At 38.5% G+C, this 57,671-nt stretch carries 54 protein-coding genes, 1 pseudogene and 1 riboswitch (1 of these 56 running past the window's edge); of the genes and pseudogenes, 21 read left to right on the top strand and 34 right to left on the bottom strand.

What is annotated here, in order from left to right:
* Nucleotides 1-215: the 3' portion of a YbgF trimerization domain-containing protein gene (locus tag J655_RS14220; RefSeq protein ID WP_005068911.1), read on the top strand. Its footprint begins 661 nt before the window's first position; the window shows 215 of its 876 coding nt (coding positions 662-876); its start codon lies beyond the left edge, outside the window; it ends in the stop codon at nt 213-215.
* Between the two features lie 58 nt (nt 216-273).
* Here the strand turns inward: J655_RS14220 and lpxA are convergent, their stop codons facing one another.
* The 12 genes from lpxA to rimO all read right to left on the bottom strand — a co-directional run bounded on the left by lpxA (nt 274) and on the right by rimO (nt 12,610).
* A complete protein-coding gene (lpxA, locus tag J655_RS14215; RefSeq protein ID WP_017385998.1) occupies nt 274-1,062 on the bottom strand; it encodes an acyl-ACP--UDP-N-acetylglucosamine O-acyltransferase in 789 nt (262 codons plus the stop codon).
* Nucleotides 1,059-1,544 carry a 3-hydroxyacyl-ACP dehydratase FabZ gene (gene fabZ, locus J655_RS14210; RefSeq protein WP_002115603.1) on the bottom strand — a complete coding sequence of 162 codons (486 nt, stop codon included), beginning with the start codon at nt 1,542-1,544 and terminating at the stop codon, nt 1,059-1,061. Before fabZ ends, lpxA begins: the two co-directional genes overlap by 4 nt.
* A gap of 6 nt (nt 1,545-1,550) precedes the next feature.
* Nucleotides 1,551-2,621: a UDP-3-O-(3-hydroxymyristoyl)glucosamine N-acyltransferase gene (gene lpxD, locus J655_RS14205; RefSeq protein WP_032042374.1), complete on the bottom strand. Its 1,071-nt coding sequence runs from the start codon at nt 2,619-2,621 to the stop codon at nt 1,551-1,553.
* Nucleotides 2,622-2,625: 4 nt separating this feature from the next.
* A complete protein-coding gene (locus J655_RS14200; protein WP_002115728.1) occupies nt 2,626-3,126 on the bottom strand; it encodes an OmpH family outer membrane protein in 501 nt (166 codons plus the stop codon).
* A 41-nt stretch (nt 3,127-3,167) separates the two neighbouring features.
* The gene (gene bamA / locus J655_RS14195) at nt 3,168-5,675 is read right to left on the bottom strand and encodes an outer membrane protein assembly factor BamA (RefSeq protein WP_005068904.1); all 2,508 of its coding nucleotides are present in this window, start codon (nt 5,673-5,675) and stop codon (nt 3,168-3,170) included.
* Between the two features lie 36 nt (nt 5,676-5,711).
* Nucleotides 5,712-7,067 (bottom strand): RIP metalloprotease RseP, encoded by a 1,356-nt coding sequence (gene rseP, locus J655_RS14190; RefSeq protein ID WP_017480963.1) that lies wholly within the window; start codon nt 7,065-7,067, stop codon nt 5,712-5,714.
* Between the two features lies 1 nt (nt 7,068).
* The gene (ispC, locus tag J655_RS14185; RefSeq protein ID WP_032052542.1) at nt 7,069-8,265 is read right to left on the bottom strand and encodes a 1-deoxy-D-xylulose-5-phosphate reductoisomerase; all 1,197 of its coding nucleotides are present in this window, start codon (nt 8,263-8,265) and stop codon (nt 7,069-7,071) included.
* Entirely contained in the window at nt 8,266-9,090 is an 825-nt protein-coding gene (locus J655_RS14180) for a phosphatidate cytidylyltransferase (RefSeq protein ID WP_032006898.1), read from the bottom strand. It abuts the gene before it with no gap.
* Entirely contained in the window at nt 9,090-9,842 is a 753-nt protein-coding gene (uppS, locus tag J655_RS14175; RefSeq protein ID WP_002115643.1) for a polyprenyl diphosphate synthase, read from the bottom strand. The genes J655_RS14180 and uppS overlap by 1 nt, the downstream gene beginning before the upstream one ends.
* A 5-nt stretch (nt 9,843-9,847) precedes the next feature.
* The gene (gene frr, locus J655_RS14170; protein ID WP_032006897.1) at nt 9,848-10,402 is read right to left on the bottom strand and encodes a ribosome recycling factor; all 555 of its coding nucleotides are present in this window, start codon (nt 10,400-10,402) and stop codon (nt 9,848-9,850) included.
* 84 nt (nt 10,403-10,486) lie between these two features.
* Entirely contained in the window at nt 10,487-11,215 is a 729-nt protein-coding gene (pyrH, locus tag J655_RS14165; protein ID WP_000852257.1) for a UMP kinase, read from the bottom strand.
* Nucleotides 11,216-11,266: 51 nt separating this feature from the next.
* Entirely contained in the window at nt 11,267-12,610 is a 1,344-nt protein-coding gene (gene rimO, locus J655_RS14160) for a 30S ribosomal protein S12 methylthiotransferase RimO (RefSeq protein WP_002115588.1), read from the bottom strand.
* Between the two features lie 342 nt (nt 12,611-12,952).
* Between rimO and glnL the strand changes: the two genes are divergently transcribed.
* The 5 genes from glnL to J655_RS14135 all read left to right on the top strand — a co-directional run bounded on the left by glnL (nt 12,953) and on the right by J655_RS14135 (nt 18,212).
* Nucleotides 12,953-14,062 carry a nitrogen regulation protein NR(II) gene (gene glnL, locus J655_RS14155; RefSeq protein WP_002115631.1) on the top strand — a complete coding sequence of 370 codons (1,110 nt, stop codon included), beginning with the start codon at nt 12,953-12,955 and terminating at the stop codon, nt 14,060-14,062.
* Complete coding sequence (gene glnG, locus J655_RS14150; protein ID WP_032052541.1) at nt 14,049-15,542, top strand: nitrogen regulation protein NR(I); 1,494 nt, start codon at nt 14,049-14,051, stop codon at nt 15,540-15,542. The genes glnL and glnG overlap by 14 nt, the downstream gene beginning before the upstream one ends.
* 266 nt (nt 15,543-15,808) lie before the next feature.
* On the top strand, nt 15,809-16,462 hold the full coding sequence (locus J655_RS14145; RefSeq protein ID WP_032052540.1) for a TetR/AcrR family transcriptional regulator: 654 nt from the start codon (nt 15,809-15,811) through the stop codon (nt 16,460-16,462).
* A 112-nt stretch (nt 16,463-16,574) separates the two neighbouring features.
* Nucleotides 16,575-17,495, top strand: a complete 921-nt coding sequence (gene argF, locus J655_RS14140) for an ornithine carbamoyltransferase (RefSeq protein WP_005068890.1) — start codon at nt 16,575-16,577, stop codon at nt 17,493-17,495.
* Between the two features lie 192 nt (nt 17,496-17,687).
* Nucleotides 17,688-18,212 carry a protein tyrosine phosphatase family protein gene (locus tag J655_RS14135; protein WP_032052539.1) on the top strand — a complete coding sequence of 175 codons (525 nt, stop codon included), beginning with the start codon at nt 17,688-17,690 and terminating at the stop codon, nt 18,210-18,212.
* Here the strand turns inward: J655_RS14135 and ispF are convergent.
* A pseudogene (gene ispF / locus J655_RS0104485) lies at nt 18,200-18,691 on the bottom strand (2-C-methyl-D-erythritol 2,4-cyclodiphosphate synthase). The gene J655_RS14135 and the pseudogene ispF overlap by 13 nt on opposite strands.
* 100 nt (nt 18,692-18,791) lie before the next feature.
* Between ispF and J655_RS14130 the strand changes: the two are divergent.
* Nucleotides 18,792-19,436 carry a hypothetical protein gene (locus tag J655_RS14130; RefSeq protein ID WP_016140721.1) on the top strand — a complete coding sequence of 215 codons (645 nt, stop codon included), beginning with the start codon at nt 18,792-18,794 and terminating at the stop codon, nt 19,434-19,436.
* 45 nt (nt 19,437-19,481) lie between these two features.
* On the opposite strand, the gene J655_RS14125 is transcribed toward J655_RS14130, so the two are convergent.
* The 3 genes from J655_RS14125 to J655_RS14115 all read right to left on the bottom strand — a co-directional run bounded on the left by J655_RS14125 (nt 19,482) and on the right by J655_RS14115 (nt 22,318).
* A complete protein-coding gene (locus J655_RS14125; RefSeq protein WP_005068883.1) occupies nt 19,482-20,726 on the bottom strand; it encodes a D-amino acid dehydrogenase in 1,245 nt (414 codons plus the stop codon).
* A 176-nt stretch (nt 20,727-20,902) separates the two neighbouring features.
* Nucleotides 20,903-20,991: riboswitch (glycine riboswitch) on the bottom strand.
* A gap of 150 nt (nt 20,992-21,141) precedes the next feature.
* Nucleotides 21,142-21,633 (bottom strand): hypothetical protein, encoded by a 492-nt coding sequence (locus tag J655_RS14120; protein ID WP_032052538.1) that lies wholly within the window; start codon nt 21,631-21,633, stop codon nt 21,142-21,144.
* A 241-nt stretch (nt 21,634-21,874) separates the two neighbouring features.
* Nucleotides 21,875-22,318: a BLUF domain-containing protein gene (locus tag J655_RS14115; protein ID WP_017398952.1), complete on the bottom strand. Its 444-nt coding sequence runs from the start codon at nt 22,316-22,318 to the stop codon at nt 21,875-21,877.
* Nucleotides 22,319-22,546: 228 nt separating this feature from the next.
* Here J655_RS14115 and J655_RS0104475 point away from each other — a divergent pair, with 228 nt between their 5' ends.
* Nucleotides 22,547-22,810 carry a hypothetical protein gene (locus tag J655_RS0104475; protein ID WP_032052537.1) on the top strand — a complete coding sequence of 88 codons (264 nt, stop codon included), beginning with the start codon at nt 22,547-22,549 and terminating at the stop codon, nt 22,808-22,810.
* 45 nt (nt 22,811-22,855) lie between these two features.
* On the opposite strand, the gene J655_RS14110 is transcribed toward J655_RS0104475, so the two are convergent.
* Complete coding sequence (locus tag J655_RS14110; RefSeq protein ID WP_032052536.1) at nt 22,856-23,566, bottom strand: alpha/beta fold hydrolase; 711 nt, start codon at nt 23,564-23,566, stop codon at nt 22,856-22,858.
* Between the two features lie 173 nt (nt 23,567-23,739).
* Here J655_RS14110 and J655_RS14105 point away from each other — a divergent pair, with 173 nt between their 5' ends.
* On the top strand, nt 23,740-24,033 hold the full coding sequence (locus J655_RS14105; protein WP_002115649.1) for a hypothetical protein: 294 nt from the start codon (nt 23,740-23,742) through the stop codon (nt 24,031-24,033).
* 165 nt (nt 24,034-24,198) lie between these two features.
* Here the strand turns inward: J655_RS14105 and J655_RS14100 are convergent, their stop codons facing one another.
* The 3 genes from J655_RS14100 to galE form a co-directional block, all read right to left on the bottom strand.
* Nucleotides 24,199-24,645: a DUF6097 family protein gene (locus J655_RS14100; protein WP_032052535.1), complete on the bottom strand. Its 447-nt coding sequence runs from the start codon at nt 24,643-24,645 to the stop codon at nt 24,199-24,201.
* Nucleotides 24,646-25,002: 357 nt separating this feature from the next.
* A complete protein-coding gene (gene fumC / locus J655_RS14095) occupies nt 25,003-26,397 on the bottom strand; it encodes a class II fumarate hydratase (RefSeq protein WP_005068873.1) in 1,395 nt (464 codons plus the stop codon).
* Between the two features lie 116 nt (nt 26,398-26,513).
* The gene (gene galE, locus J655_RS14090) at nt 26,514-27,521 is read right to left on the bottom strand and encodes a UDP-glucose 4-epimerase GalE (protein ID WP_032052534.1); all 1,008 of its coding nucleotides are present in this window, start codon (nt 27,519-27,521) and stop codon (nt 26,514-26,516) included.
* A gap of 65 nt (nt 27,522-27,586) precedes the next feature.
* On the opposite strand from galE, the gene tusD reads away from it, so the two are divergent.
* The 4 genes from tusD to J655_RS14070 are packed head-to-tail and all read left to right on the top strand — an operon-like array spanning nt 27,587 to nt 28,982.
* Nucleotides 27,587-27,955 (top strand): sulfurtransferase complex subunit TusD, encoded by a 369-nt coding sequence (gene tusD, locus J655_RS14085; protein ID WP_002115623.1) that lies wholly within the window; start codon nt 27,587-27,589, stop codon nt 27,953-27,955.
* Nucleotides 27,956-27,999: 44 nt separating this feature from the next.
* Complete coding sequence (locus J655_RS14080) at nt 28,000-28,350, top strand: hypothetical protein (RefSeq protein ID WP_002115699.1); 351 nt, start codon at nt 28,000-28,002, stop codon at nt 28,348-28,350.
* A gap of 17 nt (nt 28,351-28,367) precedes the next feature.
* Nucleotides 28,368-28,652, top strand: coding sequence for a hypothetical protein (locus tag J655_RS14075; protein WP_017480953.1), 285 nt, complete (start codon nt 28,368-28,370; stop codon nt 28,650-28,652).
* A gap of 18 nt (nt 28,653-28,670) precedes the next feature.
* Nucleotides 28,671-28,982, top strand: a complete 312-nt coding sequence (locus J655_RS14070; protein ID WP_017480952.1) for a TusE/DsrC/DsvC family sulfur relay protein — start codon at nt 28,671-28,673, stop codon at nt 28,980-28,982.
* A gap of 2 nt (nt 28,983-28,984) precedes the next feature.
* Here J655_RS14070 and J655_RS14065 read toward each other — a convergent pair whose 3' ends face one another.
* Nucleotides 28,985-29,848 carry a DMT family transporter gene (locus tag J655_RS14065; RefSeq protein ID WP_025468383.1) on the bottom strand — a complete coding sequence of 288 codons (864 nt, stop codon included), beginning with the start codon at nt 29,846-29,848 and terminating at the stop codon, nt 28,985-28,987.
* Between the two features lie 123 nt (nt 29,849-29,971).
* Here J655_RS14065 and J655_RS14060 point away from each other — a divergent pair, with 123 nt between their 5' ends.
* Nucleotides 29,972-31,360, top strand: a complete 1,389-nt coding sequence (locus J655_RS14060; RefSeq protein WP_025468382.1) for a PLP-dependent aminotransferase family protein — start codon at nt 29,972-29,974, stop codon at nt 31,358-31,360.
* Nucleotides 31,361-31,376: 16 nt separating this feature from the next.
* Here J655_RS14060 and J655_RS14055 read toward each other — a convergent pair whose 3' ends face one another.
* The 12 genes from J655_RS14055 to J655_RS0104470 form a co-directional block, all read right to left on the bottom strand.
* Nucleotides 31,377-31,859: a winged helix-turn-helix transcriptional regulator gene (locus tag J655_RS14055; RefSeq protein ID WP_005068860.1), complete on the bottom strand. Its 483-nt coding sequence runs from the start codon at nt 31,857-31,859 to the stop codon at nt 31,377-31,379.
* A gap of 216 nt (nt 31,860-32,075) precedes the next feature.
* Nucleotides 32,076-33,311: a molybdopterin molybdotransferase MoeA gene (locus J655_RS14050; protein ID WP_017480950.1), complete on the bottom strand. Its 1,236-nt coding sequence runs from the start codon at nt 33,309-33,311 to the stop codon at nt 32,076-32,078.
* A complete protein-coding gene (gene moaCB / locus J655_RS14045; RefSeq protein ID WP_000799986.1) occupies nt 33,311-34,234 on the bottom strand; it encodes a bifunctional molybdenum cofactor biosynthesis protein MoaC/MoaB in 924 nt (307 codons plus the stop codon). Before moaCB ends, J655_RS14050 begins: the two co-directional genes overlap by 1 nt.
* Nucleotides 34,235-34,257: 23 nt before the next feature.
* Nucleotides 34,258-34,743: a molybdenum cofactor biosynthesis protein MoaE gene (locus tag J655_RS14040; protein ID WP_032006877.1), complete on the bottom strand. Its 486-nt coding sequence runs from the start codon at nt 34,741-34,743 to the stop codon at nt 34,258-34,260.
* A 3-nt stretch (nt 34,744-34,746) separates the two neighbouring features.
* Nucleotides 34,747-35,001, bottom strand: coding sequence for a MoaD/ThiS family protein (locus J655_RS14035; RefSeq protein ID WP_032006875.1), 255 nt, complete (start codon nt 34,999-35,001; stop codon nt 34,747-34,749).
* Nucleotides 35,002-36,042, bottom strand: a complete 1,041-nt coding sequence (gene moaA / locus J655_RS14030; protein WP_080973514.1) for a GTP 3',8-cyclase MoaA — start codon at nt 36,040-36,042, stop codon at nt 35,002-35,004.
* 229 nt (nt 36,043-36,271) lie between these two features.
* Nucleotides 36,272-38,545 carry a molybdopterin-dependent oxidoreductase gene (locus J655_RS14025; RefSeq protein WP_032052533.1) on the bottom strand — a complete coding sequence of 758 codons (2,274 nt, stop codon included), beginning with the start codon at nt 38,543-38,545 and terminating at the stop codon, nt 36,272-36,274.
* 148 nt (nt 38,546-38,693) lie between these two features.
* Entirely contained in the window at nt 38,694-39,323 is a 630-nt protein-coding gene (mobA, locus tag J655_RS14020; protein WP_032052532.1) for a molybdenum cofactor guanylyltransferase, read from the bottom strand.
* The gene (locus J655_RS14015) at nt 39,320-42,100 is read right to left on the bottom strand and encodes a nitrate reductase (RefSeq protein ID WP_032052531.1); all 2,781 of its coding nucleotides are present in this window, start codon (nt 42,098-42,100) and stop codon (nt 39,320-39,322) included. Before J655_RS14015 ends, mobA begins: the two co-directional genes overlap by 4 nt.
* 18 nt (nt 42,101-42,118) lie before the next feature.
* Nucleotides 42,119-43,741, bottom strand: a complete 1,623-nt coding sequence (gene nirD / locus J655_RS14010; RefSeq protein ID WP_032052530.1) for a nitrite reductase small subunit NirD — start codon at nt 43,739-43,741, stop codon at nt 42,119-42,121.
* 12 nt (nt 43,742-43,753) lie between these two features.
* Nucleotides 43,754-46,300: a nitrite reductase large subunit NirB gene (gene nirB, locus J655_RS14005; protein WP_032052529.1), complete on the bottom strand. Its 2,547-nt coding sequence runs from the start codon at nt 46,298-46,300 to the stop codon at nt 43,754-43,756.
* 11 nt (nt 46,301-46,311) lie between these two features.
* Entirely contained in the window at nt 46,312-46,581 is a 270-nt protein-coding gene (locus J655_RS0104470; RefSeq protein WP_306308256.1) for a hypothetical protein, read from the bottom strand.
* 456 nt (nt 46,582-47,037) lie between these two features.
* Here J655_RS0104470 and J655_RS14000 point away from each other — a divergent pair, with 456 nt between their 5' ends.
* Complete coding sequence (locus J655_RS14000) at nt 47,038-47,628, top strand: ANTAR domain-containing response regulator (RefSeq protein ID WP_002115726.1); 591 nt, start codon at nt 47,038-47,040, stop codon at nt 47,626-47,628.
* Nucleotides 47,629-48,651: an ABC transporter substrate-binding protein gene (locus tag J655_RS13995; RefSeq protein ID WP_017480940.1), complete on the top strand. Its 1,023-nt coding sequence runs from the start codon at nt 47,629-47,631 to the stop codon at nt 48,649-48,651. It abuts the gene before it with no gap.
* Between the two features lie 5 nt (nt 48,652-48,656).
* On the opposite strand, the gene J655_RS24605 is transcribed toward J655_RS13995, so the two are convergent.
* Nucleotides 48,657-48,773 (bottom strand): hypothetical protein, encoded by a 117-nt coding sequence (locus J655_RS24605; RefSeq protein ID WP_080612837.1) that lies wholly within the window; start codon nt 48,771-48,773, stop codon nt 48,657-48,659.
* A 505-nt stretch (nt 48,774-49,278) separates the two neighbouring features.
* Here J655_RS24605 and sbnA point away from each other — a divergent pair.
* The 5 genes from sbnA to J655_RS13970 all read left to right on the top strand — a co-directional run.
* Nucleotides 49,279-50,283, top strand: a complete 1,005-nt coding sequence (sbnA, locus tag J655_RS13990; protein ID WP_005068826.1) for a 2,3-diaminopropionate biosynthesis protein SbnA — start codon at nt 49,279-49,281, stop codon at nt 50,281-50,283.
* 21 nt (nt 50,284-50,304) lie between these two features.
* Nucleotides 50,305-51,318 carry a 2,3-diaminopropionate biosynthesis protein SbnB gene (sbnB, locus tag J655_RS13985; protein WP_002115662.1) on the top strand — a complete coding sequence of 338 codons (1,014 nt, stop codon included), beginning with the start codon at nt 50,305-50,307 and terminating at the stop codon, nt 51,316-51,318.
* A gap of 71 nt (nt 51,319-51,389) precedes the next feature.
* Entirely contained in the window at nt 51,390-53,030 is a 1,641-nt protein-coding gene (locus J655_RS13980; protein ID WP_080612881.1) for an IucA/IucC family protein, read from the top strand.
* Nucleotides 53,031-53,033: 3 nt separating this feature from the next.
* Entirely contained in the window at nt 53,034-54,239 is a 1,206-nt protein-coding gene (locus tag J655_RS13975; RefSeq protein ID WP_032052528.1) for an MFS transporter, read from the top strand.
* Nucleotides 54,236-57,671 (top strand): IucA/IucC family protein (locus tag J655_RS13970; RefSeq protein WP_050675387.1); only part of this gene is annotated, 3,436 nt, incomplete at its 3' end. The genes J655_RS13975 and J655_RS13970, both read left to right, overlap by 4 nt.

Below are 57,671 nucleotides of genomic sequence, written 5' to 3'. Positions count from 1 at the left end.
TAGCAACTGATCCGGTAAATTATAATGAAGCTAAAAAGAACTATAATGTAGTCGCTACGCAATACCCAAATTCTAGTAAAGCTCCTCGTGCGCTTTATCAACTCTACAGTATTGCCAAAGATGTTGATAAAAACACTGTATCAGCAAACCAATATAAAGCTAAAATCTTAAGTCAGTATCCAAAATCTGAAGAAGCCAAATTTTTTAATAAATAAAAGTTTTTAAGAAAAAAAGACACCGCGATCTGCGGTGTCTTTTTTTGAATATCTCGGCTTAACGCACAATACCACGTTCTGATTGTTCAACAGAGTCAATTAATAATTGAGCTTCTGGAACATTCGGAAGAATATCATTTTTAATCTGCTCAACAGCTTGAACAGAAGTCAGGCCTGATTTGAAAATCAATTTATAAGCTTCTCTAAGGCCTTGAATTGTATCCTTAGACCAACCCTTTCGGCGCATACCTTCTATATTAATACCAAACGCATGTGCTGGATTACCAGATGCCATAACATAAGCTGGCACATCTTTTAAAATTAAAGATGCTCCACCAACCATACTGTAAGAATCGATTTTACAGAATTGATGAATTCCCGAATTACCACCAATAATGACATGGTCACCGATATGAACGTGTCCAGCAACACCAACATTATTTGCGAAAATATTATGATCACCAACAATACAGTCATGTGCAATATGCGTATTAACCATCAATAAGTTATGACTACCTATTTTAGTTAAAGCATTATCTTGTACAGTTCCTCTATGTAAACTGCAATGCTCACGAATTAAATTATGATCTCCAATCTCTAACCAAGTTTCTTCACCTTGATATTTCAAGTCTTGGCAAACTTCACCAACACTTGCAAACTGGAAAATCTCATTATTTTGACCAATTTTGGTAAAACCACCAACTACAACATGTGAATGTAATTTAGTACCAGCGCCAATCGTCACATTTGGACCAATAATACAATAAGGTCCTATCTGGACATCCGGGGCAATCACTGCAGATGGATCAATAATGGCCGTAGAATGAATTAAATCGTGATTGCTCATGCCTGCTCTGTTTTTTGGTGTGAAATCATAATTTCAGCGGTTGTTGCTACAATACCGTCAACGGTAGCCGTACAGTTATATTTGTAGATACCGCGTTTTTGCATTACTAATTCAGATTTTAATACAAGTTGGTCGCCTGCAACTACTTGTTTTTTAAATCTAACCTTTTCTGCACCAGCAAAGAGGAATAAAGAACCTGGTTTTGGCGTCTCATTGTTCATAATAAAACCTAGAACGCCCGAAACTTGAGCTAATGCCTCTACAATTAGGACACCCGGCATAATCGGATATTCTGGGAAATGTCCTTGTAGGAACTCTTCATTGATAGAAACATTTTTATAACCAACAATACTATTGTCAGTAACTTCAGTCACACGATCAACCAATAAGAAAGGATAACGATGCGGCAAATATTGACGAATCGTTTGAATCTGCATTGGTAATTCAGGGATGGCAAATTTAGGTGTAGTTGACTCGGTCATAATATTCTATTTACGCAAATTAAAAGTTGATTCAAGAGACTCTATTTGAGCTTGTATATGATCAAGTCGTTTAGTGATTTGGGTCAATGGCACATCTGCTAATTGTCGCAAGCGTACAATTGTCTTTTTCCAATGACTATTTTCAAATAATCCAATTCCTGAAGAATAGGTACCAGCTTCAGAAATATTTTTTGTGACCATTGACATTCCAGTTAAAGTCACATTATCAGTGATTGAAAGGTGACCAGACACACCGCAAGCTCCTGCAAGAATACAGTTTTTGCCAATTTTAGTGCTTCCAGCAATTCCACATTTAGCAGCAATAGCTGTATTGGAACCTATATGAACGTTATGTGCGATTTGCACAAGATTATCAATAATTACCCCATCTTCCAAAATCGTATTATCTAGTGCCCCTCGATCAATACTACAATTTGATCCAATGCGGACATCATTACCTATGATAACTGAACCTAATTGTGCGATACGATGCCATTTATCTTGATATGGTGCAAATCCAAAGCCTTCACTACCAATTACAGTACTTGCATGAACTCGAACACGATCAAGTAATTTAGAACCGCCAGTAATGGTGACATGAGAATCGATAAAACAATCCTTTCCAATTTCCACATTATCATCCAGACGAGTATGAGACTGAATAATCGTGTTCTCACCTACTACACAATTTTCACCAATTACAACGTAATGGCCAATATATGCTTTTTCAGAAATAATTGCAGAAGGATGAATTTGAGCAGTACTTTCAATACCTATTGATGTGATCTTTTTATCAAAAGCATGCGTAAGGATGGCAAAAGCCAAATATGGATTATCAACAATAATAAAATTTTGTTTATCAGTAAGCTGTTCTTTAATAGAGCTTGTAACAATGTACGCACCCGCACGGCTAGTCTTTGCTTGATCGATATACTTTTCGCCATTTACGAAAGTAATATGAGAAGGTTCAGCATTTTCTAAACTTGCCAGATTTATAAATTGAAGACTACCCGCACCGACTAACTCACCATTAACTAGGTGAGCTAGTTCATCTAAACGATAATGTTGCACTTTCATTAATTTATTTCATTGAATTAACCTTTTGTATCATTTTATCAGTTAAATCATATTTAGCGTCATAGGCAACGGTCGAATTTTTATTCAAAATGAAGTCAAGATTATTTTCTTTTCGTAATTGTTCAGCTGCTTGCTTCACACGAGTCTCAAAAGTTGAGTTCATTCCTTGCAAACTAGTTTGAACTTTAGACTGCAAACCTTGTTGAGTCGAATTAAATTCATTTAATTTTGACTGATATTGAGTTTGAAGCTTCTTAATATCATCTTCTTTCATTTTTTGCCCTTGAGTTTGGGCTTGACGCTGAAGGCCTTCTAACTCTTTACCCAACTGCTCAAGACGAGTTGTTGTTGGTTTAACAGATTGATTTAAACTTGCATTTTGTTGTTTTAAATAAGTACTACTTTCAACAACTTTAGCAAGATCAATAACACCATAACCAGCAGCATTAGTCATAGCAGAAATTGTAAGGCCTAACCCTAACATTAATATATTTAATTTTTTCATCTTAATTTGTGTCCTTATTTCATTGTTTAGTCAAGTCGTACTTAGAAAGTACGACCGATTTCAAACTGAATCTCTTTAGTTTCGTCACCAGGCTTATCATTTAACGGGAATGCATAGCTAAGAGATAATGGCCCAATCATAGTGATCCATGTAAAACCAACACCTACGCTATAACGCATATTACCTAAATCAAAACCGTAGTTATCTTCACAGTATTTTTTAGCATCTGCTATTTGCTGCCCATTCATAATCATAGAATAAGAGCCAACATCACACTTAGTATCAAATACTTGACCACCTTCAGCAAAAATGACTGGTCGTACTTGGCGAGTCCAGTCCCCTTTGAAAGGTAACGGTAAAGCTAATTCAGTACCAAATTGTACTAAAGCATTACCCCCCACCTCTTCTGGAGAACCGTCATTTTGCTTGGTTTCTTGTAAGTTTACACTTGCATACTTAGGACCCAAGGTACTGTTATCATAACCCCGAACAGAACCATAACCACCTGCATAGAAGTTTTTATAGAATGGTAAATCATTACCATAGCCAAGTTTACCGTAACCACGCAATACGAAACCAGTATTACTAATTGGCCAAAATGCCTGTGCATCATAAGTTGCTTTTTGATAGTCAACATCACTACCTGGCAAACCAATTTCAAGACCTACACGATGTGACATACCTGAAGTAGGGAAAATAGGACGGTTTAAAGTATTGTATGACCAACCTAAATTTAAGTTATATGTAAAGAACTCACCATCAAACGCATTATCATATTGTTCTTCTGGGACCTTACATTCCCCCTTCTCAGTATCATACTGCGACTCACCATTTAAGGTTGGACAATATGAACCCTTACTTGTTGCTTTACCACCATTTGCTAACAAATAATCACGCACATAAGTAGAGACATAAGGACCAGTCGTTACTTTAGTATTATCAATACCTAAAGAGGCACTTAGGCTTTGGTTTTCATCAATTGGGTAACCAAAACTTAAACTACCACCGAAACTATCGGTAACGTAATTATTAACGTTATAGTCATCATTTAACTTTGTTTTACGGTAATAAACATTATAACCGCGGCTTACACCATCAATAGTGAAGTAAGGGTCAGTAACACTTAAGTTATAGTAGTCTTGAGTTTCAGAGCGAGATAAATCGATCGAAACACGATTACCCGTTCCCATAAAGTTAGTTTGACTCAAACCTGCCTGGAATGTGATACCACCACTTTGTGAGTAACCTACCGCTAATGTTGTAGTTCCCGAGTGTTGCTCTTCAACATTTACGTTTAAATCCACCTGATCTGGTGAATTTGGAATACGAGCCGGTTTAATATCAACTGTTTTGAAGAATCCAGTACGCTCTAAACGAACCTTGGACAAATCAATTTTTTCATTACTCGCTAAAGCGCCTTCCATTTGACGCATTTCACGACGCAATACTTCATCGGCAGTTTTACTATTACCTGTAAAGTTAATACGACGTACGGTTACTTGCTGACCTGGGTTTACATAATAGTTCAAGTCAACAACACCCGTTTCATTATTAATTTGCGGAACGACATTTACATCTGCAAAGTAATAACCAGCATTACCATATTTACGCAATAACAATTGCTTAACAGCATTTACTTTTTCTTGAGAATAGGTATCCCCATCTTTATAAATTTTCAAAGCTTGCAGTTCTTCAGGTTTATAAAGTGCGTCACCTAAAAACTTGGTTTGACCAAATTTGAACTGGCTACCTTCCTCAACAGCAACTTCAATAAAGATATTCTTTTTATCTTCACTAATATTAAGCTGTGAGTTATTGATATGAAAATTGATATAACCTTTATTCAGATACATAGCGCGCAAAGCTTCAAGGCTCGCTGCCATTTTCTCTCTAGCATAACGGTCATTACGGGTTACAACTGAAGCCCAACCACTTTCTTTAACTGCGAAAGCTTGTTTAATTTCACTGTCTTTAAAAACAGTATTACCAATAATATTGATATTAAAAACTTTAGCTGCCGTACCTTCATTAAAATTTAATTTAAGTTCAACACGGTTATTTGGGCGAGCTATAGTATCAACAGTTACATCAGCATCATAACGGCCTTGCTGAGTATATTGCTGCTCTAATTCAGTTTCAATTGTTTGTAAAGCTGACTTCTTAAAAACTTCGCCTTCAGCAATGCCCATTTTTTTGAGGCCTTGCTCTAAAGCCTCTTTAGGAATAAGTTTGTTACCCTTAAATTCAAGTTTTGAAATAATCGGGCGCTCTACGACATTGAAAACTAAAGTATCGTTATCTCTTGATGCTTTAATATCGTCAAAAAGTCCAGTGGCATACAATGTTCGAATTGCTTCTGCGATCATCGGTTCATTAACGCGATCGCCACTGTTGATTGGCAACATGGTAGAAACATTTGCAGGAGTAAGACGGACCAAACCATCTATACGAATATCTCGAACAACGAAATCATCAGCTGCATATGCTTGTTGTACCGCTGCCATAGCGCTAACAAGTGCCAAAGGCATTAAAAAATGTGTGTGCCGCATGCCAGTTTTTCCAGTAAGTTATAAATCCATATACGTTTACAAACGCATAAAATCGTTAAATAAAGCTAAAAGCATCATACTACCGAGCAGTACCATACCAATTTTTAGACCAAACATTTGTATTTGTTCAGAAACAGGCTTACCACGAATAGCCTCAATAATGTAATAAACGAGATGTCCACCATCTAGCATTGGAATTGGTAATAAATTTAAAATTCCAAGACTTACACTCATTAAAGCCATAAATGAGATGAAAGTCTGCCATCCCATTTCTGCACTTTGTCCCGCTACTTTCGCGATTGTAATTGGTCCAGAAAGATTCTCTAAACCAATTAAACCCTTAACCATTTTTACTATCGAACTCAATATCATGCTAGAGATTTGGCCAGTCTTATCTAGCGACATCTGGAAAGCTTGTATTGGAGTATATTGAATTGTTTGCTTATATTCGTCAGGAATTGTAATTTTTCCTGCATCACTTTTTACGCCTAAGACACCGCTCACTTGCCCCATATTGTCACGCTTTCCTTGAGGCATGACTTGCAAATGAACGAGTTGACCATTACGCAACACATCAATACTTAGTAATTTTTCTGGTGAATGTTGCACAACTTCCACAACATCAAACCAATCTTTCATTACTTGACCATTAATTGAAACAATACGATCACCGACTTTCATTCCTTGACGAATTGCTGCCCCATCTGCAGTCAACTCCGTTACAACAGCAGGAATAACGGGACGATAGGGTAAAAAACCTAATACATCTAAAGCTGATTCATTTTGGTTTTTTAAAAAATCTTTAATGGGTAAAACAATATTTTTCTCAGTACCTGCACGATCTACATCGATATTCAAGCTACCAGTTTCACCTACACGATCAATCAAAGCAAAGTTAAGTTTTTCCCAAGTTTGCGTTTCCTTTCCGTCAACAGCAATAATCTTGTCACCTACTTGTAGTTGAGCTGTTGCAGCTGGCGAGTTGGGTATAACTTTACCCACTCTTGTATTTAGTTGTTCCTGTGCTGGTAAAAATAAAATCCAGAAAAGTAAAACAGCAAAAATCAAATTAATTAAAGGCCCAGCCGCAACAATTGCTATACGCTTCCATGGTTTTTGACGGTTAAATGCATAAGGTAAATCTTGCTCTGCAACATTACCTTCGCGCTCATCGAGCATTTTTACATAACCACCTAGAGGCAAAGCTGAAAGTTGGTACTTAATTCCAGATTTTTTTGATGTCCATTTAAGTAATGTCGGACCAAAACCAATAGAATAAACTAGAACTTTAACACCAAGTTTTCGTGCCACCCAATAATGACCGAACTCATGAATTGCAATTAATGGACCGAGCAAGAGAGCGGCTGCTGCAATCATAAATAATGCACTCATTTCAGCCTCCTATACTTGATATATACTGCTGTGCTACATGTCGTGCTACTTCATCTTTATTCAAAATAGACTCGATATTATCAGCAACTGAGTTTTCCAATTTTTGCAAAGTATGCTCTACCACTTGTGGGATATTTGTAAATCCAATCTGTTGGTTTAAAAATGCAGCAACGGCAACCTCATTTGCAGCATTTAAAATAGTAGGTGCTAGCCCTCCTGCACGCATTGCCTGACGGGCTAAATCAAGTGCTGGAAATTTCTGGATATCCGGTGCTTGAAAATTAAGCTGAGAATACTCAAATAAATCTAAAGCAGGAACACTAGTCTGTAAACGTTCTGGCCATGCTAATGCATGGGCAATCGGTGTACACATGTCTGGATTACCCATTTGCGCCAATGTTGAACCATCAACATATTGCACCATAGAATGAATAATACTTTGTGGATGAACAACAACTGTAACAAAATGTTCAGATATTGAAAACAAATGACATGCCTCGATCAACTCTAACCCTTTATTCATAAGAGTAGCTGAGTCAACTGAGATTTTCTGTCCCATAGACCAGTTGGGATGCTTACAAGCCTGTGCAGGAGTAACTTTTTCTAACTGTTCTAACGAATGGTTTAAAAATGGTCCACCTGAAGCGGTCAATAAGATTCTTGATACACCCTGTTGCGGTTGTCCATTTCTTTCAGCCTCTAAATAATTATGAGGTAATGATTGAAAAATAGCATTGTGTTCTGAATCTACTGGTAATAATAATGCCTGATGATCACGTGCTGCATGCATCATGATTTCACCAGACATGACTAAAGCTTCTTTATTAGCAAGCAATACGCGTTTACCAGCTTTTACAGCCGCTAATGTTGGTAATAAACCAGCTGCTCCAACAATTGCAGCCATAACTACATCAACATCTGGATGAGATGCGATACTTACCAGCCCTTCCTGATCAGTCAAAATTTCAATATTTTGTAATTCATTTTTTGCAAATAAAGCTGCTAATTCGTCAACTTTTTGCTTTGGAACAACTACAACTTTTGGTTGGAATTGTTTACATATATCAACCAATTCAGAAATTCGACTATGAGCTGAAATTGCAAATACTGAATACTTATCAGGATGTTGATTTAAAATTTTTAAGGTACTTTGCCCAATGGAACCGGTTACACCCAATATGCAAACAGATTGTGTCATTTATAAATCTACACCAATAAGTTTTAATATATACATTCCCGTTGCAAAGATCGGGGCTGCAGCAAGTAAAGAATCAATACGATCTAAAACACCACCATGACCAGGTAGTACACGTCCAGAATCTTTAATACCAGCACGACGTTTAATCATCGACTCAAATAAATCACCTAAAACTGAACCGAATACTGTAATCAGCGACAAGATAAGAAACAGGATTTGCTGAATTAAAGTTAAATTTAGATACTGATATTGCACAACCAACATTACCAGTATGGTCGTGATAATACCACCATACAAGCCTTCTACTGATTTGTTCGGACTTACGGTTGGCGCTAGTTTTCTTTTACCAAATTTACGGCCAACAAAGTAAGCACCACTATCTGCACCCCACACAAGCAAGAACAGATACATTAACCACCAAGGCGAACTTTGCCAGACAACAAAAATTGAAGTTACCGCAGCACAAACTAAAATAATGCCAATTACATATAGAGTAGCGTTATACCACCCATCAAATTCAGGAAAAGATTTGACCCAATAAACGCTTACAAGCCAAGTCAAAATTGAAGCTGACCACAACAGTAATGCAATATCATGGAAAAATAGAGCAACGCCTGAAACGAATGCAACAAGCAGACCGTAGCACCAAGCTTTTGGCTTTACAGCATTTACAGCTTCATGGGGCATTAATTTATACCATTCATACCCCGCAACCCCTGCTGCTACAATCATAAGAACCAACATTGGATAATGTGATTGCGTAGCAAACATACAGCCTAAAACAACTGCGACAAGTACCAATGCGGTAACAATCCGCTCTAACATTATAAGTTCTCTATTTTCTCTTGCTGAATTTGTTCAGATGTTTTGCCAAAACGACGTTCACGCCCTGAAAAAACATTCAATGCATGATCGAATTCTTGTACTGTAAATTCTGGCCATAAAGTATCAGTAAAATACAGCTCCGCATATGCTGCTTGCCATAACAAGAAATTAGATATGCGATAATCTCCACCTGTACGGATCAATAAGTCCACAGCTGGCAGATCGTTTAGACTGACATATTTTTCGAACAAATCAACATTTATTTGATCAGCACCAAATTCACCACGGGAAACCGCTTCAGCAACTTGTTTTGCTGCATTTGCAATATCCCACATCCCACCATAGCTCACAGCAATAGTTAAGGTCATAGTGTTATGGTGTGCTGTCTGTTGCTCTGCATCTTCCATTAAGGCAACTAGGTGTGACGGTAATCTGGAACGATCACCTATGAAACGCAAAGCAATATTAAATTTCTTCATGCGAGGTATTTGCTCATGAATAGTTTCTTCAAGAAGCTTCATAAGCAGATCGACTTCAAATTGTGGTCGATTCCAGTTTTCGCTTGAAAATGCAAAAACCGTTAAAGCACGAATACCTGTTTTTTTACAATGTTCAACGATAGGATCAAGAACATTTTTACCCTCTCGATGTCCATCACCTTTTTGCATTTGATTTTTTTTTGCAAAGCGGTTGTTGCCATCCATGATGATGGCAACATGCTTAGGAAGATGATACTCTTCTGAATCGGTCATAAAATTTAGACCTTCATCAATTCTGCTTCTTTCGCTGCAAGACGCTTGTCTACTTCTGCAACATATTTGTCAGTGATTTTCTGGATATCATCACCTGCACGGCGCTCATCATCTTCTGAGATTTCTTTCTCTTTTAATAATGCTTTGATATCACCTAATACATCACGACGAATATTACGAATTGCAACTTTTGCATTTTCAGCTTCGCTACGCGCAATTTTTTGCATATCACGACGTGTTTCTTCAGTTAATGCAGGTAAAGGTACACGAATTGCATCCGCTGTAATTGGGTTTAAACCAAGATCACTCTCACGAATTGCCTTATCAATAGCTGAAACCATTGTACGTTCAAATGGCTGAACAAGAAGTGTACGAGAATCTTCAACACCAATGTTTGCCACTTGATTTAAAGGCACATCAGAACCGTAGTAAGGAACCATTACCCCATTTAAGATTGATGGGTGTGCACGGCCGGTACGAACTTTAGCAAACCCTAGTTCCAAAGACTCAAGAGTTTTTAACATACGTTGTTCGCTGTCTTTTTTCAGATCGTTAATCATATGATCTACCTTACTTATTTATTCAAGGATGTTTTAACAAATTTAATTTAGCGCTAGTATAAAGAGCTTTCGTCAACACGTACATTATTTAGTAACGCGTGTACCTTCTTTTTCGCCCATGACTACTGACAATAGCGCGCCTGATTTATTCATATCAAAAACTTGTAATGGCACATTATGGTCACGACATAAACAAATAGCTGTCAAATCCATAACACCAAGTTTTTCGTCCAATACCTGATCAAAGGTTAAATGATCATATTTAACCGCATCTTCGTATTTACTTGGATCTTTATTATATACGCCATCTACTTTGGTCGCTTTTAGAATTAAATTTGCTTCAATTTCAATTCCGCGTAAGCAAGCTGCCGTATCAGTCGTAAAGAATGGATTTCCTGTACCAGCAACAAAAACACAAACTTCACCCTGACTCAAGTGACGGATAGCATCACGACTTGAATAAGACTCTACTACTGTACCAATTGGTAATGCAGACATAAGGCGAGTTCTGATATTACGGCGAACCAATGCATCACGCATAGCCAAGCCATTCATTACAGTTGCAAGCATACCCATTTGATCCCCTGTTACACGACCAACCAAGCCATCCTTTTGCAACTGACTACCACGATACAAGTTACCGCCACCAACAACGATACCCACTTGCACACCTAAGCCAACTAAGTGAGCAATTGAAAGGGACATTTGATCAAGAACTTGGGCATCAATACCCATGTCTTTGTTACCTGATAATGCTTCACCAGATAGTTTTAATAAAATGCGTGAATAACGGGGGCTAATTGTTTCCGCCATGAGTTTGCTCCAAAACCTCTTAAACTGAATGCTTTTTTGAATCGTTATCGATTAAACCGACTTAATTTTAATTAACTTTGCAAATAAGTCGTATTCATCCGCATCGGTGATTTCGACTTCCAACATATCGCCTGGTTGAATAGTGCTCTTATCGATATCTTCTACAAAGACATTACCGTCAATTTCCGGAGCATCGGCATAAGAACGTGCAACAGCAACAGGATATTCATCTTCCAAACTATCGACTAATACAGTCATCGTTTGACCAATACGTTTTTGCAACTTAGCAGCAGAAATTTGTTGCTGCACTTGCATAAAGCGCTCGTAACGCTCTTGCTTAATTTCTTCAGGCACATGATCGGGTAAATCATTTGCCGTAGCGCCTTCTACTGGTGAGTAGGTAAAGCAGCCAACACGATCAAGTTCAGCTTCAACTAACCAATCGAGCAATATTTGAAAATCTTCTTCAGTTTCGCCTGGGAAACCCACTACAAATGTAGAGCGAATCACAAGATCTGGGCATTTTTCACGCCACAATTTAATTTTTTCGAGTGTATTTTCACTGTGAGCCGGACGCTTCATTAACTTAAGAATACGCGGGCTTGCATGTTGGAATGGAATATCAAGATATGGCAGAATTTTACCTTGTGCCATTAAGTCAATAACCGCATCAACATGTGGGTATGGATAAACATAATGTAAGCGCACCCAGATACCAAGTTGGCCTAGTGCTTCACACATATCAAAGAATTTTGTTTTAACAGGCTGGCCATTCCAGAAATCAAGTTTGTACTTGGTATCTACACCATAAGCTGATGTATCTTGGGAAATAACCAAGATTTCTTTAACACCTGCTCTTTTAAGCGCAGCGGCTTCTTCCAGTACACTTCCAACTGGACGCGATACTAGATCGCCACGCATACTTGGGATAATACAGAAGGTACAACGGTGGTTACATCCTTCAGATATTTTTAAATAGGCATAATGTTTTGGTGTTAAGCGAATTCCTTGTTCAGGAACCAAATCAACAAACGGGTTGTGTTTAGGTGGTGCTGGGACATATTCATGTACAGCTTCCATTACATCTTGATAAGCTGCTGCACCAGTAACCTTTAAAACATTTGGATGCATTTGACGAATTTTGTCTTCGTCTTTACCTAAGCATCCAGTAACGATTACTCGACCATTTTCACTCATGGCCTCGCCAATTGCATCTAGCGACTCTTGTACCGCAGATTCGATAAAACCACAGGTATTAACAACAACTAAATCAGCACCATCATAATCTGATGCAACTTGATAACCTTCAGTCTTTAACTGAGTTAAAATTCGTTCAGAATCTACCAATGCCTTAGGACAACCTAAAGAAACAAAACCGACTTTGGGGGTCTTCATGAATCTGCGCTCCACTTGAATGCGCGTATTGTATGTCTTTTCTTGTCTCAAGCATAGGTGGAAAGCCTACTCTTTGTGTAATGCACCAAAATACGACCAACATTTGCACCAAAACTCACCTTTGCACCAAGTTGGATCATGTTATTATCTATATTCAAGCCATCAGTTTTGATCAACCGATATAAAGACCGATTTCAGCGCGTTTTTAAATACTTTAAAACTTTAAAATAACCCATAAACAAAGTTGGCGTATATTTTGCATCGTTCATGTTCTATAACGGTGAAAATCCGATAACCAATGAAGATGCCATTGCGCTATTTTAAGACAGGAACGATTCGCTAATGGATCAACACAACCCTATCGACTATCGCCTATTGGTAGACAACTTAACTACTGCGATTTTATTGATCGATAGTAACTTGAATATTTTTTACTTAAATTCTGCCTGCGAAGCACTATTTGACATTAGTTTGCTTCGAGCTTCAGGACAGCCGGTTTTGAACTTACTTCATGCACCAGATGATACTTTTAATACACATGAAGCGTTATTAAACACTATAAAAACCGGTCAACCCTATACTCGTCGAGAAGCTGTTATTAATGTCAACTTTAAAGACCTTCATGTTGATTACACAGTGTCTCAATTAAATGCAGGTAAAAGTTATCATCCATTACTCTTGATTGAGCTCAACCCGATTGATCGTATGTTAAAGATTTCTAAAGAAGAAAATCTGGTACAACAACATCAGGTCGCTAGACAGCTTGTACGTGGCGTTGCGCACGAAATAAAAAACCCACTTGCAGGTATTCGTGGTGCAACTCAATTACTCGCTCGCAGTTTAAACGATAAGAGTTATGCTGAATTTACAGATGTCATTATTAATGAAGTAGATCGTTTAACGAACTTAGCAGATACCATGTTGGGGTCTAGACAACTCCCAAGTTATGAAAATGTTAACGTACACGAGCCTTTGGAGCGAGTGCGTTCACTTATCGCCAACCAGACAAAGAAGAAAATTAAAATTATACGGGATTATGATTTGTCTTTACCCGATGTCAATGCCGATCGTGATCAGTTAATACAGGTCATGCTCAACATTAGTGTAAACGCAATTCAAGCTATAACAGAAAACAAAGCATTTTTTATAGATCACGAACCAGAGTTAATTCTACGTACACGTATACAACGTCTTGTCACGATTAACGGTGTACTAAATCGATCTACAGTGCGAGTCGATATAGAGGACAATGGACCAGGCATTCCTGAAAGTATTTTGGAGTCAGTATTCTATCCATTGGTTACTGGACGAGCAAAAGGTACTGGGCTTGGCCTGAGTATTGCACAGAATATTATGCATCAACATAACGGAATGATTGAATGCCAATCTGTTCCTGGAAAAACAATTTTTAGCTTATATTTACCTTGGGAGTCAGACCGTGTCGCGAAATAAAATATGGGTTATTGATGATGATCGCGCCATGCGATGGGTATTGGAAAAGACCTTTAAAGAAGAGGGTTTTGATGTTACCAATTTTGAAGAAGCTCAAACTGCGCTTGAACGTTTGCACCATGATGCTCCCGATGTCATCTTAACTGACATCCGCATGCCTGGAATTGATGGTTTAACTTTTTTATCTAAAGTCAAAAACACTCATCCAGATTTACCTGTCATTATTATGACAGCACATTCTGACTTAGAGTCTGCTGTATCAAGCTATCAAACAGGCGCGTTTGAATATTTACCAAAGCCTTTTGATATTGATGAAGCTTTAGCTTTAGTCAATCGTGCGATCCTGCATATTAATAAACTACAACAGCAAGAAGCTACAAAAACAGCCTCACCTCTTCAATCAACAGAAATTATTGGTGAATCTCCGGCAATGCAGGAGGTTTTCCGTGCTATCGGCCGTTTATCGCAATCTCATATTACTGTTTTAATTAATGGTGAATCGGGTACGGGTAAAGAATTAGTTGCTCATGCTTTACACAAGCACTCCCCACGCCGTGCCAAGCCTTTTATTGCTTTAAATATGGCGGCAATTCCAAAAGACTTAATTGAAACCGAGTTATTTGGTCATGAAAAAGGTGCTTTCACAGGCGCGAATACTCAGCATCAAGGCCGCTTTGAACAGGCAAATGGCGGGACATTGTTCCTTGATGAAATTGGTGATATGCCATTTGAAACTCAGACTCGATTGCTTCGCGTACTCGCTGACGGTGAGTTCTATCGTGTAGGTGGACACATTCCAGTTAAAGTAGATGTTCGAATTGTGGCGGCAACACATCAAGATTTAGAAAAGCTAGTAAATGAAGGTCGCTTCCGTGAAGACTTATATCACCGCTTAAATGTGATTCGTATTCACATTCCTAAGCTTGCCCACCGTAGTGAAGATATTCCAATGCTTGCGCAGCATTTCCTTGCGCGTGCAGGTAAAGAGCTTGGCGTAAGTCCAAAAATCCTACGCACTGAAACAACGGACTACATGCAACAGTTACCATGGCCGGGTAACGTACGACAACTTGAAAATACTTGCCGCTGGCTAACTGTAATGATTACTGGCCGCGAAGTTTATCCAGAAGATTTACCTTCTGAGCTCAAACAAGTTCCATTGCAAAAGAATAGTGAATCTAGTCAACCGGGACCTTCTTTTGAGCGTATTTCTCTACATCATTGGGATGAACTACTAAATCAATGGGCTATTCAAAAGCTTAAAAATGGTGAAATGAAAATTTTGGATATTGCCACACCAATGTTTGAACGCACGTTGATTAACGCAGCCTTGCAACAAACACGTGGACGCAAACGTCACGCAGCGGAATTATTAGGTTGGGGTCGCAACACCTTAACACGCAAGTTAAAGGAACTTGGAATGGATTCTGCAGATGATGACGAAGAAGATGAGCACAAGGTTACTCAAACTGAAGCCTAGAAATCTCATTATTTAACTTCAAAGCGGTTAAGTCATTCTTAGCCGCTTTGTTTTTCAATCAGATTTTTCTTTAAAATATAATGCAAACATAAGGTTACATCATCAAACCCTTCCACAACCAACTCTAAGCTTATATTTTGTATTAGTTTATTTTTTGAATTAGCCACTTACTGTTCAGCATATGATCTAAAAAAATGGTTATGACCATCACTAAAGATAGTTTTGCTATACTAGATAAGCAAAGTCAGTTGTTGTTATTAAATTTTATGCATGATGCAGTCCTGGATTCACATCACCTTGCATGTGAGAAACCTCAAACACGCCGCGGTATTGAACGTCGTTTAGCTCTATTGTTAAGCGCGACCGAGCTGTTCCTAGAGAAAGGATATGATGCTGTATCTCTCGATGATATTGTTAATCATGCAGGTGGCTCTAAGGCTTCTATTTATAAATATTTTGGCAATAAAGAAGGACTTTTTACGGCTATATGTGATCATAAACGTGAAATGTTTTTTAAAGATATTTGCATTCCATTCCAACCAGAGAAAAGCACTTTAAGAGAATATCTGATTCAAACACTTAATCGTGTATATATTCATATTATTCAGCCCGAACATGTTGCATTTTTAAGACTTATTATTGAACAGACCGAATGTAACACTGTCCTCATACAATACTTATATGACAAATGGGTACATAATTTACAAAATACACTTACTCAAGCATTAGAGTTTGCGGATAAATCAGGCGAAATTACCTGTAATTCTCCGTATTATTCTTCACTCATGTATTTTGGGATTTTACGAGATATTGAATGGCGTATGATTATGGGTATGCCAGCTCTTCCAGATGAGAAAGAAGCTTTTGATTATATTGAATATTGTGTAGATATTTTCTTAAAAGGCCATCATAAAGTCTAATTCTTTTGCATTTTAAAATGCTTATAGTATAGTAGACTTCTTTTTTCCCACATCCACCCAGCCAACAACAGATAATTGTTGTATTTCAAAACAATTATTATGGAGTAGCTACATGGCTCTAAGACATTTCCTGACTTTACGTGATCTATCCACTCTAGAACTTAATCGCATTTTAGAACGCGCAAGCGAGCTTAAAAAAATGCAACATGACAATAAGGTCTACCAGCCTTTTGTTGGTAAAGTATTGGGAATGATTTTTGAGAAATCAAGTACGCGTACACGTATCTCTTTTGAAGCAGGTATTAACCAATTTGGCGGTAGTGCGATTTTTTTATCGCCTCGTGACACACAATTAGGCCGTGGTGAACCAATCGAAGATTCTGCACGTGTAATTTCAAGTATGCTTGATATTGTGATGATTCGTACTTTCGGTCATGACATTGTTGAACGCTTTGCATCTTATTCAAAAGTTCCTGTAATTAACGGCTTAACTGATGATCATCATCCATGCCAGTTACTTGCTGACTTACAAACTTATATTGAACACCGCGGCAGCATTGAAGGCAAAACTGTTGCTTGGATTGGTGATGGTAATAATATGTGTAATTCATATATTGAAGCTGCACACATGATGGGTTTCAAACTCAAAATTGCATCGCCAAAAGGATATGAACCTAAACCTGAATTTTTAGCCGAGTTTGGTCATTGCGTTGAGCTTTATGATAATGCGGAAGATGCAGCAGTAAATGCTGACCTTATTGTGACTGATGTATGGGCAAGCATGGGCCAAGAAGAAGAGCAAAAACTTCGTGAAAAAGCATTTGCTGATTTTCAGGTTAACGAAAAATTAATGAGCCTTGCTCACCCAGATTGTTTATTCATGCACTGCTTACCTGCTCATCGCGGCGAAGAAATTTCTGAAACCATGCTCGATTATAAAAATGCAGTCGTATGGGATGAAGCAGAAAACCGTCTCCATGCTCAAAAAGCTTTAGTCGAATTTTTATTGAATGAAAATCTAAAAAAAGCTTAAATTTTGAGTTAAAAAAACAGCATCTTAATGATGCTGTTTTTTATTTTATAAGACTTGTACTCTTCCAGTTAATTATTTTTAAAAATTTGATAACGTTGCCGAATATATAAGCAGGCTGTATTTCAACTATTCTCTAGAATCGTGTATAACATTCTACACAATAAGCTAAGCCTACTCTTGTAGAGTGCGATCATGACAACCCTTGAACAATCATTATCTCAAATTTCCGCATTTTCGATTATTCATGAACATTTATTTAGCTCGGCCCAGCCTTCTGCTGAACAACTAAAATTGATTAAAGAGTTTGGTTGTAGCACAGTCATTAACCTTGCTTTAACTAATGCTTCAAATCATCTTGAAAATGAAGACCGCATTTGTTTAGACCTAGGTTTAAATTATATTCATATTCCAATTGATTGGGAGATGCCTTCTGCTGAGCAGTGCTTATTAGTTTTAGATTTGATTGATCATTTAGTGCAAAATGAAATTATCTGGATACATTGCGCCAAAAATAAACGCGTAAGTTGCCTTATGTATGTCTATAGACAGTTTTATATGAATATGGATATGCCGACTTCTCAGGATTTATTGCACGAAATTTGGGAACCTAATGAGACTTGGACTGGACTCATTCATAGTATTACCTTACAGCTACAAGGCCGTAAGGCAACTTTAGAACTTCAACAGTCTTTGCAGCAGGCCGATCACTTGGTGTGATGAGAGACTAAAACAGTCGCTGTAGCCAAAATTCCTTCTTGACGACCGGTAAACCCAAGTTTTTCGGTTGTCGTTGCTTTAATACTAATTTGATTAATATCTACATTTAGAACGTCAGCAATGCTTTGACGCATTTCAAGATTATGCTTAGCTAATTTTGGACGCTCGCAAGCCACCGTAATATCGGCATTATTTAACTGATAACCACGGTCTAAGATTAATTGATAAACATGCTTTAACAATACTCGGCTATCTGCGCCTTTGTATTCTGGGTCAGTATCAGGAAAATGTTGTCCAATATCTCCAAGCGCTAAAGCACCTAATAAAGCATCACATAGCGCATGAAGTACAACGTCACCATCCGAGTGCGCTTTTAAACCATGTGTATGTGGAATTTAAATCCCCGCCAATGTAACGAAGTTCCCCTCTTCAAAGGCATGTACATCCATTCCTTGTCCAATACGAATCTGAGCAACCATATAAATTATTACCTTCCATAAAAACTTAAGAAATCTTGTATTCAGCCATTCTGTTTCGCTATAGTACACCTAGCAAAGTAGACTGAAAGTATAAGCGATCATGCTGTCTAATACTGATATGAATCAATTGAAAAGATTAAGTTTTGTCGTGACACTGAGTTGTTTATGTTCACCTCTTGTCTTTGCAGAATCAATAGACTGTTCCAATACTGGAGCTGAGCTTAAAATCTGTTCAAAAACATTTAGTGAATCGAGAAAGCAACTCAATAATAAATATCTTTCTGCATATTTAGTTACTGATGCCCCCTTACAGCTTTTACAGGATACGCAAAAGTTATGGTCTAAACATACTCAGCAATGCAAGAGTAATACATGTATTCAACAACAGTTTGATTTACGTACTGATGACTTAAATTTTTATGCTTCACTTAAGCAAACGCTTACCCAGCATTATCTTAAGTTTGAAAATGGACATATAGCAGCTCAGCCTGTACACATTCAAGTCCATCAGCTCGCGAAAGATAAAATTAAGATTGAAGGGATAGCATACCGCAATCCAAATAACCGCAAAGAAACTCAAACGATCTCATTGATGGCCTATAGTTCACCTGAACAAAAAAGTGAAATTTTAGACAATGAGCACAACTGTAAATATCAGTTTAATTTTCAAAAAGCTTTACTTAATGTGAAAACCCAGCAAAAAGGCTGTGAACGTTTTAGCGGAATCTACCGCTTATATGACTAACGCTTAAAAATAAAAGCCAGTGTTTGAACACTGGCTTTTTACTTTCTACGCTGGATATTTTTGCGCAATATCCTGACCGACTAAAACTGCGGTTGCCGCAGACAAAGTCCAACCTAAATGCCCATGCCCTGTATTATAAAAAACACGAGGTTGTTTAGATTGCTTAACAACAGGCAGCATATTCGGCATCATTGGTCTTAACCCTGCCCAAGGCACCACATGCTCAGTTGAAATATCAAAGTTACGATTAACCCAATTCACTAATGGTTGAATACGATCAGCCCGTATGTCGCGGTTATAGCCATTAAACTCAGCAGTCCCTGCCACACGCAGTCGATCTTTACCTAAACGAGAAGTCACAATTTTTGCACTTTCATCTAGTAAACTCACCCAAGGAGCATTCTTTACGCTGTGCTCATCTTTTAATTGCACGGTAATTGAATAACCTTTTACTGGATACACATTTACTCGCTCACCAATCATATCGGCAAGTTGATAGCTCCCTACACCACCACAAACAACAAGTACATCACCTTCAAGCTGAATGTTATCGGACTCAACCAGATAAGGATGCTCAGCACTTGGTTGACAAGTTACAACTACTTTGTCTGCGCTGCACTTAATATCCATAACTTCTAGGCCGAACTTATATTGAACTCCATATTCTTTAGTCTTCTCAGCCAAAGAGGTTGAATATTTATGAATATCACCCGTCGCATCACTTGGTGTGTAATAGCCACCGAAATAGTCACCCGTCAAAGATGGTTCTATTGTTTTCATTTCATCAGGTGAAACCGAATAGCGTTCCAATGTACCTTTGTTCAATACGTTATTAACTTGTTTAGCAATCTCGTAGTCAGCCTTACTGTGATACATATGGAGGATTCCACGTTTCTCCAAATCAAACTCAAGCTGCTCTTTTTCAGCAACTTCAAACAAACGCTTACGAGCGAGCAATGCCAAACGGACCGTCTCAATCGTATTCGCTTCATAGTTTTTAATATGTGATAGAAATTCAACTAGCCAACTATACTTATGCAAACTAAATGAAGGGTTCAACAATAGAGGAGCATCTTTTTGTCTCATCCATTTAAAGCCTTTAATCACGGTGGCTTTTTGGTTCCATACTTCGGCGTTACAGGCCGATAACTGCCCTCCATTGGCAAATGATGTTTCCATTGCAGGATATAAATGTCGATCAATCACTGTGACTTGATAACCCAGTTGCGATAATTCATAAGCAGAGGTAACCCCTGTGATTCCCGCACCTATCACAATAACATGTGGCATAACAGACTCCTCAGAAATGCAAGAACATTTCATCAGTACAGCCCATCTGTCATTGGTACCTGAGAGTTTCGACCCCAACGTTACCTTTTAACGTTTAGATCTTCCCCTTCGGTGAGTTTATAATTTATAAGTTATTGTTTTCCATTCTTATAAATCTAAGCTTCTCTCCAGATTTTTTAATTATTACAGTCCTTTTGCCTGAGAGTTTCCGGGCTTGTTGCTCCTTCGGCGGGTTCTTAAAGAACCTCTCTCCCGCAATAATTTTGTATTTATATAAGCAATGTATCTGCCACATTGAAAAAAACGCATTCTTTTCTTGTAAACTTTTGTATAAGCAATCTTAAAATTATAAGGCACTGATTTAATTAGAAAATAAAAAAGGTGAATTTTTATAAATTCACCTTTTACACTTAAATTAGAGTTTTCCGTCGAGCACTTGGTCTGAAACCGTACCCTTCCATTGCTCACGCAAGGTTGGTAAGTAGAATTTCTCACCAATAGTGACCAGTTCAGCATCAATCAATGCATGAACTTCGTGCATAAAAATATAATCCAAAGCAACCAAAGAAAGCTGATGATTTTTTTGCGCTGTTTTCTTACGTTTTACCTGTGCTTGTTTCACTAGCTCATTTGCAAAGTTTTTATCTTTATAAGCAGTAATTGCATTTAAACGAAGCTCAATAACACCCCATCCCGCTAATAGTTTTTTAAAAACTTCAAAATCTTTTGAGGTTGATTCCCACGTTACGTTTTCTAGATCATTATCTTCAGGTAAAACTGGTAATAATAAATCCGCTGTACTTGGGAAAATCTTTTTAAGATTTAACAGAAACTTAACCGGCTGATCACTAGGATAATCATTAAATTGCACATGTTGTTGGGTATCTGTCAAATAAATAGAGAGCATTCAAAAATCCTTAACTAAGCAGCTGTTTTTAATAATTTTATCTCTAACTTTGCGAAATAAATGCAAAACAAAAAACAATATAAAAACAGGACAAGGTGGGCATTTTAACAATTATGACGGCTTATTCAACGCCAATTCGCCATTAATTAGTGAAAGTTTCAGCCTTTGTGATAAAAAGCTCTCCGAAGAGAGCTTAACTTTAAATAGAACATCAAAAATCCGTTGTAATTCTTGGTTTCGATTAACCTTGATATTGATCAACTTTATAATTTGGCTGATCTACAAGCAGTTCAATAAAAGTCGGAATAGATGTAGTGTTAAGCAGATAAGGATTAAATTCATCAACATGATGATGATGAAAGAACTCTTTTATTTTCGTGTTAATGGGAGCAAATTTCATACTCCAATGTTTAAATAACCGTTGTTCGGATGGTTCTGAAAAGATGATTTCACAGTTCTGGTGTCTCGAATCTTTCAAAATTAATTTATAAAATAGCGATTCGACCTGTTCTTTCTCACCTTCTAAATACTGCAAGAAGTATCCATTACCATAGTAAAGCACTCCTGTAATATCATTATGTGAGTTGAATTTGACAGCTTCTGTGAGAATATCAATTAAATCTTGTTTTATTTGACTATGTTCACTATTGGTTTTACTTGCATACATAAAGCCTATTAAACTCATAGCGATACTCGAAGATAGATTTTAATGTCCATTCTCTCATCTACCCCCTCTTCTTACAATGTAAGCTATTTAAAACCTTGTATTTCAAAAGTAAAGATTATTTTCTTTTTGAAAATGACAAACTTTAACAACCCGAAATCTTTTGTAAATTAATGCCAACCTAACAAGTTAATTAGACACTATTAATTTTAGTACAATTGAAAATTATCTTTAATGTATGGATGTCTAATGGAGAATCATGAAATTATTCTTCAAGACGAACATCATAAACAGTTTAAGATTATTAAAGTCCAAGATGTTCGTTTTGATAAGAATACGCTTAACAATAGCTATCAATGGTTATGGATATTTGATCATAGTTCAGAGTTTTTTCCATTTGAGTTATGGGATCAGCTTGATCATGCAACCATTCACCAAAAGATCAAACTCGACAATCAAGTTTTCAGGATTATTAAGATTCTGACGAAGAAAACGAAAGTTAGGCCCTCCTGAAACATAAGTCCTCAAGTAACTATTTTTTAAGTTATTTAAAGCTCTCTAACTTGCTCCTAAATTCTTTTCACTTAACCATATGGAAATCACTGATGCCAGCGACTTAGGTTGTTCAATCGGAATCATATGGCCCGTATTTTCAATTATCTCAAGCTTTGCATGTGGCAATTGATCTAATAATTCTATGGCTTCTTCCTTGGAGCGGAGCTGGTCCTCAGCACCAGAAATGATTAAAGTTGGACATGTGATTTTACTCATATCATAAGAGCTTCTATCTAACATAGATTGTTTAACGAATTCTTCATAACCTAAAGCTTTCCCCATCTCTTGGATTCTTTTTACAAGAGTACGACTCTGCACATTTGATGGATGAAGTGTTTTTTCAATCGATATTGAGCTTAGCCCATGGAAATTTTTCCCAGAGTTAAGTTTAATCGCCGTTAACTTTTGACTCTTCTGCTCTTCTGTATCTGAGCGTAGTGAAGACGCTATTAAAATAAGTGCCTTAACTTTTTCAGGAAATTGCTCCACTATAGATCTAGCGATATATCCTCCAAGTGAGAAACCAATCAGTACAAAGCTTTCTGGCGCATGTTCAACAATATTTTGGGCAATTTCCCTTATGGTTCGCCCTTGTTTTAAAGTAGCTCGAGATATACTCCACTCTTTAGGCATTTCATCTATGAGTTCATTCCAGAGAGATTCATCAAGCATATAACCAGGAATTAAAACAACTGAAATTGGCTTTTGATTCATAAGTTTTTTAATACCTTACTTGTAAATTATAGCTAACAGCATTTTATGCTAATAAAAAATCTATAATTAGAATATTGAAGTAAAAAATAAAATCACTATATAAATTAAACAGAAATAACTGTGGAAGCACGCCAGACTAAAACATTCCCTTTTTATGCTTGAAGGAGATACACATGAAAGTTAGAGCATCACGTACGTATTCCGCTTCAGCAAATAATTATTTTATTTCTAAGGAATATGATTGTACTGTTATTCCTGTAAAAGGAATGTGTTTTATAGACTCTGGTTTAACTGAGAGTGGAGTGATTGAACCAGTAGAGATTATTGAAGTGACTATAGAACCAGAATCTAACTCGTATCATGTTCTTTTAGCACGCGATATACATGAGTACGAAAAAGAAGAGCTAAAAAAGAAGTTTGAAGCTATGAAATCTCATGGTTGGGAATACATAGACGGCTTACTTTGATATTTTCCAATTTCAAGATACAAGCTAAATCCTTCCACCCCAAAAGAGCCCTCATTTGAGGGCTTTTATATAAACATTCATGTGTACACTCTTATTAATGATTTATCTGTACAAACAGATAACCGAATGCACAGCATATTGTATGCTTAAAGATTTTAAACATATTTAGCTAAGAAGTTTATTCACATTCTTTTCAATTAATTTTTTGCTTTGGTTATTAAGTATATAAAAGTATCCAATCAATCCAAAGAATATGACTGCATAAATTATGACAATCCAAATATATTTAAACATGTTATCGAACAACATATGATTTAAGACATCTACATCAATATTGATACCAAAGTTATGTACATATCGACTTAAGAATAATGCAATACAATAAATCAATATTGGAACCGCAAGAACTCCTGTCCAAATATTGATTTTATTTTTCTTAACTTCTAGTTTTTCAAAATCATCTTCTCCAAAATATTTTTCAACTTCAATAACTTGTTTATTCAAATCATCTTTTAACGATATAGGTAATCTGTTGTCCTTAATATGATATTGAACATTTTTTAAGATTTCTGCACTTTCTAGTGCTTCACCTAAAATTGTTAAATTTCCCATAGAAAAACCAGAATGTAATTATTAAAACCATGGATTTTAAGGTAAATTTTGTGATTAAAAGCACTTTTTAACACAAAAGTAATAAATTGAGCTGAGTTAAAAAATATTTAAAAGAAATACGATAAGCCGAAAATCTTCCAAAGATTACTAAACATAGCTTCCTCTGACTATGTTTCTCAATTTTTTAAACACTATGAGAACGACTGAACTTTTATCCTGAACTATAAGATTATCAAAAGCCAAGTTTTCATAGGAGTTAAGTATTCGAATTATTAAAATAAAAAGGCACTTTCGAAATAGCTCCAAAGTGCCTTTCTATTGATTGAGATTCTAAAAATATCTTTATTTTTAGATAGATTACTTACTATTTGGAGAAACCATCTTTTCAGGTTTAACTACTTCGTCAAATTGCTCTGCTGTGACCAAACCAAGCTCAACAGCAACCTGCTTCAACGTTTTATTTTCTTTATAAGCAGTCTTTGCAACTTTTGCAGAATTTTCATAGCCGATTACTGGATTTAAAGCTGTAACTAGCATCAGAGAATTATGCAAGAAGTGATCAATCTTATCGCGATTAGGCTCAATTCCCACCGCGCAGTGATCATTAAAGCTATTACATGCATCACCAAGTAACTGAATAGATTGTAATAAGTTATAAGCAATCACTGGCATAAAGACGTTTAATTCGAAGTTACCTGAAGCACCTGCTACGTTAATGGTCGTATCATTTCCAAGCACTTGTGCAACAACCATGGTCATTGCTTCACTTTGTGTTGGGTTTACTTTCCCAGGCATAATGCTTGAACCAGGCTCATTTTCTGGAATACGGATTTCACCAAAACCACAACGAGGTCCACTTGCCAGCCAACGAATATCATTCGCAATTTTGTTTAAGCTTACAGCCAAAGTTTTTAATGCACCTGATGCAAAAACAGCGGCGTCCCGTCCTGCTAGAGCTTCAAATTTATTGGGTGCAGTTACAAAAGGTAAACCTGTAAGTAGTGCAAGCTGAGCTGCTGCTTTTACTGCATAGTCAGGATGTGCATTTAATCCTGTACCTACCGCTGTGCCACCTAATGGCAACTCATATAAACCACTCAAAGCTTGCTGTAGTCGAACCAATCCATGCTCAAGCTGTGATACATAGCCACTAAATTCTTGACCTAAGGTTAATGGAGTAGCATCTTGCAAATGGGTACGGCCAATTTTAACAATATCCTGAAACTCATCTGACTTTTTTTGCAAAGTCGCTTTGAGCTGCTCTACAGCAGGGATGAGTAATTCATTAATTTGCAAACTAGCTGCCACGTGAATGGCCGTTGGAAAGGAGTCGTTTGTTGATTGAGCACGATTAACGTGATCATTTGGATGTACTGGTTTTTGGGCACCTAAGGCTTGCCCTAATTTCTGGTTTGCAATATTGGCAATCACTTCATTGCAGTTCATGTTACTTTGCGTACCAGAACCTGTTTGCCAGACAACTAAAGGAAATTGGGAATCCCACTTGCCATCAATTACCTCTTCAGCAGCACCCACAATATATTGACTCAAATCTTGTGGTAGTTGTTCAAGTTCAGCATTGGTTATTGCAGCAGCCTTTTTTACCAAACCCATCGCTCGAATCATGGCACGGGGTAATCGTTCCTGCCCGATTTTAAAGTTCTGTAAGCTGCGTTGAGTCTGTGCCCCCCACAATGCTTCATTTGGAACTTCAATCTCACCCATAGTGTCATGTTCAATTCGTGTTTGCATAGAAACCTCGGTTATCTCAATAAAGAACTCACGGGCTGAAGCAAGTGTTTGCTCTGGCTAGTTAATTTTGAATATCGTACTCAAGCATACCAGCATTGTAAATAAGAATCATTATCTTATCTTCCATTTAAAGTATTTTGATAGAAGCGCCATTCATCTTCAATCATTTGTTTTAATGGGCGTTTCGGTGTCCATTGCAATAAGGTTTTTGCTTTCTCAATATTAGCGCCAACTTGATCTAACTCGACATGTTTATAAATTGCTGATTGTGTAGGAACTTCAGCTTGAGTGACTTGTGAAATTTCATCGAGTAATTGACGAATTGAATGAACTTGGTCATGTGCAATATTAAAAGCTTCACAACAATGCGTTTGTTCACGCAGCCAATGTAAGCTCGCAATGACAGCTTCACATAAATCTAAAACATGTAAAAAACTACGTTCAGTCGTATGATCTGACGTTTCAGCTTGATCTTGTAATTCAATTAAATCACGTTGCATTGCTGCGACTTGCATCGCAAGCGGAACAATATTTTTAGGGAGCTGAGCGACATACTCTCCGAGTACCCCATGTTCAAATGCACCTACGATATTAGACAATCGTAAGATCGTAATTTTCCACTCATGGTCAATTTTATAAGTATCACGGATAATTTCTTCAATCATCTGTTGAGACTTAATGTAGGGATTAGGATAAGCATAATTAAATTCTTCTGTCTCACTCAATTGCAAGCCAGATTTCCCATAAGCTGCAAGGCTAGACAGATGAATGAAGTGACGAACACCCGTACGTTGCATGGCACGAAGCAAGCTCATGATACAACTAACATTATCATTATAATATTCAAGAGGTTTAAGGTTAGATTCTTCAATTGATTTGAATCCGGCAGTATGAATAACTGCATCAATTGAATATTGCTCAAACACCTTATTTAGCGCTGGTGTATTACGTACATCAAGTTTGACAAATGGAACATACATACCAGAAATAAACTCTAGTCGCTCCAAAGTTTGCAAGGTTGAATTAGCCAAATTATCGACGATTACCACCTCTTGCCCTTGAGCCATTAGACTCAACGCAATGTGTGAACCGATAAAGCCTAAACCACCTGTCACTAAAATCATTGTATACTTACCTTTCTCTTAATGTATCTACGCCCATTTAGACGTATGACCATAGTGAATTCTCAATGAGTACATTACTACTAATTACCTCTGCTCCTACTTCCATTCATGCTTGGCATGCGTTAGGACTTGCTCAGGCACTCAAAAGTAAAAATGAAGACTTCCGTGTATTCTTTTACCAAGATGGCGTGCAGGTTGCTAATGATTTTCAATGGGTTCCTGACGACCAGCGTAATTTAACGCATGAATGGCAAAAGCTTGCAATTCGTCTTCCTGTTTGTGTGAGTGCTGCCCTCGCTCGTGGTATTACAGATGCAGAAAATGCCAGTCGTCATCACCTTACTCATCACAACCTTGCCAAAGACTTTGAACTTGTCGGGTTAGGTGAACTTGCTGATGCAGTACAGTCAGCATCTCGTCTTATTCAATTTTAAGTTACTTTGTTTGCTTAGATTGTTGCTTTTAAAAGGTATATTGTGTGAAATCTGTACTCGTCATTTTAAGCCAAGCCAATTTAACCAGTCTTCAAATCAATGAAAGCCTTTCTGCTACTATGGTTTTAGCAACCTTTGGCTCACCAGTCAAAGTATTATTGAAAGATGCAGCTCTTAGTCTTTTGCAAAATGATTTGAGCTTTGATCAGTTTCGTCAGGCTTTCAAAGTGGCCTCAAATATGGTCGAAAGTTTTGAGTTCTACGACTTGAGTCCTATTCTGATTGAATGTAAAAATCAGCAGCATCCTCTTGTACAAAAAACCGAACAAGAAATTGAATTCGTTCAGTTGAATGCTGAGTTTATTCAATCTTTTGATCATGTTCTATATTGGTAGATAAAGGTGTAAGTTTAATGAATCCGTCAACACTTTATCTTGTGCAATCTTCTTACCATGCTACACCTAAGATTATTGATGAATTACGCAATCTTTTTCAGGTAGGTGACCAAATTGTTTTTATGGGTGATGCAACTGCACACCTTTCTGCTGAAATGATTCAACCATTTGAATCTGTTTCATGTTTAAGCATCGAAAAAGATTTAATCGATACAGATACTTTAGCTCAGATGAAGGTATTAGATTACGATCAATTTGCTGATCTGGTTTTAACGTTTAATCGCTGTATTTCTCTTAAATAATATATTTAGGCTGGTTTCATGAATTTAGAATTAGACCAAGATGGTCATTTGGTTGATTACACAATCTGGAATCCTGAAGTTGCGCAAGAACTTGCCCAATCGCTTGATCTTGAACTCACCGATTGGCATTTTGAAGTTTTAGCAGCTGTACGTCAGTTTTATCAACAGTTTGGACATTCTCCAGCAACTCGCCCGCTGATTAAATTTTTAATGAAAACGGTTAGTCCAGAGATTAATAATGCTGTTTTACAGCAACAATTTAATACTGGTTTAGTGGCACGTCATTTAAGTCGTTTAGCAGGAATCCCTAAACCAGCAAATTGTTTATAAAATTAAGTAAATTTCTTGGCAGCAGCGACGCATAAAATCGTTGCTGCTGTAACCACCAACATTGACCAACTTACTTGTTCGTGTAACAAGACCGCAGCAATACCTAATCCCATTAAAGGTTGTAAGAGTTGTAGTTGGCTAATCGCAGCAATTCCTCCTTGTGCAAGCCCTTTGTACCAAAAGAAAAAACCTATCAGCATACTAAATAAAGACACATAAATAAGACCTACTAAAGCTGATGTAGATACGCTCTGAAATGAAGCTGGCATATAGAAAATAGTCAGAAATAGCATAAACGGTAATGATAAAATTAGCGCCCAACAAATGACCTGCCACCCTCCTATTTTTCTTGAAAGTACACCGCCTTCTGCATAGCCAAAACCACATAAAATAATCGCCATTAACATATAAAAGTCTCCTATCCCAAGTGAGGTATCACCAGAAATCAAAAACATATAAGCGAAGACAACCGCACTCCCTAAGACTGCAAATATCCAGAAAAATTGATTAGGTTTTTCGCCGCCTCTCAACACAGCAAATATTGCCGTTGCAAGCGGCAAAAGACTAACAAATACAATTGAATGGGCTGCATTCATGTATTGGAGGGCAAGCGCTGTAAATAGAGGAAAACCTATCACCACGCCTAAAGAGACGATGGCAAGAGGCCACCAATCTTGCTTGGCTGGTTTTTTTTGTTTTAAAACCAAAATAAGAATAAGACCTAAAATACCTGCAATTGCCGCACGTGCCGCAGTTAGAAAACCCGGTTCGAACCCCATTACGGCTACGCGTGTTGCTGGTAGTGATCCCGCAAAAATAGCCACGCCAATAAAACCATTCACCCAGCCATTCATAAACCTATTCATAATTTTCTCCGTCACTATACGAAGAATTTAAGCTGTGCTAAGGTGAATAAACCAGATACAAAGCAGTACAATTCAAAAGAACTGTAATGTATTAATAACCAGTACAGTTCGGATTGTAAGCCAGTGAAACAGAACAAAACCAAAATTGAAATTGTCATTTCAGAGATTGAGCAACAAATAAAAAATCGGTCTTTAATGCCTGGAGCACGCTTACCATCTGTACGCAAATTAGCGAATGATCTTGGCTTTTCGGTTTCAACCGTCGTAGAAGCCTATGAAAGATTAATTGCTCTAGGCAAAATCGAATCAAGAACTGGGTCTGGTTTTTATATTGTTGGTCCGCTTGCCCCTCTTTCTTTAAGCGAATTAGGCCCTAAATTAGATCGCTCAGTCGACCCATTATGGATTTCACGTCAATCCTTGGAAGCAAAAGCAGATGTTTTTAAGCCTGGCTGCGGTTGGCTACCTGATGACTGGATGCCATTAGATAGTATTCGTAAAGCATTAAGGTCGGCCGCAAGAAGCCCAGATGATTGTTTGATGGGTTATTCAACGCCATTAGGATTACCCGCTCTACGTGACTTACTGGCAAGACGCGCTCAAGCAAAAGGTATCAATGCAAATCTTAATCAAGTGCTTTTAACAGACTCAGGAACTCAAGCAATTGATTTAGTATGCCGATTTTTACTAAAGCCTGATGATGTCGTTCTCATTGATGATCCTTGTTATTTTAACTTTCATGCATTACTTAAAGTCCATCAAGTCAAAGTTATTGGTATTCCCTACACACCAACAGGTCCTGACTTAGAGGCATTTAAAGAAGCAATTGAAACTTATAATCCACGCCTTTATATCACCAACTCAGGAATTCATAATCCGACTGGTGCAGTACTTTCTCTTTCTACGGCGCATCAATTATTAAAACTTATTGAACAATCAAATTTGATTGTTGTTGAGGATGATATTTTCTCAGACTTTGAATATAGCCCTGCTCCTCGGCTTGCTGCTTTGGATAATCTTTCACGTGTCATTTTTATTGGGAGTTTTTCTAAAACTTTATCGGCATCTATTCGTTGTGGTTATATCATTGCTAAACCAGAATGGATTGATCAGCTCACCGACCTGAAAATTGCCACAAGCTTTTCTCACAATGGTGTATCAGCTGAAGTTTTATTAAGTGCTTTAACAGATGGTTCTTATCGTAAACATATAGAATTATTAAAGGTCCGATTAGCAAAAGCGATGCACGATACCATTACTCAGTTAGAACCTTTGGGTATAAAACCATGGATTAAGCCTCAAGCTGGAATTTTTGTTTGGTGTCATTTGCCAAAGGGAGTTGAAGCTTCAGAAATTGCAAAATATTGTATTAATCATCAGGTTATTCTTGCGCCAGGAAATGCGTTTAGCCAAGCTTCCAATGCTGGTCAATTCATACGCTTTAATGTAACACAGTCAAATCATGACCATATCTATAAGACTCTGGCTGATGCAATTCAACAAGAGTCTTAGTTGGCAATAAGAGAAATTAAGCTTGTTTCTGTTTTTGCTGCATATATGCAAAATAACCTGGCCCAGCTGAAACCTGAACTTGTTTTGCATGTAAAGGTTCACGGCAAACCGAACATACCATGACTGGTTCAAATTTATGACCACAAGTTTTATGACGATATTCTAAAGGTTTACCTAAACCTTGATCCATCCATTTATCTGCCCAATTTGCCATAGATAAGATAATTGGATAAAGCTCAAAACCTTTATCAGTCAATTTATATTCAAAGCGTTCCTGCCGATCAAAATAAGGGGCTTTGACTAAAATTTCATATTCAACCAAACGCTTTAAACGATCCGAAAGGACATGACGAGTGACACCTAATGACTTTTGAAAATCGTCAAAACGGCGTATTCCCATAAAAGCATTACGTAATATTAGCATCGTCCATCGATCGCCAATCACTGATAGCATACGAGCAACCGAACAAGGTTGATCACCGATGTCATCCCATTTCATCTTTATGCGTTCCTCGATATTTCCTAGCCTAATGGCCCTATTGTTTATACCCTAAACCACTTAGCACGATTTATGCAAGATTCATTATTAAAATAACTTCTTATCAAGCTTATGAAAGAATTTTCATTATAAAAAATTTAAAATTATTATTTAAAATTGCTTAATAAATATAACTCACTCAATTATATAGTGAGTTATATTTATCATTACTGGTTATTAATTTGAAATAAATACGCCCTTCAATATATAACCCGCTTCCAATTTTGCACTTGCCGGAATTCGAACCAGACAATTGGCTTGCATTAAATTACTGAGCATATGTGATTGCTGTTTTGCCAGACTTTTAACTTTGAGTTGTCCATTGTCAAAATAGGCATGCATTCTTAGAAAACGCTCGCGTGCATCTTCTTTTAAATCATGATCTAAAATTGCACTAAACCACACTGGCCCAGCTTGGTTTCCCTGCAAAGTGTCGAGCAATGCTTTACCGTAAACCTGCATAGACACATATACCGCAGCAGGATTACCGGGCAACCCCAGTAAATAACAGTGGTGATCTGATTCAGGATGAGAATATTCAGCAAAAAAGAGTGGCTTACCCGGCTTTTGTTTTACTTTCCAAAAGATCTGTTCAAAACCAACTTCAAAAGCACATGGCCGAACAAAATCATAGTCTCCAACAGAGACTCCACCCGTGGTTATGATGACATCATGGCTATCTTTTAATTGATCGAAATATTGTGTGACCTGTGCTGTCTCATCTGCCACATGAATGAGTTCAACATCTAAACCATAATCTTCAAACCAAGCTTTTAGTAATGGGCCATTTGCATCAAAGATTTTACCTTCAGCTAGATCTTCTGCTGTTTCGGCAACTTCATCACCCGTGATCAAAACAGCTACTTTCGGCGCACGATAGACTTCAACGGTTTGCACTCCCGCCATACTTAAGGCAGCCAAACTTCCAATATTCAAAAATTGTCCAACTTGCGCAAGTAACTGCCCTTGATGGATTTCTTCGCCCGTAAAACGGATATCAGCTTGAGGGCGTATATACTCCGTTAAACAAATCTCTTGTGGCGAAACAACCGATACGACTTCTTGCCGTGCTACATGCGTTGTCCCTTCAGGAATTTTGCCGCCTGTAAATATACGAATTGCTTGACCTTCACTCAAAATGTTATGACTTTCGCTTCCAGCACGAATCTCGCCAGTAATCTGAAACTTTTGATTATTTAAATCTTCGGCATGACAACAAAGTGCATAGCCATCCACAGCACTTTGAGAGAAGCTTGGCAAATTAATTTCTGAATAAATTTCTTTAGCAAGATACCTACTTAGGCTATTTTGAAGAGGTTGCTGAATTGAACCTAATTTTTTAGGTCGGTTACTAATCAGTCCAATTGCCTCGTCTACGCTAATCAATCCACGTTCTGCACCACAACCAGTCATTACTCATAGCCTCCCGGATGTGGTAGATCACGGCAAACATCAAAAATATGGACTAAGGCAGGTAAAATAGCAGCCATTGATTCGCTTGCTCCACCACGGCTTCCCGGTAAAGTCACCACTAAAGAGCGATCAATGAAACCAGCTACTCCACGCGACATTGCAGCATATGGCGTGCGTTTTTGCCCAAATGAACGCGCAGCTTCCATTAACCCATCTAGCTTACGTTCAAGAAGTGGCTCTAACGTATCGACCGTAATATCACGCTTACCAATTCCAGTTCCACCAACGGTCATAATGCAAGCATATGATTTGCTCAACTCAAGCACTAAGTTTTTCAAAGTATCCGCTTCATCTGGCAAAATTTGGTAATGAATTGGATCAAATCCTGCCTCGGTTAAAGTTTCAACCACAGATTTTCCGGCAGTATCGGGCTTTCTACCTGCTGCTACGGTGTCTGACAACACAATAACAGCAGCCGAAACAGGCTGACGAAGAACTCGCTTAAAGTGTGATTTGCCACCTTTTTTCTTAAGCAATTTACATTGATCCATCCAGAGTTCTTCTGGTTCACAATGCGGTTTTAACATGTCGTAAATGGTTAACCCTGCAAGACTTGCAGCCGTTAAGGCTTCCATTTCTACGCCAGTTGGACCAATGGTTTCCACCACGGTAATAATCTTTACAAAATCATGTTCTAATTCATATTCAACATCTGCACGATAAATCGGCAGTGGATGACACAAAGGAATCAGCTCATCAGTTCGTTTTGCTGCCAAGATTCCTGCTACACGTGCGGTTTTTAATGCATCCCCTTTTTCGGTATTTCCTTGTCTTAATAATTCAATACAGTGTGGTGGTGCATATAAAATCGCTTGTGCTTCAGCAACACGATAACTTTCCGGCTTCATTCCTACGTTTTTCATTATTTATCCTAGTCTTGCTTATTTCAGTGTGAGTGTTCATGGCCGGCATGATGGTGATGTTTGTGTTCGTGCAGTGCGTCCTTACGAATACAGCAGCCTTCTACATAGTGACTTGTACCATCTGTAAAGAACTCTTCTTTAAACACAGGCACTTCATGCTTTACCCGCTCAACCGCTTCTTCGCATGCTTGAAAAGCTTCACGGCGATGGGCTGCATAAGCAATTGCAATGATTGCTGTTTCGCCCACATCTAAATATCCAATCCGATGAACCACTCGCACATAAGATACCTGATACTTTTTCTCAATTTCCAGTTCAATTTCACGTATCATTTTTTCAGAAAGTGGTTTATACGAGGTATATTTCAATGCTTTAACAGCTTTACCTTCATGATGATTGCGAACCGTACCCATAAAAATATCAATTCCACCGCATTCAGGAAATGATTCAATAGGATCAAAGGTATCAAGGCTTAAAGCCTGCTCTTGTATACGTGCAAAATCTCGCATGGCTCATCCTCCTGCAACTGGTGATAATAAAACCAAAGTACATGGCTGATTTAAGGCAGATTGTCTGGTTATAACGTTATCCTCTATCGCACATGCACATTTTTCCATGGCCTGTGTGCATTCCGGATGTAAAGTCACAATTTGATCTAAGACATCTTTCACTAGAATATTGGTAGGACAAACGATCGAAAGATTTTGGGGAAGCAATTTTTCAATTGCACCGAATGATTCGATTTTAATTTGGATAGATTGCTGCATTTATCCCCCAAGCATATGCATACTGATTTTACGGGTTTGTTGATGTTGTAAGGCATGAAAGCCTTTTGCTTTGTGCCAGATATACGGCATAACTTGATCTTTTAATTGCTGACTATGCAGAACATGATCGGTTGAGTTATGTGCGCGTAATAATGCTTGAAGCTGCGGCTTAATATTTAAACCCTGCGGTGCAAATAGACAGTTATATAGCTCACCTTGTGCCGTTAGTCGTATGCGGTCACATTGGTGGCAAAATGAATGAGTAATGGTCGAAATGATGCCTAGAGTGTAGCTATCATTAAGTAGATATTGACGCGCTGGCTCATGTTGTTGCTCGATGACTTGTACCGAATAATACGGTTGCAACGCCTGTAAAATTTCAGCTTCACTCACCACATCTCTATTTGACCAAAGGGCATCACCATCAAGCGGCATGAATTCAATAAAACGTAGCGGAAAATGATTGGCGATTGACCATTTCACCATAGGTAAGATTTGATCGTCATTTTTATCTTTCATTAACACACAGTTAATTTTAAAGGGTAGCCCTGCATCTTTTGCAGCTTGAATACCCTCAAGAACTAGTTCTAACTTTTTCTTAGTGAGCTCTTTAAATTGAATCGGATCTAGGCTATCTAGACTAATATTTAAATCATCTAGACCAGCATCTTTTAATTGCTGAGCGTATTTTGCAAGATAATGTCCATTAGTGGTCATTGAAATACGCTTTAAACCTAATGCTTTTAAAGCTTGTAAATCGCGAACGAAATGAACAATACCTTGACGCATTAATGGTTCACCACCCGTAATACGGATGCTTTCAATACCTTGTTGCACCATAAAACTGCAAAACTGAAAGAGCGCTTCAAAACTAAGCAAATCTTGTTTATTTAGCCATTCAGGATGTTCAGGCATGCAATACACACACTTAAAATTACAGCGATCAGTTACTGAAATACGTAACTTTCGCTTGATGCGCCCATATTGATCTTGCAAAAGCATTGGCGCAGTTTCAGAGTGATATTGTTTCATTATTTGCACTCATATCGAGAACAGTTCAAATATTGCAAGCACTGATTATGAGCAATTAAACTTTTAAAATTGCGCCTTAGTAGTGCTTTGATCTTTATTGCAAAATTTGTTCCAATTCTATTTATCATCCATAACTTTTTGGGTTGTATTTGAAATTTCGGCCGTACCGTTTTAGCTCAAACTTTAAAGCTTTATAAAATCAGTGCGGCGTCAACCTTTTATATGCCCTACTTTATTTCTAGCACTTTTCTAAACGGATGGGTACATATTTATGGTAAGGTGTTTTAGATAAAGGGTCACAATGCTCACCAGAAATGAGCATGTTTAATTGTGGTCCAATCGGTTCTCCACCTTGAAAGCGCATGCCATAACCATGTGGAAGCGAAACAACTCCTTTTCGCATTCCCTCATCAAAATCTACAGTAACCTGAATTTCTCCATGTTGTGAGATACATTTGATTTGATCACCCATAGCTACATTTAAGGCCTCTGCATCTTCAGGATGAATTCGTAAAGCTCCTTCAGCATCTACTTTTCGCCATGCTGGGTCACGGTAAATTTGGTTGGCGTTATAACTACGTCGCTCACCTGATAAGAGGATAAAAGGAAACTCTTCTATATTAACGTTATGGCTTTTCAAGCTTGCGAGCTCAGTTAACATCTCGGGAATAGCTAGACGTATTTTCTTATCTTTATAAGCTAGCAGTATCCAGACTTCATCATATTCATGTTGCGATAAAACCATACCTGAACGTTGCTTTAAAATTTGTTCAAATAGTTTGACACCTTGTGTTAACGGATTACCCTTGTACCCTGCACGACTTACCGCTTTGGTGTGTAACACAGCATATTGAATCGACAGCGGCAATAAAAAAGCAACTGAACCAGCTGAGTTTTCTAACTGCTTACCTAAAGTACGGTAGATAATTGAAGCAGCAAAAGGAATATATTTTTTATTTCGTGCAAAAGTAAGTCCCAATGCCGACAAGTAAGGTAAATAGGCTGTTTTTTTCGAGTCGACCGCAGCTATTTTTTCTAAAATTGGAAAGCGTTTTGGAATCACCTGCATGGCTTCAAGTAATCGTGTATAAATTTCTGCCTCTGGCAAAGTATTCGTTTGAGCGGCCAATACAGGATGACGTAGGTGAAAACCATTTTTAGGAAATTCCAAATTAAAACCAGTAAATTCCCATTTTTCAAACTGGGTATGCGCTGGCAAAATGTAGTCCGCAAGCCTAGCGGTTTCCGTCATAGCAACATCAACCACAACCAACAAATCTAATGCTTTAAATGCTTTTTTGTAGGCTGGTGTATCAGGATAAGTTAATAACGGGTTACAGCTATCTACAAAAACTGCGCGAATTCGCTTTTCCCCTCCGTTTAAGATTTCATCGGGTAAAATATTAGGCGGGAAGAACCCAGAAATGGGGAACATTTTATGGTAAACACTCCGTCTATATTTCGGCTTTCTTTCATCTGTATCACTTAAGATTGGAATAAACATGGTATGTAAATTATTGGTACCCTGCTTTCCAAAGTTTCCAGTCAGTAAGTACAGTAGTTTTTCTAAATACCCGTTTAAGGTAGTATTTAAAGTATGTTGAATACCTAAATCGATACGTACACAGCCTCTTTTTGCCTTGGCAAAATCTCGAACTATCTGGTAAATCAAATCGACTGGAACATCTGCTTTGGCAATATAGTCTTCAATCGGCACACGACTAAATGCTGTTTTTACGTCTTCAAAACCTTGTGTGTGCTGCTCAATGAATGCTGCATCATAAAGCTTTTCTTTAATAATGATCGCAATCATGGCCGACATTAAAAAAGCATCTGTCCCCGGTTTTAATTGCACATGGATATCTGCTTGTTTGGCCGTTTCGGTAACACGCGGGTCAAACACCACCATGGTTCGGTTCGGATCTTTCTTAATATGTTTTAGCGTGTCTCGGGCGTTAGGGATACCATGTGCCTGAAAAGGATTTGTTCCAATGAAAAGTACATAATCTGCATGTTCAACATCTTCTGTGGTATGGCAAGCCTGACTACCAAACAAACGTCCATTGAGCCAAAAATCACCCGTTTTTTCTTGGGCAAGTGAGTTGTAAGCATAATAACTTTTCATGGCCAGCAAAAGCTGTCGGCCATACGCTGCGCCGAGGTGGTTACCCTGACCGCCGCCCCCAACCGAAGCAAAAGCAGTCCCACCAAAATCATCTCTAATCTGCACTAATCGATCAGCAATTTCTTGTATGGCAACATCCCAACTTACTTCTTGAAATGATCCATCGGGCTGACGTTTTAAAGGTGTGGTCAAACGGTCTGCGTGTTGCTGGTAATGCTGTAATCTGGCAGCTTTTTGACAAATGTAACCTTGAGAAAAAGGATGTTCGGGATCACCTTTAATTTTGACAAACTGGTTATCTTTAATTTCAACACTTAAACCGCAGTTTCTAGAACATAAGATACATGCGGTCACATCTGTTTTACTTTGCTGAGCTGTGTCCATCATTTTTCTGGCTCCGTTTATTTTTATACATCTGGCTAGAATTAAAATAACAAGTTCCAAAATAGAACTTATATATTAGATAGTCAAGAACATATCATTTTAAATTTGTTTATAACATCACTTTAGTTTGTAAATTGATAGAATCTAATGTTTAACTCGCGGTAAATATCTCTTTAAAAGCATTGATTTGTTTATATTGTTGGAGCTCATCCAAAGAGTTAATGCTATGAAAAAATAAGTTTTGTTTTTGGAATACGGCGACTTGTGCATGTAAAAGCTTAAAGCACTCTTTTAAACTTAATCGTTGTTTGTCAATTTGCTCTCTTATCGTGATCAGGCTTTCACGCTTTAATAAGCAAAATGGGTATAAAGCATCCCCATTAATTGAAACATAGGCTGCCTGAGCTTGTTTATTTTTGCGTAGTGCACTGTGTAATTTCGCAACGACTTGCGTAGGTATATACGTCACATCACAGGGAATACACAAAACATAATCTGCTTTTACATATGACCATGCGCTTTTCATGCCCATAAGTGGGCCGAAAAAACCGGAAGCATCATCTTGAAAACACTTAATATCAGGCACAATACTTTGATAAATCGAATAATCACGATGACTATTTACCCAAATTTCAGATACAGATGACTTTAGTTTTTGATGAATTTTGAGTAGTTGCGTATCGCCATCAAATTGCTGCAACAGCTTATTTAAACCATTCATACGGCGGGCTTGTCCACCCGCCAAAATGACCAGATCAGTTACGGGATATCCCTTATTCACACTTCCACCTCTTGTTGGCAAGCTTTAATCAAGCCACGAATCTCAGGTAAACATGAACCACAGTTGCCACCTGCTTTTAAACATGCAGTAACCTGTTTTTCATGGGTAATGTTTTGTGTTTTTATCACGTCGATAATTTTATTCTTACCTACTTTAAAACAACTACACACTAAAGGCCCATCATTATTAGTAGCCGACATTGGCATACCCGCTAGTAAAGCTTTTCGGTGCAAGGCGCTCAAACGTTCTCGTTTAAACAGACTCGCTACCCAATCACGGTCTGGCAATAAATCTGGCGGTGCAATATATAGACCTGCAATTACAATGCCATCTTTCAAAATAACGCTATGGCTCAATTGTGAAGAGATATCTTCTATGCTTAACCATTCAAAGGTTTCATCGGCAAATGGTAAAAAGCTTTTCAGATTCTTTTGAGTATCATGAAAAGTTTGGCGGTCTGCAAGTTCATAACGATTGGTTTTCACCATTTTGACTTTGGTCCACCATGCACAGTGATGTAGCGATTCTTGAATATGCGAATCGTATCCTTCACGAATATAGAGCACACCTTGCCAAGTGGTATAGAACGGTTGAATAGTTACAGGCGTATGTTTGAACTCAGGTTCACCTGAAATTGCATCAACTTCTGGATTAACGACTTTACCAATGCGGGCGTCGGATGAAACCTGTTCAGTCCAGTGAATCGGTGCAAAAATTTGCCCACGACGTACCCCCGATGAAAAGGTCACACGTAGTACACAACTGCCCCATTTCGAACGAACTTCTACTAAGCCTTGATCACGTACACCAAATTTCAAGGCATCACTTGGATGAATCTCACAGAATGGTTCGGCACGGTGACTGGTCAAATTTGGTGACAAACCAGTACGCGTCATGGTATGCCATTGATCACGAATACGTCCCGTGTTCAAAATGAGCGGATAATGTTCTGAAACTGCATGTACCGGATCAATTGCAACAGTCGGAATCAATTTTGCCTTGGCATTTTTATGACTAAACTGGCCATTGCCAAACAGTTGTTGAACGGCTTTAGCGTCTTGGTTTTTATCCCATAATGGCCATTGCACTGGTTGTAGAGCGTCGTACTCAGCAGTACTTAGGTTCATTAAACCTTTCAGGTTGAAATAACGAAAATTATTACTCTCTTCTCGCATATCCATGTCTGCATTGTCTTGTGCAGATAACGCTGCATGCTCATTAAAGATGTCACTTGCACTCGCAAAGTCAAAACCATCGAAGCCTAATTTTTTCGCGACTTGGCTAACAGACCACCAATCTGCTTTTGCTTCGCCCGGCGCAGGTAAAAAAGCACGTTGACGTGAAATACGACGTTCAGAATTCGTCACTGTGCCATCTTTTTCACCCCAACCTAAAGCTGGAAGCAAAATATCGGCGTAAGCTGTAGTATCCGTATCGGCACAGATATCTGACACAACGACCAATTCGCATTTCTCTAAAGCACGTTTCACCTGATCGGCATCTGGCAGACTCACGACTGGATTTGTCGCCATAATCCAGATGGCTTTAATTTTTCCAGCTTCAACGGCACGGAATAAATCAACTGCTTTTAAGCCAGCTTGAGTTGCAATAAATGGGCTATCCCAAAAGGTTTGCACTACTTTTTGATGTAATGGATTATCTAAGTCCATGTGTGCCGCTAGCATATTGGCTAAGCCACCCACTTCTCGACCACCCATCGCATTGGGTTGGCCTGTCATTGAAAATGGTGCGGCGCCGAGCTTACCAATTTTGCCTGTTAGTAAGTGACAATTAATAATGCTGTTGGCCTTATTTACGCCCTGACTTGATTGATTCACACCCATTGAAAATAGCGTGATTACCTTTTCAGTCTGCGCAAATTTCTCAAAGAACTGCTGTAATTTATCGAGTGCAATTCCCGTACGCTTTGCCACATATTGAATATCAGTTTCTGGCTGGCTGCTTGCCAAAACATCTTGCAGACCTTCGGTATAAACCTCTACAAATGCCTGATCAGCATGACCATTTTGATATAGATATTGGAATAGGCCATTGAACAATGCGACATCTTGGCCCGGTAAAATCGGCAAATGTAAATCCGCTTGTTCACAGGTACTGGTAAAACGTGGGTCAATTACCACCACAAACATATCGGGATTGTGGCTTTTAGCCTGCATAATTCGTTGATACAGCACAGGATGGCACCATGCGGTATTGGAACCAACCAAAACCACCATGTCTGCATGTTCAAAATCTTCATAACTTGCAGGCACAATATCTTCACCGAAACTCCGTTTGTGACCTGCCACCGCAGATGACATGCAAAGGCGTGAGTTGGTATCTATATTTGCAGTACCCAAATAGCCTTTTACAAACTTATTCACCACATAATAGTCTTCAGTCAAAAGCTGACCTGAAACATAAAATGCAATGCTGTCACGACCATATTGATCGATACAAGATTGGAATTTATCAGCAATTTTATTGATTGCCGCATCCCATGTCATTACCACTCGATCAGCTTTGCGCCCCATCATTGGTTGTAAAACACGTGTTTCTAATCCTAAAGTATCCGCAAGACGGCTACCTTTAATACATAAGCGTCCAAAGTTGGAAGGATGCTCAGCATCCCCCTCAACTTGCACCACAGGTCCTTGAGGTTTTTGTTGGACGTTTACGCTAACACCGCAACCTACACCGCAATATGGACATGTTGTTTTGATTGTTTTTGCAACATGATCGGAGCTATCGACTTCAACGCTTGGAATACTATTCATAACTGCTCCTTTCCCTATTTAGCCTGCATTTTTTAATGCAAAATCTCGACCAAATAGCAGTTTATTTCTAAATGAAGAAACAGGGGTTTGGTCTGCAATTAACTCTGCATACCACATGCCATCTTCAGTATCACCAAACAGTACTGCACCGATTACCCGATCGCTTTGAATGATAATACGCTTATAAATCTGGCGTTTTTCATCGTTCAGGATAATATCTTCATAATCATTTTTCGGCTCAAAATTACCAGCCGAGAATACATCGACACCACTGACTTTTAACTGAGTCGGCACAGTTGGTGCTTTAAAAGTTAAGCTGCCGTGCTCTGCTAAATGGGTCGCGCAAATAAAAGCTTGCCCCCATAGTGGTTCAACCAAACCAAAAGTTTGACCACGGTGTTCAATACACTCACCCACCGCGTAAATACTTGGGTCAAATGTTTGCATGGTGTCATTCACCAATACACCACGATTACAACGTAAACCAGCACTTTGTGCCAAAGCAATATTTGGACGAATGCCCACAGCAAATACCACGAGGTCTGCGTCTAAAACTGTGCCATCTTTCAATCGAATTTGCTTCACATGCCCATTTTCATCACCAATTAACGCTTCGGTATTGGCTTCGGTAATGATTTGAATGCCTTTTTGCTCAATACTATGACGAAGTAACTGGCTTGCACGCCCATCAAGTTGACGTTCCATAATACGGTCCATCAAATGTAGAACTGTGACATTCATACCGCGTTGTTTTAAACCATACGCCGCTTCTAAACCGAGTAAACCGCCACCAATCACGACTGCATTGTTTTTTGAATCGCAGTATTCAATCATGGTGTTGACGTCATAAATATCGCGGAAAGTTAACACGCCCTTTAAGTCAACACCTTGAACTGGTGGAATAAATGGTGCCGAGCCTGTTGCCAGAATCAAACGATCATAATCAACTGTCCGACCTTTTTCGGTGTAAACCACTTTACGTGGGCGATCAATTTTTACGGCTTTATCACCGGCAATAAATTTAATGCCTTTATCGTCATACCACTTTGGTGGATGCAACATAATGTCTTCAATGGTTTTTTCACCCGATAAAACCGGAGACAACATAATACGGTTATAGTTCCCCCATGGTTCTTCACCAATCACCGTAACTTCATAACGATCTGGCGCCATATCAAGTAAATCTTCCAGACAACGCATCCCTGCCAAACCATTCCCGATCAGCACCAGTCTAAGTTTGTCTTGTGATACACCTGTATTAGTAATATAAGTTTTTTGCGGCACCGCGTTGACCCAGACACGGCCATCAACAATTTTGCTCGGATAAACTGCCAATTTTTGGTCTTTATCTTCTAAACAACGGCCCGTAGCTAAACTGAAATGTTGTTTATAGATTGGAGATGCAACGACGCGTTCGCCTTGTAAATCACCAATAATCCCACGGCTCATCACATTCGCTTGGCTAAACGGATCTTTATTACTCAGCACGTAAACACGTTTTTCATGTCCTACACGAAAAATTGCTACCGCTTGGCCACCCACTAGTGCACCCGCACCAGTGTTTGGGGTTAAATCATCGAGTGCACAAACGTCAATCCATTGATCATCAGGAAGCATATTTTTGTCTTGTACAATATTCATAGAAACTCTCCTTTATGCTTCAACCATTGGAATACGGTCTTCTGAACGTTCAGCTTCGGTTAATGGACGAATTTGACCACGTTCAGTTGTAAATTGAATGTGTGGATCGGCCTGTTCATTTGCTCCTGCGTTGATATACGTTTGGAAGCGTTTGCGAACTTCAGGATTTTCCACCGCAGTACGCCATTCGTCTTGATATGTGCCAATGATGTGTTCCATACGGCGTTCAAGCTCGGCAGCCAAACCAAGTGAATCATCCACCACTACAGATTTAAGGTAATCTAAGCCGCCTTCCATGTTGTCGCGCCATACACTGGTACGTTGTAAGCGGTCTGCGGTTTGAATGTAGAACATATAGAAACGGTCGATGTAACGGATGAGCGTTGCTTTATCAAGGTCAGATGCAAGTAACTCTGCATGACGTGGTTTCATACCACCGTTACCACAGACATAAAGGTTCCACCCTTTTTCGGTCGCGATAATCCCCACGTCTTTACCTTGCGCTTCCGCACACTCACGAGTACAGCCAGACACTGCCATTTTCAATTTATGCGGTGAACGCAAACCTTTGTAACGGTTTTCAAGTTCAATCGCTAAACCAACCGAGTTATCTACCCCATAACGGCACCAAGTGCTACCCACACAAGATTTCACTGTACGTAACGACTTACCATAGGCATGACCAGACTCGAAGCCCGCAGCATTCAGCTCTTCCCAAATGAATGGAAGCTCGTGAATTTGCGCACCAAACATGTCAACGCGTTGACCGCCAGTAATTTTGGTGTACAGGTTATATTTCTTCGCAATTTGACCAATCGCGATTAAACCATCTGGAGTCACCTCACCACCTGCCATACGCGGTACAACCGAGTAAGAACCGTCTTTTTGGATGTTACCCAAATAGTAGTCATTACTGTCTTGTAAGCCTGCATGACTTGGCTCAAGTACGAAATCGTTCCAGCAAGATGCCAAAATATTTGCGGCAGCAGGTTTACAGATATCACAACCTAAACCATGACCATGTTGATGAATCAAATCATCGAATGTCTTAATTTCATTGACACGAACCAAGTGATACAACTCTTGACGCGAGTACGGGAAGTGTTCGCAAATGTGGTTATTTACAGTCACACCTTGACGTTGCAACTCTGACTTCAACACTTGTGTCACTAATGGTGCACAGCCACCACATGCTGTTGCTGCTTTGGTGCATTTCTTTAATGCACCTAAAGAGGTCGAACCATCGCTAATTGCTTGGCAGATGTCTGCTTTTGATACGTTGTTACACGAACAAATGGTCGCGCTGTCTGGAAGTAAATCTACACCGCTACCACCAGACTTACCTGCTGATTGTTCAAAGCCGGGCATAATCAAGCTTTCAGGAACTTCAGGTAAAGCCAGACCGTTTAACATCATTTGTAAAAGGTCATTGTATTCTTTGGCATCGCCCACCAAAACTGCGCCCAGCAATTTGGTTTTATCTGCATTTACAACGATCTTTTTATAAACTAATGCATGCTCATCTGCATAGAAGTAGCTTAATGCACCCGGAGTCATGGCATGAGCATCACCTACAGAGGCAACGTCCACACCCATCAACTTCAACTTGGTGCTCATGTCTGCACCAGCGAAGCAATGACATTCTTCATCTAAAATATGTTTTGCTGCAATACGCGCCATGTCATAGCCCGGTGCAACCAAACCATAAATTTTATTTTGCCAAAGCGCACATTCACCAATGGCATAAATATTGTTATCTGAAGTTTGGCAATAATCATTAATGACGATACCGCCACGCTCACCAATCGCCAGACCACTGTTACGCGCAAGTTCATCACGTGGACGGATCCCCGCAGAGAATAAAATGACATCTGCTTCAAGCTCACTACCATCTGCAAATTTCATTACATGTGTAGTGCTGTTGCCACATTCGATAGATTGTGTCGCTTTTTGTGTATGAACTTTTACACCAAGGTCTTCAATTTTACGGCGTAAAACTTTACCGCCCAAATCATCAATTTGAACTGCCATTAAACGTGGCGCAAACTCAACAACATGTGTTTCTAAATCTAAATCACGTAAAGCCTTTGCAGCTTCAAGTCCAAGTAAACCACCACCAATCACTACACCTGTTTTTGCATTAAGACTCGCTGCACGAATCGCGTCTAAGTCTTCAATCGTACGGTAAACAAAGCAGTTTTCACGGTCATTACCCGGAATTGGTGGAACGAATGCATACGAACCAGTTGCCAACACCAATTTGTCATAGCTGATGACATCACCATGATTGGTTGTGACTGTTTGTGCTGCTGTATCAATTGCAGTTGCTTTGGTATTTAGACGTAAGTCAATGCCATGAGCATCAGCAAAGTCAAAACGTGCTAAAGATAAATCTTTTGCTGATTTCCCAGAGAAATATTCTGTCAAATGTACACGGTCATACGCGATACGAGGTTCTTCCGCGAGAATCGTGATTTCCAGTTCATCATCTGCTTTTTCTAAAATGGCTTCGATGAATTTGTGGCCCACCATACCATGACCAATCATTACCAATTTCATAGTGTTTCTCCTCAAATCACGTTGCTTTTAAGCTGCGTTATTGCGTTCTCAAATAGACGTTGTTTTTTTGCCTTGTGTTCTACCGAGAAGCGAATCAATCTCACAAAGCATGTAGCTGCTTGGAATCCATTTTTCCCACTCGTTAATGACACCCAGTGCACAGCAAAGTCATAAAAAGAAATAAAAAAAGCGAGCCCCCTCATAGAGAAGGCTCGCATCGCTGGAACTGAAAAATTAGATAATTCAGATGTAACTTTTTTATGCAATAAAAATAAAGACATGGCCTTCACTCCGACTGAACGTAAATTCTTTGTGTGCACAGTTGCACTCACAAATTCGATCAGAACGGACATCGTTGGCCGTCTTTAAAACTTATGGTCGTCTTCGACCTGTAATTAAGTAAGCATTTTGCATGCCAATTCTTATGTAAATTTAATTTATTAATTTTTTATTTTTAATTTCATATAGATATAATTTCGCCAGCTATCTTATAAAAATAATGTCTTATTCTATTTGCCCCATCGCGTTACACTTAAATGCTTAAGATAAAAATATGTCTTGCCACAAAATGAATCGTATTTTTGCACCAAGACTGACCACATTCATTGTTTAGCTCGCTGAAATGCCACTTAAACTGGATTTTTTGTTTAGTTTTGGATGGCACTAATCTTGCTTAAAACCTGATAACAAAAAACGCGTCGAATTGGCGCATTTTCTTAGCCTGATTTTCTGAACTTATGCCAAAACTCAAAATAGCCCTTATTGATGATGATCATGCGCGAGCAGACTATATAAGAAAAAGTCTGCTTGAAAATGATTTTGAAGTGGTCGCTTGCCTTACTTTGGACCATTTAAATATTTTTCGTCTCGAGCATTTACAAGCAGATGTGATCTTGCTCGATATGGATCATCCTCATCGTGACATTATTGAAAGTTGTGTGAGTAGCTATGACCTACCGACTGTCCTGTTCACTAAAAATTCAGATAAAGACACCATCAAACAAGCCATCGATGCGGGAGTAACGGCTTATATCGTAGATGGCATAGACCCTGCCCGTTTACATACCATTTTAGAAATCTCGATTGAGCAATATAAAAAGCACAAAAAACTCGAAGGTGATTTAAAAGAGGCTCAAACCAAATTGGCTGACCGTAAAGATGTTGAAAAGGCCAAAGTGTTACTCATGCAACTCCACGGGCTGCCTGAAGATACAGCTTTCCAACTTCTTAGAAAAAATGCCATGAGTCACCGTATAACGATTGGAGAAATGGCACGGCGGTTACTTGATGCCCAAAAATTACTCAACAATCAACTAAAGGATGAATAAATGAGCACATTAGAAAAGACTCAATTACAACTCGGCTATATTCCTTTGCTTGATTGTCTTGCATTGCTTTGGGCAAAACAAAGAGGCTTCTTTGAAGAGGTGGGTTTAGATGTCACTTTAGTTAAAGAAGCATCATGGGCAAGTCTTCGAGACCGTCTTGCTTTTGGGTTATTAGATGCAGCGCACTGCTTATCTGCAATGTTACCTGCAGCGGCTGTCGGCACAGATCAAATTGGCACGCCACTACAAACATCACTCGTTTTAAGTGAAAACCGTGCTTTCATTAGCTTAAGTCAAAAACTTACTCATCAACTTGCAATTCAAAAAAATGATACGGCTCAAGTAACAGCGCAAAAAGTGGCAGATTATCTCGAACAAGGTCACTCCATTTCTTTAGCTCATGTATTTAAGCATTCTATTCATCATTATTGTTTAAGAGAGTGGCTCGCCTTAGCAAACCCTGAACTTGCACAATCTATCCAGCTTAAAACATTACCGCCACCTTATATGGTCGAAGCATTAGACAAACATGTGATTGATGGTTTTTGTGTCGGAGAACCTTGGAATACTCAAGGAGAGCTTTTAGGTTTAAGTAAAATGATTTGCTCAAGTCAAAACATTATTCCACCTGTGGCTGATAAGGTTTTAGCCGTAACTCAAGAATGGGCTGAACAGCATCCACAAACACTGGTTGCACTCACCACGGCAATTATGAAAGCCCAACAAGAATTGAGTGAGTTAGACGATTTTGCTCCAATTTTAAAATTATTAGTCGAGTTTGGAATTGTGCGCTTCCATTGTTCAGAAGAAGTACATGTCGACAAATACTATATGATTCAGGATATTGTCCGTCATTTAGTAAAAGAAAGTGCACTTCCAAAAGTAGAAGACTTTTATTGGCTGCTCGAGCAAATGCAAAAATGGGATGAACTTCAACTCGACCAAGCACAAATCACAAGCTTGGGTGCTCAATGCATTAATCTTGAGGCTTATGAACAAGCTAAACAACACTATCGTTCATAACTTTTCTACTTATTAAATCGCCATAAAAAAAAGCTGTCTTTTGTGACAAAGACAGCTTGAAAGACCCATAAGACAAAATGCGAAACACGCATTCCTATATTTTCTAGGCTCAACTGATCCATTGAAAATATAGCGCTTATGGAAATGATCATATCTATCTAAACGTATCATTTTCAGACATTTTCATATCAATAACTGCCACTTGATCAATTTCAGTTCATTATTCAAAGCATCTTAAGTCAGTCTTTAAATACCTCTCTTCTTTAAGCCTTAAATCTACCCATGCTCACTACAGAATAGTGATGCATCAATTACGCGGGTGAGGTCATAAATTTCATTTTATTTCTTCAAAATAATTTCTCGCATCTGTCTTAATTAAATTAATTTTTTTAGCCATAAAGTAATTTATTGCCTATGTCATTATATTTAAAAAGATTTATTTATTAATCCTTTTGTAAAACTTAAATATTACGATTCAAATAATTAGACAAAAAAAATTAGTGAAAAATCCTCTAAGTCCCTGCCTTTCTGAGTTACAAACCGCAACAATCATGGCACAAATGGTAATAATAATTTAATTAATAATCATTATCATTCACACCACATAAAAACCTGAGAAGATCTACCATGATCCATGAAAATATTCTCGACTGCATAGGTAAAACGCCACTACTACAATTATCAAGGCTATTCACGCATCAATCGATCTCAGTGATTGCGAAAATGGAATTGTTAAACCCAGGAGGAAGTATTAAAGACCGTCCAGCATTATTCATGCTACAGGAAGGCCTGAAATCTGGAGTGATTAATAAAGATAGTCATATTGTTGAAAGCTCATCAGGGAACTTAGCGATTGCGCTTGCAATGGCTTGCAAAATATATGGATTAAAATTTACTGCCGTTATTGACCCGAAAATTGCCTCAGCAAACTTACAAATGTTGAAGCTCTACAAGGCTAATATCGAAATGGTCTCTGAAAAAGACCAAAACGGCGGTTATTTAAAAACCAGAATTGACACTGTAAAACGACTCTGCCAACAGCTTCCAAATGCTGTTTGGATTAATCAGTATGCAAACCCAAATAACTGGAAAAGCCATTATTTTGGAGAAGCAGAAGAAATCCTAAATCAAATTGATCGCAAGATTGATTACCTCGTGATTGGGGCAAGTACCTCTGGCACGATTATGGGCGTATCTCGTCGCCTTAAAGAAAGATTTCCAGAATTAAAAGTGATCGCAGTCGATATCGTCGGCTCTGTGTTGTTTGGTGGCACATCTGGTCCACGCGAAATTCCTGGCATTGGTGCAAGTACTGTCCCACCGCTACTCTCCCCCGATGAAATTGATGATGTCATTTATGTAGATGACTATGAGTCGGCACTCGGTTGCCGAGAACTTCTTGAGCATGAAGGAATCTTTGCTGGCGGTTCAAGTGGCTCATCAATTTCAGCCATCAAAAAACTGATTCCAACCATTCCTGATGGATCGTGCGTCTTAACACTGTTGCCCGATCGTGGCGATCGTTATCTCGATCTTGTTTATGAAGATGAATGGTTCGAAATGATCAAGAAGCGTCACTTCAATCGAAACTTACGACGCCAAGAAAACCTTACTTTACAAAATGTTGTTTAACCTTCTCCTTAGGAAATATTCATGAGCAATTTGGCTACCCTTCGCTACTTAAGTCAATCAGATTTATTAAATCTTGGCGCAAATCATAGTAATTCATTTATTGAAGCAATTACTGAAGGTTTAACCCTGCATGCAAATAAACAGTTTGTTCAACCTTTAAAACCTTATCTTCGCTGGCAAGGTGCAGACCATATTGCCGACCGTATTATCGCAATGCCTTGTTATTTAGGCGGCAACGACCCGATTGCCGGAATCAAATGGATTGGTTCAAGACAACATAACCCTAAAAAATTCAATATTCCGCGTGCCAGCGCACTGATTGTTTTAAATGACTCAGAAACAAATTATCCAGTTGCAGTGATGGAAGGCAGCTTAATTAGTGCCATGCGAACTGCGGCAATTACTGGTGTTTCAATTAAATATCTAGCAAAAAAAGACTTTTCAGACATTACTGTAATTGGCTGCGGACCAATTGCTCAAATGCAGATTAAGACTGTGCTTGAACAATATGCTCAAGTGAAAAAAATCCATTTATTTGATGTAAACCCTGAAGCAGCTGAAAAACTCAAAGCGTTGTTTTTATCAGAATATCCGAATCTAGAAATTGAAATTCATGACAGTGCTAAGTCTGCGATTCAACAAGCCGATGTCCTCATTACCTGCACAGTTTCAGATAAACCTTACATTCCGTTTGAGTGGCTTAAAAAAGGCTGCTTTGTTTCAAATATTTCAATTATGGATATCGAGCCTGAAGTCTTCTTAAAAGTCGACAAAGTGATTGTAGATGACTGGGACCAATCAAACCGAGAAAAGAAAGTCATCAATGTACTGGTTGAAGATGGCTTATTCAGCCGTGAAAAACTACATGCTGAACTTGGCGACATCATTATTGGTCATAAAAACGGCCGCGAACACGAAGATGAAATCATTTTGCTAAACCCAATGGGCATGGCGATTGACGATATTGTCTGCGCTAAATGGTTCTTCAATGCTGCACAAGAACAAAACGTTGGCACGGTTCTACCGCTTTTATAAGAATAGGAATAACTAAAATGTTAGATCGGATTTACACAGCACAACTACAAAAAACGATAGATGCACTCTACATGGAGAATTATGGAGATTTTAAAGATTATATTTCCTATAAAAAGCCTTATATGGCAATTACTCTCAATGATGAGTTGGAACTCTATTTCAGCTGTTTAAAAGTAGATGGTGTAAATCCTTTCTATGTTACCCAACCCGAAGTTTTGCTTCATAACCTTTTGAGCAATAGAACTTCTAAAATTTCTATTTCTGAAGTTTTTAACTATTTAACCAAAGCATCTTGGTGGCCATCTCCACACCACCAAAAAGCGATTGATTATTGGCTAGATAACTTAGTAACGGCTGAAAAAATTCCTCAAATTTTACAGACAGCCCTTTCATTTTCTTCACCTTTGATTACTAGTGAATTGCTATCGCTGGTAGCTGACCGTCCATTTCATCCATTCGCTCACTCAAAAGGTGAACTTACACCACTCACAACTCAAAAAGAAATTGAGGTGTATTGGTGGGCATTTAAGAAGGATGACGTCATCAACAATATGGAGTCGATTCCTCATAAAGAGCTTCTGTTATCAGAAGTTGAGGAAAGTCATATTGCTCACAAAATGGCTCAGCTTTCAGATGATTACTTAGCCCTGCCTTTGTTAGAGACGCAACATCGCTATTTAAAGTTTGAAGAAAATAAGTACGACGGTATTGACCTAAACCATGTCACCACAATTGGTTTACCGACTTCTTCTTTAAGAACGCTTATTCACAACACAAACCCTACTCTGCACTTAAAACTCTCGACCAACGCCAAAACATTAGGTGCAATCCGCTCTATGCCAGGCCGTTATTTAATGAATGGTCATACGGCTTATGATTTTTTAAATGACGTCATTAATGAAACTGCTCTAATAAAAAATCGTCTCTTTTTGAGCAATGAAACCCACTGGTGGGTGCTGGGTAAACAAGAGCCGATTGTAAAAAATTTAGGTGTAATCGGTTGCCAAGTCCGACATTTACCCGACTTTTGCCAAGATAAAAATGTCACGCCAATCACTATGTCAGCTTTAAGCTGTACCTATGTTGACCCATGGGAAACATTAGGCGTTGAAGGTGACAAATGGTCATTACTAAAAGACTTAAGTGTTCATTTTATTCAAACATTCTTAACGCTTTGGGCAAAAGGAATCATGCCTGAATGCCACGGTCAAAACACCATGGTGTGTTATGAAAATAATAAGTTGAAATGCTTTGTTTTGCGTGACCACGATACCTTAAGAATATGTACCACAGCCATTAAAGAAAGTGGTTTTACCCCTCCGATTTATACCATCGATACCAGCACACCGAACAATCTTATCTTTACTAAAAATGAAGACTTATTTAATTACTTCATTACCCTAGGGATTCAAATTAACCTCTACCCGATTGCTTTAGCTACTTTGAAATATACGGATCGTACAGAAAGCGATTTCTGGGAAATGGTTCAAGACATTATTCAAGATTTTGTAGAAACCCAATCTATTTCAGAACAAACAAAATCTCAAATTCAAACTTATCTTTTTGACAATAAGACTTGGCCATTCAAACAGCTACTTACTCCTCTACTTGCGCAAGAAAGCGACTCAACAGGTATGCCAAGTAAAATCGGAAGTACGCCAAACCCTTATCAGAGCTTATCTGTTTCTAGCTATGAGACCATGGATATCTAAATCATGCGCTCATCTCGCCTAGATCATTTCATTATTTTGCTCTGTCAGTTTTTTTCTACTTTCGGGCTCATGGTGCTTATTCCGATCATGCCGCTCTATATGGAAAAACTGACGGCACATATGAGTGCTCCCACTATCTGGGCAGGTTTGGCACTCGCGGCTCCAGCTATTGGCAGCTTATTTACAGCACCAATTGTTGGCCACCTATCAGACACATTCGGCCATAAAAAAGCCTTGTTACTTTCTCTGGCTGGTTTCTGTATTTCAATACTGCTCATGGCGAGCGCCCAGCATTTATACCTGTTTATTTTCGCGCGAATTTTACTGGGTTTTTGCGGTCTTTCTGTGATCTTAAATGCCTATATTTCATATCTTTCTAATGAACAACAACGTGGTGCCGCTTTTGGGCAACTACAAAGTAGTGTTGCGCTAGCTTGCCTATGTGGTCCCGTGCTCGGCGGGATATTTATGGATCAATGGCGGGTTGAAGTATTACTCAACACGACAGCATTTGTTGTGATGACACTCATTGTGATTGCGTCATTTGTATTAACCAATCCCGTTAAAATCGAAACCACAAAAACCAAAGAGAAATCTAAGCTTCCAGCTTTCTTTGATAGAACGATTTTTTCATGGTTAAGCGCTGGCATTTTGGTTCAAGCGGGCGGCTTTGGTTTGGTGTCTTGCTTCGTTTTATACATTAGTGAAATAAGCCAAAGCACTCACTCATCGTTATCTGCTGCGAGTTTAACGGGAACCATTCATGCGCTTTCATGGGGAGCAGCCTTTATTGCTGCAACCTATTGGGGGAAAAGAAATGATGATAAAGGAGACTCTTTTAATAACTTCATTTACGCATCCTTAATTTGCGGCATCACGATTTTCGCATTGATCTGGGTTTCTAATCTCTGGCTGATTCTTGTATTACGACTCATACAAGGCTTCTGCTTTGCAGCCCTTATTCCTTCGATCTTACACACAATTTCTCTAAAAGCCGGCGCTCAAAGCCAAGGAAAAGTGATTGGTATTTCTAATAGTGCCTTTGTCTTAGGACAACTTATTGGCCCAATCACGATCACGCTCACCTACTCATTTTTCAATATTACTGCTGCATTAATCTGCACCTCACTATTTTTTATCGGTGCGGGATTAGTGGTGATTTTGAACAGATTCTTAATGGATACAATTTTAGAAGAGGCACAAGAATGAACTCAATTATTACAACCGATGCATGGTCTTATAAACTTTTCGAACAGTACCTGAATACTTTCTTTCGTGAACTCAAAGTAAATCTTGAAAAGTACATTATCCCAGCTCAAGATTCTCCTTTATTCACCCTATATGCGGAGCAACCAGACACACTGTATTTTGCTTATACGTTTAATGCGTCTAACACGATTGTTTATGGTGCAGTTCAGCATCTATCCACCACTGGTTATCATAGATATCAACGTGGTTTTGTTCTGCAAAATTTAAACGACAATACATTTGACTCGCTCACCGACCCAAAAAAATTAGTGAAGCTGATTACAGATGAGTTGAATAGTTTATTTAAAGATAAAAACCAAAATAAGAACCTGTACTCCGATATTGCCAATAGTATCGAAAATACAAAATTCTTTTTAGAAAATAGGCCTTCCCAAACAGTAACTAAAGCGTTAAGTGGTTTTCAGGCTACGGAACAAGGCATGTTATATGGTCACCCTTTTCATGTGACCTCTAAAGCCAATTTAGGTTTTTCTAAAGAAGACATGAAAAAGTATAGCCCTGAGTTAGGCGCAAGTTTCCAACTTCATTACTTTGCAATTCATTCTTCTTTAATCCAAAAGCTTGTAAGTGAAGAACAGTCTTCTCACTGTATTGAAGATGAAGTTTTAGAAACAGCAAAAGAACGTTTACAAGAGAAATTCACAAATTATGAGCTCATGCCAACCCACCCTTGGCAAGCTAATTTCTTACTTCAACATCCATCTTTGAAGAAATATTTAGATAGCCAAGACGTGATCTATCTGGGAGCTTTAGGTCAAACCGTATGGCCGACCTCATCCGTTCGTACAGTGTGGTTACCTCAATCGAATCTATTCTTAAAGCTATCAATTGATGTACGAATTACCAGTTTCATTCGTAATAACCCAATGGATGAAATGGAACGCGCGATTGATGCGAGCAAAATTATTATTAATCAAAAGATTAATGAGCAATATCCAGACCTTGTGTTTCTGCCGGAGTTAGAGGCAAAAACAGTCAAAATTCCAGAGCTTGAGAGTTCATTTGGTATTCTTTATAGAGCAGGACTCACGCCAGAGACATTAGAAAATACCAGAATGCTCGGTGGCTTGGTTGAAGAAAATGAAAACCATGAAATCCCGCTTTTAAGCATTATTCAGCAAGCGGCACCCAACCAAAATCTACAATCGAAAGACGCGAAAGACTTCATTACTTTCTGGTGGAAACAGTACGTTAAAGTTTCACTCATTCCATTAATTGAGTTGTTTGCAAACAAAGGCATTAGCGTAGAAGCGCACATGCAAAATAGTTTAATGGAATTTAAAAACGGCTATCCACATCGCCTTATTCTTCGAGACATGGAAGGCATTAGCATTGTTCCAGAAATGATAGAAGATGACTCATCTATTTCTGAAGATAGTACCGTTTGGTTCTCGCAGAAAGATGCATGGATCTTTTTAAAATATTACCTCGTGATCAATCACATTGCTCATCTCATCAGTGCAATTGCACGAGTTACGGCCATTGAAGAATCTGAGCTTTGGCAAGCCACACGCCTTACGCTCACGCAAGAAAATTTTAGCGCCAAAGGCCAGCAATATCGCGATTTATTAATTAATTCACTCACATTACCAATTAAGGCAAATATGTTAAATACGCTCTACCACAGTGGTGGCAATCCTATCTGGATTGAAGTTGAAAACCCTATTTATAAATATCGCGGCGCAGAAGCACTTTGCCCTCTTCAACCAACACAACAAACCGATTATAAAACCCTCGCGGAAAATCGCGTGATGGGCCAATTATTAGAAGCACTCATTTTTGAAAATACTTTTAAATACGAGTTTTCTAAAGGTCAGATCAAGTTTTATATTTCCGATACTATTTTTTATACCTGTGCGGCCAAACGACATTTCAGTTTTAAACGCATTAAGTTAGATCCTTCAAGTTTAGTCCGTTCTGATATTACTTTAGGCACTGAAACTCACCCTAACTTAAAAACATTACTTGCCGATCTAAAAAATATTATTGAAGCTGACCCAGTTAAATGGCAAAACTTTAATGATGAACTCAATTTAACTTACGTTAAACATGCGCAAACTTTAAGCCAAGCCCCTGCTCAACCTTTAAGAACCTTGCCTTATTTAGAACAAGAAGCACGAATTACCAATGCACATTTATATCACCCAAGTTTTAAGTCTCGTATCGGCTTCGATTTAAAAGAAAACCAGAAATATGCACCCGAGCTTTCTGAAGGTTTTACGGTTCAATGGGTGGCGACTCACAACAGCTTATGCAAACTGGTTTTAAGTGAAACGATTAATCTAGAGCAGCTTTATAAACAGCTTTTTTCAGAAAAAGATCTAAAAGCCATTACTGATCAATTGAAAGAGCAAAATGTAGATTTTAAAGATTATATCCTCACCCCAATTCACCCGTGGCAGTGGGATAAAATTATTGAATTATATTATCAAGATGCGATTAGCAACCAACTGATCATCCCGTTAGATATTGAAGGACCGACTTATTTACCGCAGCAGTCGATTCGAACCTTATCAAATATTAGTGATATCTCGGCGCTTTCTCTTAAATTGGCAATGAACTTGGTCAATACTTCTACCTCTCGTGTATTGGCACCGCATACCGTTCAAAATGCGGCGAAAATGAGTGACTGGCTTTATAACATTGTTGAGCAAGACCATATTTTAGAAAAACAGCGCAAGCCTGTTATTTTAAGAGAGATTGGCGGTCTTTCAGTTAACCAGCAAATTGCGCTACCTGTTCAATACGGCGCACTCGCTTGCATTTGGCGCGAAAGTATTTACAGCTACTTAAAAGAAGGCGAATCGGCAACGCCAGTAACAGGACTAATGCAACTCGATACAGACCAAAAACCGCTGATTGATGAGTGGATTCAAGAGTACGGTATCGAGTTCTGGTTAGAAAAATTACTCACCAATGCTTATTTACCAATCATGCATATTTTGTGGTGTCACGGCCTCGCTTTAGAGTCACATGCACAAAACATGGTACTGATTCATAAAAATGGCTTACCCGTTAAAGCGGCTTTGAAAGATTTCCATGATGGAATTCGTTTTAGCCGTCATCTTTTACGTGAGCCGAACCTTTTACCTAACTTACAAGATGCGCCAAAAGAGCACGCCAAGATTAACCCGAACTCGTTCTTGGAAACCCACTCTCCAAATGAGTTAAGAGACTTTACTCAAGATGCACTTTGGTTTGTAAATTTGGCCGAGTTAGCAATTTTCTTAAATGAACATTATGACTTCGATGAAATGAAATTCTGGACCATGTTAAGAACCATTATTAATCAGCATAAAGAAACTCACCCAGAGTTTGCCGAGCGATATGAATTGTTTAACTTTACAGATGACACCATCGATATTGAACAAC

The sequence above is a fragment of the Acinetobacter sp. 1294243 genome (assembly GCF_000588015.1).
Lineage (GTDB): Bacteria > Pseudomonadota > Gammaproteobacteria > Pseudomonadales > Moraxellaceae > Acinetobacter > Acinetobacter pittii.
The sequence above is the reverse complement of the archived record's forward strand: the minus strand, read 5'-3'. Positions and strand labels throughout refer to the sequence as shown.

What these genes read in the sequence shown, in the direction of transcription:
- lpxA (WP_017385998.1), bottom strand. Translation starts at nt 1,062, where the DNA reads ATGAGCAATCACGATTTAATTCATTCTACGGCCATTATTGATCCATCT.
- fabZ (WP_002115603.1), bottom strand. Translation starts at nt 1,544, where the DNA reads ATGACCGAGTCAACTACACCTAAATTTGCCATCCCTGAATTACCAATG.
- lpxD (WP_032042374.1), bottom strand. Translation starts at nt 2,621, where the DNA reads ATGAAAGTGCAACATTATCGTTTAGATGAACTAGCTCACCTAGTTAAT.
- J655_RS14200 (WP_002115728.1), bottom strand. Translation starts at nt 3,126, where the DNA reads ATGAAAAAATTAAATATATTAATGTTAGGGTTAGGCCTTACAATTTCT.
- bamA (WP_005068904.1), bottom strand. Translation starts at nt 5,675, where the DNA reads ATGCGGCACACACATTTTTTAATGCCTTTGGCACTTGTTAGCGCTATG.
- rseP (WP_017480963.1), bottom strand. Translation starts at nt 7,067, where the DNA reads ATGAGTGCATTATTTATGATTGCAGCAGCCGCTCTCTTGCTCGGTCCA.
- ispC (WP_032052542.1), bottom strand. Translation starts at nt 8,265, where the DNA reads ATGACACAATCTGTTTGCATATTGGGTGTAACCGGTTCCATTGGGCAA.
- J655_RS14180 (WP_032006898.1), bottom strand. Translation starts at nt 9,090, where the DNA reads ATGTTAGAGCGGATTGTTACCGCATTGGTACTTGTCGCAGTTGTTTTA.
- uppS (WP_002115643.1), bottom strand. Translation starts at nt 9,842, where the DNA reads ATGACCGATTCAGAAGAGTATCATCTTCCTAAGCATGTTGCCATCATC.
- frr (WP_032006897.1), bottom strand. Translation starts at nt 10,402, where the DNA reads ATGATTAACGATCTGAAAAAAGACAGCGAACAACGTATGTTAAAAACT.
- pyrH (WP_000852257.1), bottom strand. Translation starts at nt 11,215, where the DNA reads ATGGCGGAAACAATTAGCCCCCGTTATTCACGCATTTTATTAAAACTA.
- rimO (WP_002115588.1), bottom strand. Translation starts at nt 12,610, where the DNA reads ATGAAGACCCCCAAAGTCGGTTTTGTTTCTTTAGGTTGTCCTAAGGCA.
- glnL (WP_002115631.1), top strand. Translation starts at nt 12,953, where the DNA reads ATGGATCAACACAACCCTATCGACTATCGCCTATTGGTAGACAACTTA.
- J655_RS14145 (WP_032052540.1), top strand. Translation starts at nt 15,809, where the DNA reads ATGCATGATGCAGTCCTGGATTCACATCACCTTGCATGTGAGAAACCT.
- argF (WP_005068890.1), top strand. Translation starts at nt 16,575, where the DNA reads ATGGCTCTAAGACATTTCCTGACTTTACGTGATCTATCCACTCTAGAA.
- J655_RS14135 (WP_032052539.1), top strand. Translation starts at nt 17,688, where the DNA reads ATGACAACCCTTGAACAATCATTATCTCAAATTTCCGCATTTTCGATT.
- J655_RS14130 (WP_016140721.1), top strand. Translation starts at nt 18,792, where the DNA reads ATGCTGTCTAATACTGATATGAATCAATTGAAAAGATTAAGTTTTGTC.
- J655_RS14125 (WP_005068883.1), bottom strand. Translation starts at nt 20,726, where the DNA reads ATGCCACATGTTATTGTGATAGGTGCGGGAATCACAGGGGTTACCTCT.
- J655_RS14120 (WP_032052538.1), bottom strand. Translation starts at nt 21,633, where the DNA reads ATGCTCTCTATTTATTTGACAGATACCCAACAACATGTGCAATTTAAT.
- J655_RS14115 (WP_017398952.1), bottom strand. Translation starts at nt 22,318, where the DNA reads ATGAGTTTAATAGGCTTTATGTATGCAAGTAAAACCAATAGTGAACAT.
- J655_RS0104475 (WP_032052537.1), top strand. Translation starts at nt 22,547, where the DNA reads ATGGAGAATCATGAAATTATTCTTCAAGACGAACATCATAAACAGTTT.
- J655_RS14110 (WP_032052536.1), bottom strand. Translation starts at nt 23,566, where the DNA reads ATGAATCAAAAGCCAATTTCAGTTGTTTTAATTCCTGGTTATATGCTT.
- J655_RS14105 (WP_002115649.1), top strand. Translation starts at nt 23,740, where the DNA reads ATGAAAGTTAGAGCATCACGTACGTATTCCGCTTCAGCAAATAATTAT.
- J655_RS14100 (WP_032052535.1), bottom strand. Translation starts at nt 24,645, where the DNA reads ATGGGAAATTTAACAATTTTAGGTGAAGCACTAGAAAGTGCAGAAATC.
- fumC (WP_005068873.1), bottom strand. Translation starts at nt 26,397, where the DNA reads ATGCAAACACGAATTGAACATGACACTATGGGTGAGATTGAAGTTCCA.
- galE (WP_032052534.1), bottom strand. Translation starts at nt 27,521, where the DNA reads ATGATTTTAGTGACAGGTGGTTTAGGCTTTATCGGTTCACACATTGCG.
- tusD (WP_002115623.1), top strand. Translation starts at nt 27,587, where the DNA reads ATGAGTACATTACTACTAATTACCTCTGCTCCTACTTCCATTCATGCT.
- J655_RS14075 (WP_017480953.1), top strand. Translation starts at nt 28,368, where the DNA reads ATGAATCCGTCAACACTTTATCTTGTGCAATCTTCTTACCATGCTACA.
- J655_RS14070 (WP_017480952.1), top strand. Translation starts at nt 28,671, where the DNA reads ATGAATTTAGAATTAGACCAAGATGGTCATTTGGTTGATTACACAATC.
- J655_RS14065 (WP_025468383.1), bottom strand. Translation starts at nt 29,848, where the DNA reads ATGAATAGGTTTATGAATGGCTGGGTGAATGGTTTTATTGGCGTGGCT.
- J655_RS14055 (WP_005068860.1), bottom strand. Translation starts at nt 31,859, where the DNA reads ATGAAATGGGATGACATCGGTGATCAACCTTGTTCGGTTGCTCGTATG.
- J655_RS14050 (WP_017480950.1), bottom strand. Translation starts at nt 33,311, where the DNA reads ATGACTGGTTGTGGTGCAGAACGTGGATTGATTAGCGTAGACGAGGCA.
- moaCB (WP_000799986.1), bottom strand. Translation starts at nt 34,234, where the DNA reads ATGAAAAACGTAGGAATGAAGCCGGAAAGTTATCGTGTTGCTGAAGCA.
- J655_RS14040 (WP_032006877.1), bottom strand. Translation starts at nt 34,743, where the DNA reads ATGCGAGATTTTGCACGTATACAAGAGCAGGCTTTAAGCCTTGATACC.
- J655_RS14035 (WP_032006875.1), bottom strand. Translation starts at nt 35,001, where the DNA reads ATGCAGCAATCTATCCAAATTAAAATCGAATCATTCGGTGCAATTGAA.
- J655_RS14025 (WP_032052533.1), bottom strand. Translation starts at nt 38,545, where the DNA reads ATGATGGACACAGCTCAGCAAAGTAAAACAGATGTGACCGCATGTATC.
- J655_RS14015 (WP_032052531.1), bottom strand. Translation starts at nt 42,100, where the DNA reads ATGAATAGTATTCCAAGCGTTGAAGTCGATAGCTCCGATCATGTTGCA.
- nirD (WP_032052530.1), bottom strand. Translation starts at nt 43,741, where the DNA reads ATGAATATTGTACAAGACAAAAATATGCTTCCTGATGATCAATGGATT.
- nirB (WP_032052529.1), bottom strand. Translation starts at nt 46,300, where the DNA reads ATGAAATTGGTAATGATTGGTCATGGTATGGTGGGCCACAAATTCATC.
- J655_RS0104470 (WP_306308256.1), bottom strand. Translation starts at nt 46,581, where the DNA reads ATGTCTTTATTTTTATTGCATAAAAAAGTTACATCTGAATTATCTAAT.
- J655_RS14000 (WP_002115726.1), top strand. Translation starts at nt 47,038, where the DNA reads ATGCCAAAACTCAAAATAGCCCTTATTGATGATGATCATGCGCGAGCA.
- J655_RS13995 (WP_017480940.1), top strand. Translation starts at nt 47,629, where the DNA reads ATGAGCACATTAGAAAAGACTCAATTACAACTCGGCTATATTCCTTTG.
- J655_RS24605 (WP_080612837.1), bottom strand. Translation starts at nt 48,773, where the DNA reads ATGGATCAGTTGAGCCTAGAAAATATAGGAATGCGTGTTTCGCATTTT.
- sbnA (WP_005068826.1), top strand. Translation starts at nt 49,279, where the DNA reads ATGATCCATGAAAATATTCTCGACTGCATAGGTAAAACGCCACTACTA.
- sbnB (WP_002115662.1), top strand. Translation starts at nt 50,305, where the DNA reads ATGAGCAATTTGGCTACCCTTCGCTACTTAAGTCAATCAGATTTATTA.
- J655_RS13980 (WP_080612881.1), top strand. Translation starts at nt 51,390, where the DNA reads ATGGAGAATTATGGAGATTTTAAAGATTATATTTCCTATAAAAAGCCT.
- J655_RS13975 (WP_032052528.1), top strand. Translation starts at nt 53,034, where the DNA reads ATGCGCTCATCTCGCCTAGATCATTTCATTATTTTGCTCTGTCAGTTT.